At 72.0% G+C, this 57,671-nt stretch carries 50 protein-coding genes and 5 tRNA genes (2 of these 55 cut by a window edge); 33 read left to right on the top strand and 22 right to left on the bottom strand.

Translation table 11 applies throughout. The features are described from left to right. A protein-coding gene (locus MED15_RS23435; RefSeq protein WP_112603881.1) for a glycerophosphodiester phosphodiesterase family protein crosses the window boundary here: on the top strand, positions 1–1,040 show its 3' portion. Its footprint begins 1,003 nt before the window's first position; 1,040 of the gene's 2,043 nt are visible here — the last part of the coding sequence; the start codon falls outside the window, past its left edge; its stop codon occupies positions 1,038–1,040. 177 nt (positions 1,041–1,217) lie between these two features. After that, positions 1,218–1,595 carry a hypothetical protein gene (locus tag MED15_RS23430; protein ID WP_112603907.1) on the top strand — a complete coding sequence of 126 codons (378 nt, stop codon included), beginning with the start codon at positions 1,218–1,220 and terminating at the stop codon, positions 1,593–1,595. 69 nt (positions 1,596–1,664) lie between these two features. On the opposite strand, the gene MED15_RS23425 is transcribed toward MED15_RS23430, so the two are convergent. Next, complete coding sequence (locus MED15_RS23425; protein ID WP_112699442.1) at positions 1,665–2,612, bottom strand: sporulation protein; 948 nt, start codon at positions 2,610–2,612, stop codon at positions 1,665–1,667. A gap of 582 nt (positions 2,613–3,194) precedes the next feature. Between MED15_RS23425 and MED15_RS23420 the strand changes: the two genes are divergently transcribed. Then, on the top strand, positions 3,195–3,725 hold the full coding sequence (locus MED15_RS23420; RefSeq protein ID WP_146766741.1) for a hypothetical protein: 531 nt from the start codon (positions 3,195–3,197) through the stop codon (positions 3,723–3,725). Between the two features lie 36 nt (positions 3,726–3,761). Here the strand turns inward: MED15_RS23420 and MED15_RS23415 are convergent, their stop codons facing one another. From MED15_RS23415 to MED15_RS23405, 3 genes are read right to left on the bottom strand one after another with little or no spacing between them, the layout of a single operon-like run. After that, a complete protein-coding gene (locus tag MED15_RS23415) occupies positions 3,762–4,250 on the bottom strand; it encodes a hypothetical protein (protein WP_112603875.1) in 489 nt (162 codons plus the stop codon). A 38-nt stretch (positions 4,251–4,288) separates the two neighbouring features. After that, on the bottom strand, positions 4,289–5,065 hold the full coding sequence (locus MED15_RS23410; protein ID WP_112603873.1) for a DeoR/GlpR family DNA-binding transcription regulator: 777 nt from the start codon (positions 5,063–5,065) through the stop codon (positions 4,289–4,291). Positions 5,066–5,102: 37 nt separating this feature from the next. Next, complete coding sequence (locus tag MED15_RS23405; protein WP_112736935.1) at positions 5,103–7,094, bottom strand: beta-galactosidase; 1,992 nt, start codon at positions 7,092–7,094, stop codon at positions 5,103–5,105. 282 nt (positions 7,095–7,376) lie between these two features. On the opposite strand from MED15_RS23405, the gene MED15_RS23395 reads away from it, so the two are divergent. The 7 genes from MED15_RS23395 to MED15_RS23360 all read left to right on the top strand — a co-directional run bounded on the left by MED15_RS23395 (position 7,377) and on the right by MED15_RS23360 (position 15,561). Beyond that, positions 7,377–8,705, top strand: coding sequence for an ABC transporter substrate-binding protein (locus tag MED15_RS23395; RefSeq protein ID WP_112603869.1), 1,329 nt, complete (start codon positions 7,377–7,379; stop codon positions 8,703–8,705). 21 nt (positions 8,706–8,726) lie between these two features. After that, positions 8,727–9,683 carry a carbohydrate ABC transporter permease gene (locus MED15_RS23390; RefSeq protein ID WP_112699438.1) on the top strand — a complete coding sequence of 319 codons (957 nt, stop codon included), beginning with the start codon at positions 8,727–8,729 and terminating at the stop codon, positions 9,681–9,683. Further along, on the top strand, positions 9,680–10,594 hold the full coding sequence (locus MED15_RS23385; RefSeq protein ID WP_112699437.1) for a carbohydrate ABC transporter permease: 915 nt from the start codon (positions 9,680–9,682) through the stop codon (positions 10,592–10,594). Before MED15_RS23390 ends, MED15_RS23385 begins: the two co-directional genes overlap by 4 nt. After that, the gene (locus MED15_RS23380) at positions 10,591–12,726 is read left to right on the top strand and encodes an alpha-galactosidase (protein ID WP_112736933.1); all 2,136 of its coding nucleotides are present in this window, start codon (positions 10,591–10,593) and stop codon (positions 12,724–12,726) included. Before MED15_RS23385 ends, MED15_RS23380 begins: the two co-directional genes overlap by 4 nt. 104 nt (positions 12,727–12,830) lie before the next feature. Beyond that, a complete protein-coding gene (locus MED15_RS23375) occupies positions 12,831–13,232 on the top strand; it encodes a YciI family protein (protein WP_112585080.1) in 402 nt (133 codons plus the stop codon). 3 nt (positions 13,233–13,235) lie between these two features. Beyond that, entirely contained in the window at positions 13,236–14,498 is a 1,263-nt protein-coding gene (locus MED15_RS23370) for an RNA polymerase sigma factor (protein WP_112736932.1), read from the top strand. A gap of 742 nt (positions 14,499–15,240) precedes the next feature. Beyond that, positions 15,241–15,561 (top strand): DMT family transporter, encoded by a 321-nt coding sequence (locus MED15_RS23360; RefSeq protein ID WP_112585076.1) that lies wholly within the window; start codon positions 15,241–15,243, stop codon positions 15,559–15,561. Between the two features lie 55 nt (positions 15,562–15,616). Here the strand turns inward: MED15_RS23360 and MED15_RS23355 are convergent, their stop codons facing one another. Next, positions 15,617–16,993 (bottom strand): cellulase family glycosylhydrolase, encoded by a 1,377-nt coding sequence (locus MED15_RS23355; RefSeq protein WP_112699434.1) that lies wholly within the window; start codon positions 16,991–16,993, stop codon positions 15,617–15,619. A 374-nt stretch (positions 16,994–17,367) separates the two neighbouring features. Here MED15_RS23355 and MED15_RS23350 point away from each other — a divergent pair, with 374 nt between their 5' ends. Together MED15_RS23350 and MED15_RS23345 are read left to right on the top strand one after the other, a co-directional pair. Continuing rightward, on the top strand, positions 17,368–18,330 hold the full coding sequence (locus MED15_RS23350; RefSeq protein ID WP_112699433.1) for a TIGR03557 family F420-dependent LLM class oxidoreductase: 963 nt from the start codon (positions 17,368–17,370) through the stop codon (positions 18,328–18,330). Beyond that, positions 18,327–19,202: an alpha/beta fold hydrolase gene (locus MED15_RS23345; RefSeq protein WP_244220549.1), complete on the top strand. Its 876-nt coding sequence runs from the start codon at positions 18,327–18,329 to the stop codon at positions 19,200–19,202. The genes MED15_RS23350 and MED15_RS23345 overlap by 4 nt, the downstream gene beginning before the upstream one ends. A gap of 138 nt (positions 19,203–19,340) precedes the next feature. Here MED15_RS23345 and MED15_RS23340 read toward each other — a convergent pair whose 3' ends face one another. The 6 genes from MED15_RS23340 to MED15_RS23315 form a co-directional block, all read right to left on the bottom strand. Continuing rightward, on the bottom strand, positions 19,341–20,150 hold the full coding sequence (locus tag MED15_RS23340; RefSeq protein ID WP_112699432.1) for an endonuclease/exonuclease/phosphatase family protein: 810 nt from the start codon (positions 20,148–20,150) through the stop codon (positions 19,341–19,343). Between the two features lie 11 nt (positions 20,151–20,161). Next, positions 20,162–21,652 carry a phosphatase PAP2 family protein gene (locus tag MED15_RS23335; protein ID WP_112699431.1) on the bottom strand — a complete coding sequence of 497 codons (1,491 nt, stop codon included), beginning with the start codon at positions 21,650–21,652 and terminating at the stop codon, positions 20,162–20,164. A gap of 69 nt (positions 21,653–21,721) precedes the next feature. After that, positions 21,722–22,723 carry a YihY/virulence factor BrkB family protein gene (locus MED15_RS23330; RefSeq protein WP_091400795.1) on the bottom strand — a complete coding sequence of 334 codons (1,002 nt, stop codon included), beginning with the start codon at positions 22,721–22,723 and terminating at the stop codon, positions 21,722–21,724. Beyond that, positions 22,716–23,720 carry a diacylglycerol/lipid kinase family protein gene (locus MED15_RS23325; protein ID WP_112585589.1) on the bottom strand — a complete coding sequence of 335 codons (1,005 nt, stop codon included), beginning with the start codon at positions 23,718–23,720 and terminating at the stop codon, positions 22,716–22,718. The genes MED15_RS23330 and MED15_RS23325 overlap by 8 nt, the downstream gene beginning before the upstream one ends. 93 nt (positions 23,721–23,813) lie before the next feature. Then, positions 23,814–24,392 (bottom strand): Clp protease N-terminal domain-containing protein, encoded by a 579-nt coding sequence (locus MED15_RS23320; protein ID WP_112585066.1) that lies wholly within the window; start codon positions 24,390–24,392, stop codon positions 23,814–23,816. Continuing rightward, positions 24,392–24,628, bottom strand: coding sequence for an HTH domain-containing protein (locus MED15_RS23315; protein ID WP_007457155.1), 237 nt, complete (start codon positions 24,626–24,628; stop codon positions 24,392–24,394). The genes MED15_RS23320 and MED15_RS23315 overlap by 1 nt, the downstream gene beginning before the upstream one ends. Positions 24,629–24,780: 152 nt before the next feature. Here MED15_RS23315 and MED15_RS23310 point away from each other — a divergent pair, with 152 nt between their 5' ends. The 5 genes from MED15_RS23310 to MED15_RS23290 all read left to right on the top strand — a co-directional run bounded on the left by MED15_RS23310 (position 24,781) and on the right by MED15_RS23290 (position 31,907). Then, positions 24,781–25,641: a universal stress protein gene (locus MED15_RS23310; RefSeq protein WP_112726106.1), complete on the top strand. Its 861-nt coding sequence runs from the start codon at positions 24,781–24,783 to the stop codon at positions 25,639–25,641. A gap of 67 nt (positions 25,642–25,708) precedes the next feature. After that, complete coding sequence (locus MED15_RS23305; RefSeq protein ID WP_112585585.1) at positions 25,709–28,102, top strand: phosphoketolase family protein; 2,394 nt, start codon at positions 25,709–25,711, stop codon at positions 28,100–28,102. Next, positions 28,063–28,971: a universal stress protein gene (locus MED15_RS23300; RefSeq protein ID WP_373861072.1), complete on the top strand. Its 909-nt coding sequence runs from the start codon at positions 28,063–28,065 to the stop codon at positions 28,969–28,971. Before MED15_RS23305 ends, MED15_RS23300 begins: the two co-directional genes overlap by 40 nt. Positions 28,972–29,152: 181 nt before the next feature. Continuing rightward, a complete protein-coding gene (locus MED15_RS23295; RefSeq protein WP_425271086.1) occupies positions 29,153–30,136 on the top strand; it encodes an Acg family FMN-binding oxidoreductase in 984 nt (327 codons plus the stop codon). 97 nt (positions 30,137–30,233) lie between these two features. Then, on the top strand, positions 30,234–31,907 hold the full coding sequence (locus MED15_RS23290) for a sensor histidine kinase (protein ID WP_425271088.1): 1,674 nt from the start codon (positions 30,234–30,236) through the stop codon (positions 31,905–31,907). 16 nt (positions 31,908–31,923) lie between these two features. Here the strand turns inward: MED15_RS23290 and MED15_RS23285 are convergent, their stop codons facing one another. After that, positions 31,924–32,562, bottom strand: a complete 639-nt coding sequence (locus tag MED15_RS23285) for a response regulator (protein ID WP_030488585.1) — start codon at positions 32,560–32,562, stop codon at positions 31,924–31,926. A gap of 193 nt (positions 32,563–32,755) precedes the next feature. Here MED15_RS23285 and MED15_RS23280 point away from each other — a divergent pair, with 193 nt between their 5' ends. Further along, a complete protein-coding gene (locus MED15_RS23280; protein WP_112585058.1) occupies positions 32,756–33,730 on the top strand; it encodes an Acg family FMN-binding oxidoreductase in 975 nt (324 codons plus the stop codon). A gap of 15 nt (positions 33,731–33,745) precedes the next feature. Here MED15_RS23280 and MED15_RS23275 read toward each other — a convergent pair whose 3' ends face one another. After that, entirely contained in the window at positions 33,746–34,738 is a 993-nt protein-coding gene (locus MED15_RS23275; protein ID WP_112736930.1) for an NAD-dependent epimerase/dehydratase family protein, read from the bottom strand. Between the two features lie 239 nt (positions 34,739–34,977). On the opposite strand from MED15_RS23275, the gene MED15_RS23270 reads away from it, so the two are divergent. The 4 genes from MED15_RS23270 to MED15_RS23255 are packed head-to-tail and all read left to right on the top strand — an operon-like array spanning position 34,978 to position 42,557. Then, positions 34,978–35,910 carry an ABC transporter ATP-binding protein gene (locus tag MED15_RS23270; RefSeq protein WP_112732870.1) on the top strand — a complete coding sequence of 311 codons (933 nt, stop codon included), beginning with the start codon at positions 34,978–34,980 and terminating at the stop codon, positions 35,908–35,910. After that, entirely contained in the window at positions 35,907–36,629 is a 723-nt protein-coding gene (locus tag MED15_RS23265; RefSeq protein WP_112699428.1) for an ABC transporter ATP-binding protein, read from the top strand. Before MED15_RS23270 ends, MED15_RS23265 begins: the two co-directional genes overlap by 4 nt. A gap of 7 nt (positions 36,630–36,636) precedes the next feature. Then, positions 36,637–39,801 carry a permease gene (locus tag MED15_RS23260; protein WP_112736928.1) on the top strand — a complete coding sequence of 1,055 codons (3,165 nt, stop codon included), beginning with the start codon at positions 36,637–36,639 and terminating at the stop codon, positions 39,799–39,801. After that, on the top strand, positions 39,798–42,557 hold the full coding sequence (locus tag MED15_RS23255) for an FtsX-like permease family protein (protein ID WP_112736926.1): 2,760 nt from the start codon (positions 39,798–39,800) through the stop codon (positions 42,555–42,557). The genes MED15_RS23260 and MED15_RS23255 overlap by 4 nt, the downstream gene beginning before the upstream one ends. Before the next feature lie 84 nt (positions 42,558–42,641). Here the strand turns inward: MED15_RS23255 and MED15_RS23250 are convergent. Both MED15_RS23250 and MED15_RS23245 read right to left on the bottom strand, forming a co-directional pair. Then, a tRNA-Val gene (locus tag MED15_RS23250) sits at positions 42,642–42,716 on the bottom strand. A gap of 26 nt (positions 42,717–42,742) precedes the next feature. Then, positions 42,743–42,815, bottom strand: a tRNA-Gly gene (locus tag MED15_RS23245). Between the two features lie 147 nt (positions 42,816–42,962). Here MED15_RS23245 and MED15_RS23240 point away from each other — a divergent pair. Beyond that, entirely contained in the window at positions 42,963–43,205 is a 243-nt protein-coding gene (locus MED15_RS23240; protein ID WP_091400768.1) for a DUF6458 family protein, read from the top strand. Between the two features lie 167 nt (positions 43,206–43,372). Here the strand turns inward: MED15_RS23240 and MED15_RS23235 are convergent, their stop codons facing one another. Both MED15_RS23235 and MED15_RS23230 read right to left on the bottom strand, forming a co-directional pair. Beyond that, positions 43,373–44,329: an NADP-dependent oxidoreductase gene (locus MED15_RS23235; protein ID WP_112699425.1), complete on the bottom strand. Its 957-nt coding sequence runs from the start codon at positions 44,327–44,329 to the stop codon at positions 43,373–43,375. A 46-nt stretch (positions 44,330–44,375) separates the two neighbouring features. Continuing rightward, positions 44,376–44,957 (bottom strand): TetR/AcrR family transcriptional regulator, encoded by a 582-nt coding sequence (locus tag MED15_RS23230; RefSeq protein WP_112585044.1) that lies wholly within the window; start codon positions 44,955–44,957, stop codon positions 44,376–44,378. 116 nt (positions 44,958–45,073) lie between these two features. On the opposite strand from MED15_RS23230, the gene MED15_RS23225 reads away from it, so the two are divergent. Then, positions 45,074–45,808, top strand: coding sequence for a GNAT family N-acetyltransferase (locus tag MED15_RS23225; RefSeq protein ID WP_112736924.1), 735 nt, complete (start codon positions 45,074–45,076; stop codon positions 45,806–45,808). Between the two features lie 177 nt (positions 45,809–45,985). Further along, positions 45,986–46,459, top strand: a complete 474-nt coding sequence (locus MED15_RS23220; RefSeq protein ID WP_112737011.1) for a winged helix-turn-helix domain-containing protein — start codon at positions 45,986–45,988, stop codon at positions 46,457–46,459. A gap of 63 nt (positions 46,460–46,522) precedes the next feature. On the opposite strand, the gene MED15_RS23215 is transcribed toward MED15_RS23220, so the two are convergent. The 3 genes from MED15_RS23215 to MED15_RS23205 all read right to left on the bottom strand — a co-directional run bounded on the left by MED15_RS23215 (position 46,523) and on the right by MED15_RS23205 (position 46,788). Next, positions 46,523–46,597, bottom strand: a tRNA-Val gene (locus MED15_RS23215). Between the two features lie 13 nt (positions 46,598–46,610). Continuing rightward, positions 46,611–46,681 (bottom strand) — tRNA-Cys (locus MED15_RS23210). 34 nt (positions 46,682–46,715) lie between these two features. After that, a tRNA-Gly gene (locus MED15_RS23205) sits at positions 46,716–46,788 on the bottom strand. 387 nt (positions 46,789–47,175) lie between these two features. On the opposite strand from MED15_RS23205, the gene MED15_RS23200 reads away from it, so the two are divergent. The 3 genes from MED15_RS23200 to MED15_RS23190 all read left to right on the top strand — a co-directional run bounded on the left by MED15_RS23200 (position 47,176) and on the right by MED15_RS23190 (position 51,514). Then, entirely contained in the window at positions 47,176–47,778 is a 603-nt protein-coding gene (locus MED15_RS23200) for a TetR/AcrR family transcriptional regulator (protein WP_091400759.1), read from the top strand. A gap of 82 nt (positions 47,779–47,860) precedes the next feature. Continuing rightward, positions 47,861–48,442 (top strand): TIGR03086 family metal-binding protein, encoded by a 582-nt coding sequence (locus MED15_RS23195; RefSeq protein ID WP_112585040.1) that lies wholly within the window; start codon positions 47,861–47,863, stop codon positions 48,440–48,442. Positions 48,443–48,583: 141 nt separating this feature from the next. Next, positions 48,584–51,514, top strand: coding sequence for a M36 family metallopeptidase (locus MED15_RS23190; RefSeq protein ID WP_208646713.1), 2,931 nt, complete (start codon positions 48,584–48,586; stop codon positions 51,512–51,514). Between the two features lie 43 nt (positions 51,515–51,557). Here MED15_RS23190 and MED15_RS23185 read toward each other — a convergent pair whose 3' ends face one another. After that, positions 51,558–52,451: a hypothetical protein gene (locus MED15_RS23185; RefSeq protein ID WP_258398324.1), complete on the bottom strand. Its 894-nt coding sequence runs from the start codon at positions 52,449–52,451 to the stop codon at positions 51,558–51,560. 150 nt (positions 52,452–52,601) lie between these two features. Between MED15_RS23185 and MED15_RS23180 the strand changes: the two genes are divergently transcribed. The 5 genes from MED15_RS23180 (at position 52,602) to MED15_RS23160 (ending at position 57,150) form a co-directional block, all read left to right on the top strand. Next, positions 52,602–53,270, top strand: a complete 669-nt coding sequence (locus MED15_RS23180) for a class I SAM-dependent methyltransferase (protein WP_091400752.1) — start codon at positions 52,602–52,604, stop codon at positions 53,268–53,270. 9 nt (positions 53,271–53,279) lie between these two features. Continuing rightward, on the top strand, positions 53,280–54,470 hold the full coding sequence (locus tag MED15_RS23175) for a cytochrome P450 (RefSeq protein ID WP_112585037.1): 1,191 nt from the start codon (positions 53,280–53,282) through the stop codon (positions 54,468–54,470). A 24-nt stretch (positions 54,471–54,494) separates the two neighbouring features. Further along, positions 54,495–55,343 carry a polysaccharide deacetylase family protein gene (locus MED15_RS23170; protein WP_244220547.1) on the top strand — a complete coding sequence of 283 codons (849 nt, stop codon included), beginning with the start codon at positions 54,495–54,497 and terminating at the stop codon, positions 55,341–55,343. 89 nt (positions 55,344–55,432) lie between these two features. Next, positions 55,433–56,365 carry an ABC transporter ATP-binding protein gene (locus tag MED15_RS23165; protein WP_091400745.1) on the top strand — a complete coding sequence of 311 codons (933 nt, stop codon included), beginning with the start codon at positions 55,433–55,435 and terminating at the stop codon, positions 56,363–56,365. Next, complete coding sequence (locus MED15_RS23160) at positions 56,362–57,150, top strand: ABC transporter permease subunit (RefSeq protein WP_112585031.1); 789 nt, start codon at positions 56,362–56,364, stop codon at positions 57,148–57,150. The genes MED15_RS23165 and MED15_RS23160 overlap by 4 nt, the downstream gene beginning before the upstream one ends. Positions 57,151–57,185: 35 nt before the next feature. On the opposite strand, the gene MED15_RS23155 is transcribed toward MED15_RS23160, so the two are convergent. Further along, on the bottom strand, positions 57,186–57,671 hold the 3' portion of the coding sequence (locus MED15_RS23155) for a response regulator transcription factor (protein WP_112585029.1). Its footprint extends 192 nt past the window's final position; 486 of the gene's 678 nt are visible here — the last part of the coding sequence; its start codon lies off the right edge, out of view; the stop codon is at positions 57,186–57,188.

Genomic DNA, 57,671 nt, shown 5'->3' with positions numbered 1-57,671 from the left:
TGCTGGCGCAGCGTGGTTACCGGCTGCCGAAGGCGTACACCGCGCCGTTCGACATCCAGGCGCACCGCGGCGGTCGGGCCACCCTGCCGGAGAACACCCTGCCGGCGTTCGCGAACGCGCTGTCCAACCGGGCCATCTCCACCCTTGAGCTGGACACCAACGTGACGGCCGACGGCAAGCTGGTGGTACTGCACGATCGCACCGTCAACGGGTCGCACTGCGTCGACACCGCCCCGGTGCGCCCGGGAGACCGGAAGTTCCCGTACGTGGGCAAGCCGGTGCACGAGTTGACCCTGGCGCAGCTCAAGACCGTGGACTGCGGCACGAAGACGCTGCCCGAGCTGCCCGCCCAGGTGCCCGCGCCCGGTGCCCGGATCCCGACCCTGGACGAGGTCTTCGCCCTGGTGAAGGCGAGTGGCCGCACCGACATCGGAATGAACATCGAAACGAAGATCAGTCCGGTGGTTAACGACACCGAGCCGTACCGCAGCTTCACCCGCAAGCTCGTCGACGCGATCCAGCAGGCCGGCTTCACCAGCCGGGCCACCATCCAGTCGTTCGACTGGCGCACCATCACGTACGCCCGGCAGCTCGACCGGCGGATCGGCACGGTAGGCCTGGTCTGGCAGTACGGCCCGGCCGAGTGCGCGACCCTCGCCGACGAGTGCTCGCTGGAGGCGGTCTACGGCGACCCGTCGGTGAAGAGCCCGTGGACCGGTGGACTGGACTGGTGGAAGTACCAGGACCTGGGCAAGCTCACCCGGGCCGCGGGCGCTGGCACGGTCTCCGCCAACTGGCAGGTGCACGACCCGAAGCAGGGCACCGTCGCCTCGACCGACTGGTACCTGCGGGAGAACCCGGCATACTTCCACGGACCGGACGTTCGGACCCTGCAGACGCGGTACGACCTGAAGGTGATCCCGTACACCGTGGATGACGCGACGGTCATGCAGCGGGTCATTGATCTGGGCGTCGACGGCATCATCACCGACGACCCGGGCCTTCTGGTGAGCGTGGCGATCCGCAACGGCCTGCGCTGACCCTGTCGACCACCCGATCGCCGGCCGGATTTCCGGCCGGCGATCGGTGTTACCTGCTCCGGGGCCTCGGGTAGTCGGGGGTTGTCCCCGCCACGAAAGCGAACCGTGCCGTGGCCGAAACGCGGTAGCGGGGCGAGGGAATGCAGGTACGACTCATCGCATCCTGAGGAGGACCAGATGAGCACGCAGGCTGCTTCCACCCGGCCGATGAACCGGCCCATGAACGACCCGCAGAATCCCGCTCAGATGCGGGACATGCAGACCCAGCAGATGCCGGTGATGCATGACGGGCGCCGCAACGACATGCAGGCACCCGGTACGGAGACCAAGCAGGCGTTCAAGACCACCGAGTTCTGGATCTACCTGATCGCGGTGGCCGCCGTACTGGGCGCGTCGCAGGTCGTCGGTCAGAACTCCGCTGGGGTGGACATCTTCCGGGCCGACAACGCCTGGTTCCTGATCACCCTGCTGACGCTTGGCTACCTCGGTAGCCGTGGCCTCTCGAAGGCCGGCAGCAACTGGCGCAGCGGCGAGGAGCGCAAGGCCCGGCACTGACCGGTTCACAGTGCACAGTGGCCTCCGGGAGATCCTCCCGGAGGCCACTGTGGCGTTTGTTTGTAGCGGCTACTCGTCACCACCGAAGTCGCCGAAGTCGCCCTCGAACGCGTCCTCGATCATCTCGCCGGCGACCATGCCGCCGGCGACGCCCAGCGCGGCGCCGGCCACCATGCCGCCCATGCCGTGCCCGCGGCTGTGACCGTGGCCGTGGCTCGGGCCGTACTGGGAGCGCAGGCTGCCGTAGCGGGAAGTGGTCTCGCGCAGCCAACCGTCGACGACCTGCGCCCAGTCCACCCGGTCAACGTCGGTGTGCGACACCTGGTAGCGGCCGAACGCGTCGTGCCCGGCGCTGAGGAACCCGCCGCGCTTGTCGCACTCCAGGATGACCTCCACACCACGCTGGCTGGTCACGAAGGTCAGCTCGACCTCCCGGATGGTGCTCGCGTACTGCGGGGAGGCGAAGAACTCGATCTCCTGGTAGAACGGCAGCGTCTGCTGCACGCCCCGGATGTGACCACGCTCCAGGTCGGCGTGCTTGAACCGGAAGCCGAGCCGCTGGAACGCCTCCAGGATCCGCTCGTGCACCGGCAGCGGGTGCACCGCCACCTGGTCCAGGTCGCTCTTGTCGACCGCGCGGGCGATCGCCAACTCGGTACGCAGACCCATCGTCATGCCGTGCAGGCGCTGGCCGTACACATCGGTGATCGGGGTCTCCCACGGCACCGGCAGCTGGAACGGGATCGAGAGCTGCTGCTTCGGGGCGAGTACGAGTGACCCGCTGACCGCCATGCGGTGGAACTCCATCGTGCCCGCGTACTCGGTGTCGTGTCCCTCGACCTCGACCCGCGTGACCAGGCCGATCACCACCTGCTCGATGGCTGCCTCAGCGTCGCCACCGACGAGGTTGACCTGCCCGTCGAGGGTCAGGCCGGGCCGGGTGTTGGGGTTGGTCAGCACGGTGTCCACGCTGGGACCGCCCACACCGAACGCGCTCAACATCTTCTTGAAGACCATCGGAACTCCTGTGCGACGCCGACCGCTCCAGGCTGGAGTCGGACGTTGACTCGAACGGCACCCTATCCAGCACCCCTGTGAGGTGGCTGTGAAGCGCCGGCGTCGGCGTCGCCCGCCGCCCTCACAACCGCAATCACCGACTCGGCCGCCCGAGGCCCGCCTCCCGTTCGGCGTCAGCGAAGGGGCGGATGTCCGTCGACAAGCCTTTGGAGCTGATTTCGCAAACGAATCAGGCGTTCGACCTTCCGCTGCACAGTCCACCAGCCCGGCGACCGGTCAGAGCGTCGACGGCGATGCGGGCCGCCGAACGCAGCCCAGAGCGAACTTCTGCTGCCGTACGCCAGGAGGTGGCACCAGCGGAGGTGATCGACTCGGGTTCACGGAAGTCGGGGTGTCCTGCTCGCGGTGACGCCCCGACTTCCTGCAACCCGAGTCGATCAACGCATCAGGGGCGCGAAAGGCGCCGTCCTTCACCCCGTTGACGGATCTCATGCCCGATCGCCGCCGATGCGCGCGGGAGGCCGACCATGTCGGCGCCTGCCTGCCCGACGACGATCCATGGGCCGATCTACGATCTGCGCGATGACGACGGGGAGACGGGCACGTGCAGCCATGCTCGCTGCGGCGGTGGGGCTGCTGCTGGTGGCGGGATGCGACACGGCTGCCATGGACGAAACGCGTGGATGCCAGGAGCAACGGCAGGCTGACGAGGCGAAGGTACGGGTCAGTCGCTGGGATCCGCCGGAGGACCTTCCGTATGTCGGTGAGTATTCGGAGATTCACTGGCAGGCGCGCGCGTTGGGCAATCCGTGCTCGCGGGCGCCAGGCCCGACGGACTGGGAGTACCAGGGCGTCATCGTGCTGCGTCCGGAGGACGCGCACAGGTTGGCCGAGCAGTTCGCGTTCGTGCCATTCGCAACCATCGACCCGGCCGAGCTGCTCCACTCGCACACGCCGACGGACGTGCGGCCGGACCTCGTGCCGTTACTCCCGGCCAAACCCCGCTGGCTGCACAGCGAGATGTACAACGAAACACTGCCGTCGGCAGTTTGGCGGGTGGTGTTCCTGGATCTGGAGCATCACACGCTCCTGTTCATGCTGAACGACCACTAGCGCCCAGGTCAGGCAGCCCGTACGGCCTGCGTGCTGTCAGGCGGGCGCGACGCTCGGCTCGGCCGGAACGCCATGCGGCGGCCTCGGTGCCCTGACCGTCGCGGTGATCAGCCAGGCGAACGCGGCCAGCAGCGCCACGAGCCCGGCGGGACCCAGACCCCAGGGCAGAGCACGCGGCGACAACGTCCATGCCTGCCGGGTGTCGGCGAGTACGCGGGGCTGTCGAGCCGAGGCCGGGACGGCCACCTCCCACTCGTACGCACTGTTGGGCTCGTCGTCGATGACCTTCCAGGACTTCTGGACGTCGAGGCCGTGGATGGGCCCCTGCCGCCCGCGTCCGCCGCGGGTCCAGTTGCCGACGCACCGGCTGTGCATGGCCTCCAGCCGATCGTGGGTCACATAGCAGTGATCGACTGTCGCCCGGGCCTGGTCGGCGGGCCACGAGCCAGCCACCCAACTCAGCATCCCGACGAGGGCCAGGCCCACGACGACGATCGCCGCCCAGCGCATCTTGACCGCGTGCATACCGTGCTCCTCTCACTCGAGGCGCATGGTCAGCGCCATTAATCAGGCTCCACGATCACCAGTTCGCCGACCTGTTCGCCGATCGTGGTGCGGGCCTCCGGCGGTAGCCCACGGTCGGTGATCAGCACGTCGGCGGCCTCCAGCGGGGCGATGGTGGCGATGCCTATCGTCTCCCACTTGGTGTGGTCGGCGAGCACCACGAGCCTGCGAGCCGCACCGATGAGGCAACGGTTGACGCCGGCCTCCAGCAGGTTTGGCGTGGTGAACCCGGTCCGTGGGCTGAGGCCGTGCACACCGAGGAACAGCAGGTCGACGTTGAGCGCGCTGATCGCCGCCTCGGCCACCGGCCCGGTCAACGCGTCCGACGGGGTGCGGATGCCACCGGTCAACACGACGGTCTGGTCGGCCCGCGGGTTCTGGTAGAGCGCGTCGGCCACCGGGATCGAGTTGGTCACCACGGTCAGCCCGCGTACGTCGGAGAGCAGCGTGGCCAGCGCGGCGGTGGTGGTGCCGGCGGAGAGCGCGATGGCCATCCCTGGCTCCACCATCGTCGCCGCCCGCTCGGCGATGGCCCGCTTTTCCGCCTGCTGGCGGATCGACTTCGCGGCGAAGCCGGGTTCCTCGGCCGAGCCGGGCCCGGCGAGGGTCGCGCCGCCGTGCACCTTGTCGACCAGGCCGCGCTCGGCCAACACCTCCAGGTCGCGCCGGATCGTCATGTCGGACACGCCGAACCGACTGACCAGGTGACTCACCCGCACCCCGCCACGTTGGCGGATCAGATCGAGGATGGCGGTCTGCCGCTGCTGGGCGAGCATGTGGGGAACCTCCTTCGCGCCGTGACCGTCGTCAGAATCAGGTCCGATCCTCACGGACCACCGCCACCTCACCGGCCGGCAGTGCCAGCTCACCGGCGCATTGTCCTCCGGTCAACAGCTCGACGCCGTGCGCCGGCAGGCGTACCTCGGTGTCGGTGTGGTTGATCGCGAACAGCCAGGTCCGGTCGCCGTCGCGGCGGCGGACCACCTCCACCCCGGGCGGCGCCGACACCGTCGGGCGGACGCCGGCCTCGTCGAGCAGCCGGGCCACCAGTCGATCGGTGGCCTGCTCGTGCAGCCGGGTGCCGACATACCAGGCGGCACCGTCGCCCACCCGGTGCCGGGTCAGCGCCGGCACGCCCGGCAAGGGCCCATCGGTGTACGAGGCGAGCACCTCGGCGCCGTCGGGGTGCACCCACTCGGTCCACACGTCCGCGGTGCTGCCGTCGTCCAATTGAACCTGCTCGCCCTCGCGCAGCGGGAAGAACTCCTCGGTCCGGACGCCGAGCAACTCCCGGAACGCGCCCGGGTAGCCGCCCAGCCGGATGTGGTCGTTGGCGTCGACGATGCCGCTGAAGTAGGTGACCGCCGCCGTGCCCCCGGCCGCGACGTACCGGTGCAGCGCGTCGACGTCGGCGTCCCGGACCAGGTAGAGGGTCGGCACCAGGACCAGCCGGTAACCGCTGAGGTCGGTCGACGGGTGGACGATGTCGGCTGTCACGCCGGCCCGCCAGAGCGAGTCGTACAGGGCCTTGAGCCGGTCGGTGTAGGTGACGTCGACGCTGGGGTGTGAATCCAACTCGACACCCCACCACGCCTCCCAGTCGAACAGGATCGCCACGTCGGCGTCCACCCGACTGCCGCGTACCTCGGCCAGCGCCTTGAGGTCCGCGCCGAGCTGGCAGACCTCGCGGAACACCTTCGTGTCCGGCCCGGCGTGCGGCACCAGCGCGGAGTGGAACTTCTCCGCGCCGGCCCGGGAGGCACGCCACTGGAAGAAGAGCACCCCGTCGGCGCCGCGGGCGACGTGCGCGAGGCTGTTGCGGCGCAGTTGCCCGGGCAGCTTGGCCACGTTGCGCGGCTGCCAGTTGACCGCGCTGGTGGAGTGCTCCATCAGCAACCACGGGTCGCCGCCGGCGACGCCCCGGGTGTGGTCGGCGGCGAACGCCAGCCCGAGGTGCGCCTGCGGGTCGGCGGCGGTCAGGTAGTGGTCGTTGGAGACGAGGTCCACGTCGGACGCCCAGGAGTGGTAGTCCATGTGCTTGATGCCAAAGCCGATCATAAAGTTGGTGGTGATCGGCTGCCGGACCAGCGTCTGCAACACCTCGCGCTCGGCGCGCAGTTGGGCGCGCTGCTCGTCGGAGGAGAACCGCAGGAAGTCCAGCTGCTGCGTCGGGTTGGCGAAGGTCAGCGCGGCGCGCGGCGGGTTGATCTCGGCCCAGTCGCCGTAGCGCTGGCTCCAGAACGCTGTGCCCCAGGCGTCGTTGAGCCGGTCCAGGTCGCCGTAGCGCTCGCGCAGCCAGCAGCGGAACGCCTCAGCGCTGACATCGCAGTAACAGTGCACATTGTGGCAGCCCAGCTCGTTGGAGACGTGCCACATGACCACGGCGGGATGCTCGGCGTACCGCCCGGCGACCGCGCGCACCAGCTCCAGCGACCGCTCGCGGAACACGGGTGAGCTGGGGCAGTACGCCTGCCGTCCCCCGGGCCAGAGGATCGCGCCGTCGGCCCGGCGGGGCAGCGTCTCCGGGTGCTCGCGGGCCAACCACGGCGGCGGGCTCGCCGTGGCGGTGGCCAGGTCGACCTGGATGCCCCCGTCGTGCAGCAGGTCCAGCACCCGGTCCAGCCAGCCGAACTCGAACCGCCCCGGGGTGGGCTCCAGCAGCGCCCAGGAGAAGATGCCGACGGAAACCAGGTTGACCCCGGCCTGGCGCATCAGGTCGACGTCCTCGGACCAGGTTTCCTCGGGCCACTGCTCGGGGTTGTAGTCGCCGCCGAAATAGATGCCGTCACCCTGCCATCGCCGCATGACAGCTGAGGGTGCCCCCGTCGGACCACTGAAGTCAACAGGTTCCAACATCGAGCTTCTTTCCAACGTTTACCACGTAACGGCCGTGTCACGACTGGGTTATCAGAGGCGAACTGCCCTCTTGACAGCGCCCGACCGCAGGGTAGCTTGAGGCCCCAATGGCCGTTCGTGTTCGCCAATGTGGATTCTCGGTGGATCTCAATGTGTGATCACGGCGCTGGACCTGCCTTCACCACCCTGAGGCCCTTGGGCGTAGCTCCTTCTCATCCGCAGGAGGCACAGATGTCCCGTCCCCAATCCCAAGCCGAGTACCTGGCTCGGCTCGTACCGCCCTCAGTCGCCGGCATCAACCGACGATCGTTGCTGGCTGGCGCGGCCAGCACGGGCGCGCTGCTCGGCACCGGCCTGCTCGCCGGCTGCGGCGACGACTCCGGCTCCGGCGGGTCCAGCAAGGACGTGTCGCTCGGCTCGAACCAGTCCGACCCGAAGCCGAAGGACGTCCTGGTCAAGGTCACCGACGGCTTCAAGACCTCGTCCGGCGTGCAGGTCGCGGTCAATACCGTCGACCACAACACGTTCCAGGAGAACATCAACAATTACCTACAGGGCAAGCCCGACGACGTGTTCACCTGGTTCGCCGGCTACCGGATGCGCTTCTTCGCGCAGAAGGGCCTGGCCAGCGACATCAGCGACGTGTGGAGCAAGCTCTCCGGCTACTCCGACGCCTTCAAGAAGGCATCCACCGGCGACGACGGCAAACAGTACTTCGTACCCGCGACGTACTACCCGTGGGCGGTCTTCTACCGCAAGTCGGTGTGGCAGCAGCACGGCTACCAGGTGCCCACCACCATGGACCAGTTCACCGCACTCGGCGCGCAGATGAAGAGGGACGGCCTCATCCCCATCGCCTTCGCCGACAAGGACGGCTGGCCGGCGATGGGCACCTTCGACATCCTCAACCTGCGCATCAACGGCTACCAGTTCCACGTCGACCTGATGGCCGGCAAGGAGGCCTGGACCTCCGACAAGGTCAAGAAGGTCTTCGACACCTGGGCCGGCCTGCTCCCCCTGCACCAGCCGGACAGCCTCGGCCGCACCTGGCAGGAGGCCGCGCAGTCGTTGCAGCAGAAGAAGAGCGGCATGTACCTGCTCGGCCTCTTCGTCGGTCAGCAGTTCAGCAACGAGGAGCAGGACGACCTCGACTTCTTCACCTTCCCCGAGATCGACCCGGCCATCGGCGCGAAGGCGCTCGACGCCCCGATCGACGGCTACATGATGGCCCGCAAGCCCAAGAACGAGGACAACGCGCGCAAGCTGCTGGAGTACTTCGGTGGCAAGGCCGCCGCGGACATCAACCTCAAGAACGACCCAGCCGTCCTCGTCGCCAACAGTGGCGCGGACGTCGGCGGCTACACCGCACTGCAGAAGAAGGCCGCCGAGCTGGTCGGATCGGCCACCGAGATCGCCCAGTTCCTCGACCGGGACACCCGGCCGGACTTCGCCTCCACGGTGATCATCCCGGCGCTCCAGCAGTTCATCAAGAACCCCAAGGACATCGGCGGGCTCACCTCGTCCATCGAGAACCAGAAAAAGTCGATCTTCACTGACTGACGGCGGAAGGGGGAGGACATCGTGTCCGACCTGCCCCTGATCCAAGCGGATCGCGCCGTGCCGCCGCCGGCAACGACCACCTCCACTGGTGGTCGTCGTCGGCGGCTACGGCTCCTGTCCCGCACCGACCGCGTGGTCATCACGCTGATGGTGCTCGTCCCGCTGCTGCTCGTCACCGGGTTCGTCTGGTTGCCGGCGGCGGCCACCGTGCTGCTCTCCGGCACCAACTGGGACGGCATCGGCCCCCTCAACGAGATCGAGTTCGTCGGCGCCCGCAACTACAGCGACGTGGTGAACATCTACCCGCCGTTCGTGCCGGCGGTCCAACACAACCTGCTCTGGCTGGCGGCGCTGTTCGTGGTCGCCACGCCGTTCGGCATGTTCCTGGCCGTGCTGTTGGACAAGGAGTTGCGGGGCAGCCGCTTCTACCAGACCGCGCTCTACCTGCCGGTGGTGCTCTCGCTGGCGCTGATCGGCTTCGTCTGGCAGCTGCTCTACTCCCGGGACCAGGGGCTGATCAACGCCGTCTTCGGCAGCAGCATCGACTGGTACGGCGACTCGAACGTCAACATCTGGGCGGTGATGGTCGCCTCCGGGTGGCGGCACGTCGGGTACATCATGCTGCTCTACCTGGCCGGCCTGAAGGGCGTCGATCCGTCGCTGCGCGAGGCCGCCGCGGTCGACGGCGCTTCGGAGAGCCGGGCGTTCTTCCGGGTCGTGTTCCCGGTCATGCGACCCATCAACATCATCGTGCTGGTGGTGACCGTGATCGAGTCGCTGCGCGCGTTCGACCTGGTCTGGGTGGTCAACAAGGGCCGCAACGGGCTGGAGCTGATCTCCGCGCTGGTCACCCAGAACGTGGTGGGTGAGGCGAGCCGGATCGGCTTCGGCTCGGCACTGGCAACGATCATGCTGGTCGTCTCGCTGGTCTTCATCACCATCTACCTGGCGACAGTGATGAGGGAGAACCGGGAATGAGCACCGCGACCGTCACCCGGCGTACCGAGGGCGGGGCCGACGTGCCGCCGCGACGCCGCAAGCTGACCCCGTTACGGATCCTGCTGCACGGCTTCCTCATCGTCGTCTCGCTGGCCTGGCTCTTCCCGATCGCCTGGGCGGTGCTGACCTCGCTGCGCTCGTACGACTACACCGCCGCGAACGGCTACGTCTCCTTCGGCGGCTGGACCTTCGACAACTACGTCACCGCCTGGCGGACGGCGGAGTTCGGGCAGCACTTCCTCAACTCGGTGTACATCACAGTGCCGGCGGTGCTGCTGACCCTCTTCCTCGCCTCCTGCGTGGCGTTCGTCATCGCCCGGTTCAGTTGGAAGCTCAACCTCGTCCTGCTCGGGATCTTCACCGCGGCCAACCTGCTGCCCCAGCAGGCGCTGCTCATCCCGCTGTTCCGGCTGTTCACCGAGGTGCCGCTCCCGGAGTTCATGAGTGACTCGGAGCTGCTCTACGACAGCTACTGGGGCCTGATCCTGATCAACGTGGCCTTCCAGTGTGGTTTCTGTGTCTTCGTGCTCAGCAACTACATGAAGGCGCTGCCCCGTGACCTGTACGAGGCGGCGATGGTCGACGGGGCGAGCATCTGGCGACAGTACTGGCAGGTCACCATGCCGCTGTGCCGGCCGGCCCTGGCCGCGCTGGCGACGCTGGAGGTGACCTGGATCTACAACGAGTTCTTCTGGGCCACAGTCCTCATGCGCACCGGCGACAAGTTCCCGGTGACCAGCTCGCTCAACAACCTGCGCGGTGAGTTCTTCACCGACAACAACCTGGTCTCGGCGGGCAGCGTGCTCGTCGCGATCCCCACCCTGGTGATCTTCTTTATGCTCCAGCGGCACTTCGTTCGGGGCCTGACCTTGGGAGCCTCCAAAGGATGACGATCCTGCACCTGCGCCGCGCGCGGACCAGCCTGGTGCTCGACGCGCGCGGCCCGGGGCTGCCCCGGGTCGTGCACTGGGGCGGCGACGTCGGCGACCTCGACGACGACGACCTGCGCCAGCTCACCGACGCGACAGTGCCGCCGGTGGTGCCGAGCAGCTTCGACGAGCCGACAGTGCTGTCAGTGCTGCCGGAGGCGAGCGCCGGCTGGAGTGGACGGCCGGGCCTGGCCGGGCACCGCGACGGCGCCGGCTGGTCCACCGCGTTCCGGCTGGACGGTCTCGACGTCGACCAGCCCGCCGACGGACCGGCGCGGGTGACCGTCCGGGCGTCGGACCCGGCCGCCGGGCTGACAGTGACCATCGAGATCACGCTCGACCCGTACGGCCTGTTGACTGTTCGGCACCGGCTGCGCAACGACGGCGACAGCGCGTACGAGCTGCGGGAGCTGACGCCGGTGCTGCCGGTGCCGGCGGTCGCCACCGAGCTGCTCGACCTGACCGGCCGGTGGTGTCGGGAACGATCGCCGCAGCGGCACCCGTGGCAGCACGGCGCCTGGGTCCGCGAGGGCCGGCACGGCCGTACCGGGCACGACGCCACGCTGCTGCTGGTGGCCGGCACCACCGGGTTCGGTTTCGGCCACGGCGAGGTCTGGGCGGTGCACACCGCGTGGAGCGGCGACCACGTCACGTTCGCCGAACGTCGACCCACCGGCGAGTCCACCCTCGGTGGCGGCGAGCTGCTGGCCCCCGGCGAGGTCCGGCTCGGCCCCGGCGAGTCGTACGAGACTCCCCTGCTCTACGCGGTCTGGTCCGACGCCGGGCTGGACGGGCTCAGCGACGTGCTGCACACCCACCTGCGGGCCCGCCCCGGGCACCCGCGCTCCCCCCGCCCGGTGACCCTCAACGTCTGGGAGGCAGTCTACTTCGACCACGACCTGGACCGGCTGCGGGCGCTCGCCGATCGGGCCGCGCAGATCGGCGTGGAGCGGTTCGTGCTCGACGACGGCTGGTTCCGCGGCCGGCGCGACGACACCGCCGGGCTCGGCGACTGGTACGTCGACGAGGGCGTCTGGCCGGACGGTCTGCAACCGCTGATCGAGCACGTCACCGGCCAGGGCCTCCAGTTCGGCCTCTGGGTCGAGCCGGAGATGGTCAACCCCGACTCGGACGTGTTCCGCGCGCACCCCGACTGGGTGCTCGCCGTGCCGGGGCGGCTGCCGCCGGCCTGGCGTCATCAGCAGGTGCTCGACCTGGGCCGCACCGAGGCGTACGACTACGTTCTGGAACGTCTCGACACGCTGCTCACCGACCACCCAGGCATCCGGTACCTCAAGTGGGACCAGAACCGGGACCTCACCGAGGCCGGGCACCATGGCCGCCCCGGGGTGCACGGGCAGACCCTGGCGGTCTACCGGCTGTTCGACGAGTTGCGCGATCGGCACCCGGGTGTGGAGATCGAGAGCTGCTCGTCCGGCGGGGCCCGGGTGGACCTGGCCATCCTGGCGCGTACCGACCGAGTCTGGGCCAGCGACTGCAACGACGCCCTGGAGCGGCTCAGCATCCAACGCTGGACGGGGCTGCTGCTGCCACCGGAGCTGATCGGCACTCACGTCGGCCCGGAACGCTCGCACACCACCAACCGCGTACACGACCTGGGTTTCCGGGCGGCGACGGCGCTCTTCGGCCACCACGGCATCGAGTGGGACATCGCCTCGATCAGCGCTGCCGAGCAGACCGAGCTGGCCGCCTGGGTGGCGCTGCACAAGCGGCTGCGCCCGCTGCTGCACGCTGGTCGGGTGGTCCGGGTCGATCACCCGGACCCGGCCGTCTGGGCGCACGGCGTGGTCGATCACGACAACACCCGAGCGGTGTACGCGGTGGCGCGGCTGACCACCTCGGTGACGCAGGTGCCCGGCGCGGTGCGCCTGCCCGGCCTCGACCCGCGCCGGCGGTACCGGGTGCGACAGGTGTCGGGCGTACCGGCCCCGGCGACCATCGACCTGTCCGCGCCCACCTGGCTGGCGGCTGGTCTCACCCTCAGCGGGGCGGCGCTGGCCCGGGTGGGTGTGCAGCTGCCCGCCCTGCACCCGGAGCAGAGCCTGGTGCTGGAGGTCGACGCCGTCGACTGAAAAGATTCTGGAAAATCTTCGACCGGGGTGTCGAGAACGGCGGGGCTCGCTTCTACCTCACTGTGAGAGCACCGACGACGGTGCGCAGGCGTGAGGAGCCAACCATGAAGTACATGCTGCTGATGCAGTTCAGCGCCGCCGGGACCGACTTCCCGAGCATCGACACCTGGACCCAGGACGAGGTCCGGGCGCACATCGCCTTCATGGGCGAGGTCAACGCCAAGCTGACCGCCGCCGGTGAGTGGGTCGACGCGCAGGGCCTCGGCGGCCCGCAGCAGGCCCGGATTGTCCGCGCTGGTGACGGCGGGACGCCGGTGGTCACCGAGGGGCCGTTCGCCGAGACGAAGGAGTTCCTGGCCGGCTACTGGATCGTCGACTGCGAGAGCCCGCAGCGGGCCGTGGAGCTGGCCTCGCACATCTCCACGGCGCCCGGCCCCGGCGGCCGGCCGCTGAACATGCCGATCGAGGTGCACCCGGTGATGTCCGCCCCGGCACAGGAGTTGTGAGGGCTGAACACCGATCCCCGCATCGAGGACCTGCTGCGCGAGTTGGCGCCGCAGGTCCTCGGCGTGCTCAGCCGCCGCTTCGGTGACTTCGCCACGGCGGAGGACGCGGTGCAGGAGGCGATGCTGGGCGCCGGCACCCAGTGGCCGACCGAGGGGCTACCGGCGAACCCCCGTGGCTGGCTGATCCAGGTCGGTTACCGGCGGATGATCGAGCTGGTCCGCGGTGAGCAGGCCCGACGCCGCCGGGAGGACCTGGTCGCCCGCCGGGATCCGGACGACCAGCGGTACGCGCCAGCCCCGGACGAGCAGTTGACCGCCGAGCGGGACGACACGCTTGTCCTGCTCTTCCTCTGCTGCCACCCGGCGCTCGCGCCGACGTCGGCGGTGGCCTTGACCCTGCGCGCCGTCGGTGGGTTGAGCACCGCCGAGATCGCCCGCGCGTTCCTGGTGCCCGAGGCGACGATGGCGCAGCGGATCAGCCGGGCCAAGCAACGCATCCGGGCATCCGGGCTGCCGTTCCGGATGCCCGAGCCGGCGGAGCGGGCGGACCGGTTGGTCGCCGTACGACAGGTGCTGTACCTGATCTTCACCGAGGGGCACACCAGCACCACCGGCCCGGACCTGCGCCGCGTCGACCTCGCAACGGAGGCGATCCGGCTGACCCGCGCGCTGCACACGCTGCTGCCGAACGACAGCGAATCGGCCGGGCTGCTGGCGTTGATGCTGCTCACCGAGGCACGCGGGCCGGCGCGGACCGGGCCCTCCGGCGAGCTGATCTCACTCGCCGATCAGGACCGCAGCCGCTGGGACGCGACGGCGATCGCCGAGGGCGTCGCACTGGTCACCCGGGCCCTGCCGCGCGGGCCGGTCGGTCCGTACCAGGTGCAGGCCGCCATCGCCGCCCTGCACGACGAGGCGTCGAGCACCGAGCAGACCGACTGGCCGCAGATCCTGGCGCTCTACGAGGTGCTGGAACGCTTGGCCGGCAGCCCGGTGGTGGCCCTCAACCGGGCCGTGGCGACGGCCATGGTGCACGGACCGGCCGCCGGCCTGGCGGCTCTCGACGCGTTGACCCACGACCCGCAGTTGGCCGGACACCACCGGCTGGCCGCCGCCCGCGCCCACCTGCACGAGATGGCCGGCGACCGGGCCCAGGCGGTCGCCGACTACCGGATCGCCGCCGCCCGGACGAGCAGCCGTCCAGAACAGCTCTACCTGACCATGCGAGCTGCCCGGCTGGCCGCCGAGACTGTTGATCTCCCGTGAAGGCAGAGATCAACTGGTCCCCCGCGGCGCGACCCAGGCAGCTTCCCCCGCCACAGCTGGCAATCTTGGACAGTTTCCGTCAGCGCGGAACGGAAAGTGTCCAAGATCTACCCTGCGAGCCTCTCCCACGCCACCGCCGGGGGCGACAGCGCGAGGAACAGCGGCGCGGCCCGCAACAGCGGCGCGGCCCGCAACAGCGGCGGCGGCGCGGGTGGGGTGGGGTGCCGGGCCGGCTTTGGAGCTGATGCCGTAAACGATTCATCCACCGCGCCGGGCGCCAGGCGAAGGGCGCCGGGCGCCAGGCGGAGGGCTCCAGGCGCCAGGCGCCGGGCGAAGGGCTCCAGGCGCCGGGCGAAGGGCTCCAGGCGCCGGGCGAAGGGTTCCAGGCGCCGGGCGAAGGGCTCCAGGCGAAGGGCGCCGGGCCAATCCGATGACGAGGTCTGACTTGTCAATGGGGTCTGATCCGTTGGCGAAGTCTGCTTCGTCGCCACAACCGATTCGTTTGTGACATCAGCTCCAAAGGCGTTCTGTGACAGCTGCCGAGGCCGCACGGACGTCACTCTCCGGGCCGCACTGACGCCACGCGACGGGTCGGCCGGATGCCAACGGATCGCCGCATGACCACGGATCGGCCGGACGCCGACGGATCGGCGCGACGTCGACAGGCCGGCCGGGCGGGGACATCACCGGCACTAGCCTGGGTGGCGACAGGCTCATCGACCACGAAGGACCAAGGGGACGAATGGCGTACGTGCTGCTGGGGATCGCCATCCTCGCCGAGGTGGTGGCGACCAGCCTGATCAAGAGCACCGCCGGGTTCAGTCGGCTCTGGCCGACGGTGGCGTGCCTCGGCGGCTACGCGCTGGCGTTCCTCCTGCTGGCCCAGGCCGTCAAGGAGATCCCCGTGGGGGTGGCGTACGCCCTCTGGTCGGGTCTGGGCACCGCGGCCATCGTGGCGATCGGGGCGGTGTTCCTGGGTGAGTCGGTGGGGCTCGCCAAGCTCACCGGCATCGCACTGATCATTGCCGGGGTGGTCATCGTGAACCTGGCCGGGGAGCACTGACCAGGACGGTTTCCGGTGGCCGGGTCCGGCGCGGACCCGGCCACCGGTCCGACGGTCAGCTCGCCGTGCAGCTCACGACCGGCAGGCTGTTGGTGCCGGTCCAACTGCCGAGGAAGCCGAAGCTGGCACTGGCCCCGGCGGCCAGCCGTCCGTTGTAGTCCGTGTTGCGGGCGCTCACCGTGGTTCCGCTGCTGGTGAGGGCCACATTCCACGACTGGGTGACGCGCTGGCCGTTGGCGAAGGTCCACCCGGCGGTCCAGCCGGTGATCGCCCTCGTGCCGGCGGTCACCCGTACCTCACCCTGGAAACCGCCCTGCCACTGGTTGGTCACCGTGTACGTCGCCGTGCAGCCACCGTTCGGCGGGGGCGTCGTCGGTGGCGGCGTGGTCGGCGGAGGCGTCGTCGGAGGTGGGGTGGTCGGCGGAGGCGTCGTCGGTGGAGGGGTGCCGCCGAAGACGCTGGCCTCGCGGGCGGTCTGCCGGATGCCGTTGACGCCGTTGAAGAGGCGCTGACCCCAGTCGGTCAGGCTCGCCGGGTTGAAGTTGGTGGCCAGGTCGAGATACTCGACGCCGCCGCCGTTGCCGCTCCACGACCAGCCCAGCCAGCCGATCCCGTTGGCCTGGCTGTACGCGAGGATGGCGTCCTCGTCCGGGTTCCCGTCGGAGTGGTTGAAGCCGAACTCACCGACCACGATGGGCAGCCCGGCGGTGCGGAACCGACCCAGGTAGTCGCTGATCTCCGCGGCGGTGTCGAACACCCCGTACATGTGGATGGAGAACACTGTGTTGCGGGCCGGGTCGGCGGCGAAGACCGACGCGGCGTTGTCGCGCATGGTGAACGACCAGTCCTGCCCCCAGTTCGGCGCGTCCACCATGATCGTGTGGGTCAACCCGCCGGCCCGCAGGCGCTTGATCGCATTGGCGTTGTCGGTGGCCCACGAGGCGTAGTTCTGGTTGCCGTACGGCTCGTTGCCGATGTTGACGATGACGTACCTCTCCTGGCCGGCGAGGACGTCGGCGAGGCTGAGCCAGTAGTCGACGGCGCGGTCGAGGGTGATCGCGCCGCTCTGCTCGCCGTACCCGGTGGTGTCGTGCACCTCCAGCACGCAGATCAGCCGGTTGGCCTTGCAGAGCGAGATGACGTTGGCGACGTCGGCGTTGGTGTTGCGGGTCCACCGGTCGCCGCTGGAGAGCACCACCCGCACGGTGTTCGCGCCGAGCGCCTTGACGTCGACGAACGAGCTGGTCTGCTGCGGGTACCAGGTGTGCGCGTGGTTGACGCCGCGCATGATGAATTCGGCGCCGTTGGCGTCGTACAACTTGCCGCCAGCGACGGAGAAACCGGCCGCTGCGTGTGCCGGCTGGCCGAACGCCAGCACGGTGACGAGCAACGCGAGCACTGTCGCGCCGGCGGCGGAGAGTCGAGTCTTCATGGCCTTCCTCAGGGAGGACCCCCGGTGCCCGACAGGGGTGGGACGTGACAGGGGAAGGCGGCTGCAGCCCGGCAGCCGCGCCCGGCTCCCGGCGCAGGCATCAGCGTAGGACGATGGATTGATCCTCGCAACCGGTTCAGTTGACGGGCCCGCAGCCCGGACAGCCGCAACGGCCCACGCGGACGCGGGCCGTCACGGGGCGGTCATCCCCACCACAGGATGTGCGCCACACCCGGCTCTTAACCGGTTAAGACCGACGGTAGGCAGGCGGCCGGGATCCGTCAAGCACTGCGGCAGCCGAACCGGACGGGAGGGTTGACCGCCGTGCACCGGGGTATCCCGGGAACGATCCGTCAGCGAGAGGGGATACCAGGATGGTCAGCGTCGGCTACACCCTGATGAGCGAGCAGGCCGGGCCCAAGCAGCTAGTGGACCATGCGGTACGGGCCGAGGCGGCTGGTTTCGACCAACTGGTGATGTCCGACCACTACTACCCCTGGCTGGACTCCCAGGGCCACTCCCCGTACGCCTGGTCGGTGCTCGGCGCGGTCGCCCACGCCACCTCCCGCGCGCAGCTGATGTCGTTCGTGACCTGCCCGATCCGCCGCTACCACCCGGCCGTGGTCGCGCAGAAAGCCAGCACCATCGGCGCGCTCTCCGACGGTCGGTTCACCCTGGGCCTGGGCGCCGGGGAGAACCTGAACGAGCACGTGGTCGGCGGCTGGCCGCACGTCCAGCAGCGGCACGAGATGTTCGAGGAGGCGTTGCAGATCATCCGGCCGTTGCTCAACGGGGAGACGCTGACCTTCTCCGGCAACCACTTCGACGTGCCCGACGCCTACGTCTGGGACCGCCCGGACCAGCCGGTGCCGATGGCCGTCGCCGCGTCCGGTCGACAGTCCGCGACGCTGGCCGCCGAGTACGGCAACGGTCTCATCTCCACCGAACCCGACCGGCACATCATCGAGATGTACGACGACGCCGGAGGCGCCGGCCAACCCCGCTACGGCCAGGTGGCCATCTGCTACGGCCCCGACGAGGCGGAGTGCCGCAAGATCGTGCACGACCAGTTCCGCTGGTTCGGAATGGGGTGGAAGGTCAACGCCGACCTGCCCGGCCCGGAGTCCTTCGCCGCCGCCACCCAGTTCGTCCGCGAGGAGGACGTCGCCGAGGGCATCTCCTGCGGTCCGGACGTGGACGCGCACGTCGAGGCGTTCCGCAAGTTCGTCGACGCCGGCTTCACCCACGTGGCGATCATCCAGGTGGGTGGGGAGAGCCAGCCGATGTTCCTGGACTGGGCGCAGGAGCAACTGCTGCCCCGGTTGCGCGAGCTGTGAACCGAGGCGCGGCACCCCGGCCGCCCGGGTCGCCCCTCCGCAGCGCGGTCGGCCGGTTCGGGCCGGCCGAGCTGCGGCTCGCCATGGCCGCGCCCCGGCCAGCCGGCGGGCTGACCAGCGAATGGCGGGTCGTCGACGGGCTGCGCACCCACACCCGCCGCAGCGCAGACCCGGGGACCGGGGCGCCACCCGTGGTGCTGGTCCACGGCCTGGCGGTCTCGCACCGGTATCTCACCCCGCTGGCCGTCGCGCTCGCCACCACCCATCAGGTGTATGTGCCGGACCTGCCCGGCTTCGGGCTCACCGAACACCCCCGGGGCGCGTACGACGTCCGCCGGCACGCCGACCACCTGGCCGCCTGGCTGGCCGCGTACCAACTGCCGCCGGTCTGCCTGCTGGGGCACTCGTTCGGCGCGGAGGTGGCCGCCTCAGTCGCCGCGACCCACCCCGACGCGGTACGCGCGCTGGTGTTGGCCGGACCGACAAGTGACCCGGCGGCCCGGTCCCGACAGGGTCAGTTCGGTCGTTGGCTCGTGGACAGCCTGCGTGAGGCGCCGCTACAGGCCCCGATCCTGGTACGGGACGTCTGGAACGCCCGGCCCTGGCGGGTCCTTGCCACGCTGTCGCACTCGGTGCGGAATGCCATCGAGGCGGACCTCGTCCGGGTCAGCGCGCCGACAGCCGTCGTGACCGGCGACCGCGACCCGGTCGTGCCGCAACGGTGGCGGGACGAGGCGACCCGGCTGGTGCCGGAGGCGGCCCTGGTGGTCGTTCCCGGTGCCGCGCACAACGTGGTCACCACCGCCCCAACTGCCGTCGCGGACGCGATCCGGCACCTGCTCGCCCCTCAACCCGCACTCACGGACAGGTGAACATCATGCGCTTCGGCAACACGGAGATCCGCCCGCTCGGCGGGGGCCTCGGCTGCCTCCTGATGATTCTCTTCTCGATCGTGGCGTCGGTGGTGCTGACCGTCCTGCTGAATCTGGTGCTCTGAGCCCCCGCACGCGTCAGCCGGGAGACAACTCCAGCGTGGCGAGCAGCGGATAGTGGTCGGAGGCGGTGGCCGCCGCGCCGTCGCGGATCACCCGACAGTCGTGCACGCGTTGCGCCACCGCCGGGCTGCCGAGCAGGTAGTCCAACCGCATCCCGGCGAACTCGGCCCCGCCGAGCCGGGTGGGCACGGTGTGGCCGGCGGCCTCCGGCGCGTCGACGTTGCCCGACGGCCAGAGGTCGACCAGACCGGCCGCGAGCAGCCGGGCGATCGCGCGGGTGTCCACGGCGCCGCCGGAGCGACGTAGGTGCCGCCGCCGGTAGAGGGTGGGCATGCCGGCCAGCCGGGCCGTGTGGTCGACGCTCGGGTCGAGCGAGTTGAGATCACCGGTGACCAGTGTCAGCTGCCCCTGGTCGCGGCGCATCGCGGCGACCAACCAGTCGACCTCCATCCGCCGCCGGCCCCCGGAGTACGGGTAGAGGTGGGTGCCGAGCACTGTGAACGGGCCGGCGGACGTGGCCACCACGACGCGGGCGGCGGCGTGGTGGAACGGGCGGCGCACCGACCCCGCGTCAATGATCCGGTACGGCGGCCGGACCAGCACCGCCACCGGCTGCCCGAAGCAGGACCGGGCCAGGTGGGGAACCATCCCCACCCGGCCCGCCATGCCGGCCATCAGCCCGTCCCGGTCGAAGCCGCGCAACTCCTGCAGGGCCAGCACGTCCGGTGCCTGCTCGCCGACGACCCGGACCACCTGATCCAGCCGGTCGAGGCCGCCGCGATCCCGGCCGCCGGTACGGATGTTCCAGGTCATCACCCGCAGCACGACGGCGGCGCCTAGTCAGCTCGGCCGGCCCGCGCCAGCTCGTCGTCGAGGCTGCCCACGTCCTCCGACTCGATGGCCGGTCGGTTGCCTTCCTTCAGGTCCTCGTTCGGTCGAATCACCAGGTAGAGCAAGCCGATCCAGAGCGCGGAGAGCAGGATCGCGCCCATGAAGTCGGTCGGGTGGTGCATCCCCCGGTACATCCGGGAGGTGGCCACCCCGACCGGCATGAGCACGGCCAGCGCCACGAAGATCCAACGCCACCACCGGTCGGTACGCGGGAAGACGACGAGGGTGATCGCCAGCCAGACGCAGATCGTGGCCGCGATGTGCCCGGACGGGAACGACGAGGTGGGCATCTGCCCGTCCAGGTTCTCCACCGGCGGACGCGGCCGGTCGACCGCGCGGGCCGACGCGAGGAAGAGGGTCAACTCTCCCACCATCGCCAGCGCCACGAAGAGCACCGGGCGCCAGCGCCGCCACACGGCCAGCACCAGCGGGCAGAACACCAGCGAGATCAGCAGGATGGCATGGGTGTCACCGAACTTGCTCCACCACCAGCTGACGTCGGTCAGCACCTCGGTGTGCCGCTCGGCGAACCACTGCGGCACCTTGGTGTCGAGGGTGTCGAAGAAGGTGCCCTTGGCGTGGTAGCTGACGTACGTGCCGAAGCCGTACAGCGCGCCGAACACGATCACCCAGCCAACCAGCAGCTCGGCCACCGCCGAGCGGGGATGGGCCAGCACGTGTTCCTCGGCCGGGGCGGGGGCGATGTCGTGCCCCGCCTCCGGCTCCAGGCCCTCGGTCAACGGCGGCACCGGCCGGCCACGCTCCTGCCGCCACAGTCGGAAGGCGTACGCGGTGACGCCCAGCCAGGCGGCCCCGAGCAGCCAGGCGGCCAGCACGTCGGAGACGAAGTGCACGCCCAGCGCGATCCGGGTCAGCCCGACCAGTGCCACCAGCACACCGACGCCGACGATGGCCGGCTTACGCCAGCGGGGCGCCATCGCCGGCAGGAACACCAGCAGCAGCGCTCCGTACGCGACGAACGAGCCGAGCGCGTGCCCGCTCGGGAAGCTGTTGCCGGGCGCGCTGGCGATCGGCACGTCCACGACCGGGCGGAGCCGGCCGACAAGCGTCTTCAGTGACGGGTCGAGGATCAGGCCACCGACCCCCGTGATGATCAGGTAGACGGCGAGTCGAGGCTGCCGCCGGATCAGCAGCCCGACCACGGCGATGGTGACCAGCCAGATGAGGATCGGTCGGCCGCCCAGGTCCGTCACCGCCTGGAGCACTGTGACCAGCGCGTGGTGCGGGGCGACGAGCCCGTTGAACCACTCGGCGAGCCCGTGGTCGACATCCTGCAACGGGCTCCACTGCACCCGGACGAGCAACAACAGCAGCCCGAAGGCCACCCCGGCACCGGTGACGGCCACCAGACCGGCAATGCTCCGTTCGGCGAAATGACCGATCGGACGGCGAGCCACCTCTTTGACCGCGGTCACCCCGCACCTCCCTTATCTGTCTGGCGAGGCGCTTTACCCGATCCGCGTCCGTCGTACACGCCGGTGCCGTCAGAGCGCTGACATGTCACCGGTGTCGTAGAGCTCGGCGCGGTCCGGGTCGGGCTCCCACAGGTCCGGTTGGGCGGGCTCCTGCACACCGATGCGCAGCGCCTCCAGCTGGGCGGCGAAGGACAGCCCGCCGAAGAGCGCCATCCCGGTCAGGTTGGCCCAGAGCAGCAGCGCCATCATGCCGGTCAGGGCGCCGTAGGTCTGCCCGAAACCGTCACTGAACCGCACGTACGCGGCGAGCAGCAGGCTGGCCAGCCACCACAGCGCCGTGGCGATGCCGGCGCCGAACAGCAGCCAGGACAGGCCGGGCTGGTTGCGGCGCGGCGCGTGTCGGAACAACACGGCCACGGCGACGACGGTCAGCGCGAGACTCAGCGGGAACCGGATCACGTCCCAGATCCCGTTGGCGAGTTCGCCCCACTCGTAGTGTTCGCGGACCGAGTCGCCCATCGCGCCGCCGCCCACCAGGATCAGGAAGCCGGCGAGCGCGGGCAGGCCGGCGGTGACGGCCAGCACGGCGGCCCGCAGGTACTTGCGCAGGGCCGGGCGGTCCCGCTCGACGCCGTAGATGCGGTTGGCGCCCCGCTCGATCTGGGCCATCGTGGTGGTGAGCGCGAACAGACCGGTGAGCAGACCGAGGGTGAGCGCCAGCTCCCCGGCGTCCTCGACGCGTTCGCCCTCGCCCAGCAGCTCGGAGACCATCTGCGAGCTCTGGCCGGGGGTGAGCGCCAGGACGGTGTCGGCGACCACCTGGCCGCCCTCCTCGACGCCCAGCTCGCTGATCAGGCCGGTGAGGGCGATCAGGAAGGGCACCACGGCGAGGCAGAGTTGCAGCGCGAAGGCCCGGGAGTGGCTGAACCCGTCGCCGTAGCGGAACCGGATGAACGCGTCCCGCAGCAGGTGCCAGCCACCCTGCCCGCGCAGAGTGTGCCAGGCGTCGTCGGCGGACAGCTCCTCATCGGCCATCAGCCGGGTCTCCGGCACGATGCGGGTGCTACTCACTGCGTGCTTCCTCGATCAGCTGCTCGCCCCGCTCCCCGGCACCTTGCGCGTCGACGGCCAGGTCGGGAGCGTCCTCGGGCTGGGGGACGCAGAGCCAGAGCGCCTGCGGCCGGACCTCCGCGCGCAGCTGGCGGCCCGGGGAGATCAGGTCGCCGTCCAACTCCCGAGGTTGCGCCCGGTTGCTGGTGACCACCACCCGCCGGCCCCGGAAAATTTCCAGCTGCGGCACCTGGCCGCTGCGGCGGATCACCGCCCAGCCGAGCGCGAGCCAGTGCCGCAGGTTGCGCGGGGTGAGCACGGCGACGTCGAGCCAGCCGTCATCCGGCTCGGCCTCGGTCAGCAGGGTCACGCCGCCCTGCAGGCGGCCGACGTTGGCGATCAGGACCGAACGGGCCCGGCGGCGCACCGGCGGCCGGTCGTCGATGCGGATCTGCACCCGCATCGGCCGGTCCCGTAGGTGGCGGGCGGCACCCATCACGTACGCCGGCCAGCCGATGCGGGCCTTGGTGGTCTCGTTGGTGGCTTCGAGCATCTGGGCGTCGAAGCCCATGCCGGCCATCACTGTGAAGTACTTGTCCTCGACAGCGCCGACGTCGAGCAGCCGTCGGCCGCGTTCGACGGCGACCTGCAACCCGGCGGCCAGGTCGGTGGAGAGCCCCAGGTTGGCGGCGAGCAGGTTGCCGGTGCCCTGCGGCAGCACGGCGAGGGCGACATCGGTGCCGACCAACCCGCTGACGCAGGACATCACGGTGCCGTCGCCCCCGCAGGCGAAGACCAGGTCGACGCCGGCCTTGACGGCCTGCTCGGTCTGGCCGCGACCGGGGTCGTCGACGGTCGTCTCGTACCACTGCGGCGCGGGCCAGCCGGCCGCGGTCAGGGCGTCGTCGACGGTACGACGCAACTCGTCGAGATCGTCGACCTTGACCGGGTTGACCACCACCGCGGAGCGCAACCCGCCGTCGCCGCCCGAGGGCCGCCTGTCCTGTCCAGCATCCACGGCGCCAGTGTGCAGCACCCGGACGGCTTCAGCGACCCGGCGACCGGCGCGCGTCGGAAGTGCCACAGACAGGTTTCAACCCGGCCCCAACCGTCAGGCCGCCGCCCGCAGTGCGAGCTCCACCCGCCGGCGCAGATCGTCGAGGTCGACCCCGGACTCGGTGAGCACCAAAGCTCCCAGCCCGTTGCCCTCCCGGAGCACCCCGAGCAGGATGTGCTCGGTGCCGATGTGGCGGTGGCGCAGGCGCAGGGCCTCCCGCAGGGACAGCTCCAGCACCTTCTTCGAGCGGGGCGAGAACGGGCCGCCGAGGTACCGCTTACGCCCCCAGCGGCGGCGCGGCGCCGGCACCGCCTCCCGTAGCGCGTCCGGGCCGAAGGACTGCTCGATGCGGGCAACGATCGCGGCCAGGTCGATGCCGATCTCCCGCAGCGCCGCCGCGTCCGCGTCACCGAGGCCCGCGCCGCCGCTGGCGGTGTGCCGGCGGACGCGTTCGCGCAGGTCGTCGGCGCGTACCCCGGCGTCGGCGAGCACCCGGCTGGCCAGCCCGGCCTCGTCGGCGAGCAGTGCGAGCAGCAGGTGCTCGGTGCCGACGGGGCGCTGGCCCTCGACCCGCGCCTCCTCCAGCGCCCGTCGCACCACGTCGCGCGCCCGGTCGGTGAATCGTTCGAACATCACGCCTCCCAGGATGAGTTGACCGCCGGTCGCCCGGCGTGCTTCTTGTGCACTGCCTGCCGGCTGACCTCGAGCGCGTCGGCGATCTCCTGCCAGGACCAGCCCTGTCGTCGGGCGTTGTCCACCTGGACCACCTCGAGCCGCTCGAGGAGCCGGCGTAGCGCGCGGACGGCGCGCAGCCCGACCCGGGGGTCGGTGCTGCCGGCTGCCGCCGCGAGTTCTGTCGCCTGACTCATGCCGTCAACATACGTTGACAGCCCCTCTGATGTCAACCCTGGTTGACGAGCGGCGGTCGCAGCGGATCGGACCCGCCATCGTGCTCATCCGACTACCCTCGGTCAGGGACAGCTTGGTCGTGCCGGGCGCGACGCCCGGGAGGTGATATCGGATGGCCGCACCCGCCGACGCAGCGGTGCTGGTCGGCCTCGGGTCGGAACTCGACCTTCCGGTCGTCGCACAGGCCGCGCAGGAGGCCGCCGACCATGGCCGCCCACTGCACCTGCTGCACACCTTCGACTGGAGCGCGGCCTTCGCCGCGGACACCGTTGCCGCACCCCGCGACCAGGCCGAAAAACTGATCACCCGCGCCGCCCAGCTCGCGCATCAGACCGAGCCGGGGCTGACCGTACGCGGGGAGATCGTCGAGAGCTCCATGCTGCCCACCCTCATCCGCCGCTCGGAGGTCGCCTTCCTGCTGGCCGTCGGCGACAGCGGCATGGCGGGCAGCGGTCAGTGCGTTCCGGCCGAGACGACAGCCGTGCAGTTGGCCGCCCGGGCCGGCTGCCCCCTGTTGGTGGTCCGGCGTGAGCCGCCACCGCAGGGCCCGGTGCTGGTGGGCGTGGACGGCTCGCCCAGCTCGCACCTCGCCCTGCAGTGGGCCGTGGAGTGCGCGGGCCGCCGCGACGCCCGACTGCTCGCCCTGCGGGTGGTGGAGTACGACGAGGACACCGACGCGGTCGCCGAGCAGCTCACCGAGGCAATGGCCCGGCACACCGGCCGGGACAACACAGTGCCGACCGAGTGTCGCGTGGTACGCGGCGACCCCGCCGAGGTGCTGATCGACACCTCCCGCAACGCTCAGGTGGCGCTGGTCGCCGCCCGCGGCGACGAACCGGGCCGGGCCATGCTGGGCGCGGTCGCCCAGTCCCTGCTCTACCACTCCCCGGCCCCGGTGGTCGTCGTCCGCGGCCTGGCCGAGGCGCCGCTGACCGGGCCTGGTGCCGGCCCGACGGGGGACCAACGGCCCTGACCCGGGGCGTCCGCAGTGACCAGGCTGGACGCCGGACGCCCCACTCCTACCCGCGAGAGGCAGCATGATGGAGACCGCTCTCGACGTGCACCGCGCCCTCACCGACGACGAGTTGCGCCGGCTGGACGCCTACTGGCGCGCCGCGAACTACCTCACCGTCGGGCAGATCTACCTGCTGGACAATCCGCTGCTGCGCGAGCCGCTGACCCCCGACGACATCAAACCGCGGCTGCTCGGGCACTGGGGCACCAGCCCCGGCCTCAACCTGATCTACGCCCACCTCAACCGGGTGATCGTGGCGCGCGACCTCAACGCCATGCTGGTCACCGGCCCCGGTCACGGCGGCCCGGCCATCGTGGCCAACACCTGGCTGGAGGGCACCTGGTCGGAGCGCTACCACGACGTGGCCCGCGACGAGGCCGGGATGTCCCGGCTCTTCCGCCAGTTCTCCTTCCCGGGCGGCATCCCCAGCCATGTCGCGGCGGACGTGCCGGGTTCGATCCACGAGGGCGGCGAGCTCGGGTACGCGTTGAGCCACGCCTACGGCGCCGCGTTCGACCACCCGGACCTTCTGGTGGCCTGCGTGATCGGCGACGGCGAGGCGGAGACCGGGCCGCTGGCCGGCAGTTGGCTCTCCGACGTGTTCCTCAACCCGGCACGCGACGGCGCGGTGCTGCCCATCCTGCACCTCAACGGCTACAAGATCGCCAACCCGACCGTGCTGTCCCGGATCCCCGAGGCCGATCTGCTCGACCTCATGCGCGGATCGGGCTACCAGCCGTACGTGGTGGCCGGTGACGAGCCCGACCGGGTGCACCGGACCCTCGCCGCGACATTGGACCGTGTGCTGAACGAGATCGCCGAGATTCAGCGGCGGGCCCGCTCCGGAGGCGCTGTCGAACGCCCCCGCTGGCCGATGATCATTCTGCGGACGCCGAAGGGCTGGACCGGCCCGCGTGAGGTCGACGGCACCCAGGTGGAGGGCACCTACCGCGCCCACCAGGTGCCACTGTCGGGCGTACGCGACAACCCGGCACACCGGGCCGAGCTGGAGCACTGGCTGCGCAGCTACCGGCCGGAGGAGCTGTTCGACGCGACCGGCGCCCCGGTGGAGGAGCTGCTGACGCTGCCGCCGCGCGGCGACCGGCGGATGAGCGCCAACCCGGTCACCAACGGCGGCGTGGTGCTGCGTGACCTGACCCTGCCGGACTTCCGCGACTACGGCGTGGAGGTTCCCGAACCGGGTACGCCGGTCGCCGGCGCGACCGGGGTGCTCGGCCCGTGGATCCGCGACGTCATCAGCGCCAACCCGGAGACGTTCCGGCTGTTCGGCCCGGACGAGGTCGCGTCCAACCGGCTGGGCGCGGCGTTCGAGGTGACCGACCGGGCCTGGGTGGCCGCCACAGTGCCCGGCGACGACCACCTCTCCCCCGACGGGCGGGTCATGGAGGTGCTCTCCGAGCACCTGTGCCAGGGCTGGCTGGAGGGCTACCTGCTGACCGGCCGGCACGGCGTGTTCACCAGCTACGAGGCGTTCATCCACATCGTCGACTCGATGCTCAACCAGCACGCCAAGTGGCTGAAGGTGACCCGGGCCATCCCCTGGCGGCAGCCGATCGCCTCGCTGAACTACCTGCTCTCCAGCCACGTCTGGCGGCAGGACCACAACGGCTTCTCCCACCAGGACCCGGGCTTCATCGACCACGTCGTCAACAAGAAGGCCGAGGTGGTGCGGGTCTATCTGCCGCCGGACGCCAACACGCTGCTCGCCACGATGGACCACTGCCTGCGCAGCCGGCACTACATCAACGTGGTGGTGGCCGGTAAGCAGGCCGCCCCGAACTGGTTGACGATGACCGAGGCGATCCAGCACACCCGGCGTGGCCTGGGCATCTGGGAATGGGCCAGCAACGACGGCGGTACCGAACCGGACGTGGTGCTCGCCTGCTGCGGAGACGTGCCCACCCTGGAGACGTTGGCCGCCGTCGAGCTGCTGCGCCAGAACCTGCCGACGTTGAAGGTGCGCCTGGTCAACGTGGTCGACCTGATGCGACTCCAGCCGGACACCGAGCACCCACACGGCCTGACCGACAACGAGTTCGACACCATCTTCACCGAGGACCGGCCGATCATCTTCGCGTACCACGGATATCCGTGGCTGATCCACCGACTCACCTACCGCCGCACCAACCACGAGAACCTGCACGTGCGCGGGTACAAGGAGGAGGGCACCACCACCACTCCGTTCGACATGGTGATGCTCAACGACCTGGACCGCTTCCACCTGGTCATCGACGTCATCGACCGGGTGCCCGGGCTGGCCGCCAGCGCCGCGCACCTGCGCCAACGGATGGTCGACGCCCGACAGGCGGCCCGCGACTACACCCGCCAGTACGGCGAGGACGACCCCCAGGTCGCCGAATGGCGCTGGGTCCGCGAAACCGACCCGACCACCCCCTGAAGGAGGACGACGTGCGCGACGCGGAGATCCTGGTCGGCTACGACGGCTCCACCGACGCCTCGGTGGCCCTGGACTGGGCCGTGGAGGAGGCGCGGCACAGCGGCCAGCCGGTGCGGCTGGCGTACGTCTTCGAATGGCTGACTGTGGCCAGTTGGGTCGGCCCGGGCGTCGCGCCCGGCGTGTGGCCGGACGACACCGCTCGCCGTCAGGTCGAGGACCTGGTCCGCAGGGCCGCGGCGGACGCCACCGCGGCAAACCCCGGGCTGCGGATCACCGGCGAAGTGTACGACGGGCCGCCCGCGCTGGTGTTGCAGGAACGCTCCGCGGAGGCCGGGATGCTGGTGCTGGGCAGCCGGGGTCACGGCGGCTTCGGCGGCCTGCTGGCCGGGTCGACGGCGGTCTCGGTCGCCGCGCACGCCCACTGCCCGGTCGTGGTGGTCCGGGACGGGGGCGGCAGCGCCGCGACCGACACGTCGGGCCGCCCGGTGGCGGTCGGGGTGGACGGCTCGGAACCGTCGCTGGTGGCGCTCGGCTTCGCGGCCGAACGGGCGGCGCAGCGGCAGCTGCCGCTGCGCGTCCTGCACGCCTGGACACCGGGCCCCGGCGGGGCGGCCGGGGTGCCCGACGAGCGGGCCGCCGTGGAGCAGGCGCTGGAGCCGTGGCGGCGAACATTCCCCCAGTTGGCGGTGACCGTCGACCTGGAGTCGACAAGCCCGTCGGCGATGCTGATCGAGGCGAGTCGGGACGCGCGGCTGGTAGTGGTCGGCAGCCGGGGCCGGGGCGGGCTGGCCGGCATGCTGCTCGGCTCGGTCAGTCAACAGCTCATCCAACACGCCGCCTGCCCGGTCGCCGTGGTCCGGGAACGCTGACGACAGCGTCATCGTCGCGGCGGCCAGACCCAGCGGACGGGCCGCAGCGGGCCCAACGACCCGACCGGATCGGGACCTGTGGCCCTGCGGGCACAGCGCCGAAGGCCACAGGATGAGGCGGCAACCCGGGCGCGGCGACGCGCCCTACGGCACGATGAGCAGAGACGGAAAGGTCGTGACCATGAGTCAGGAAAGTCAGCTGACCACCGCGCTGGCGGAGGCCGCCGCCACCGCCGGCCACGCCCCCTCGGTGCACAACACCCAGCCGTGGCGCTGGCGGGTGCTGCCCGACGCGTTGGAGCTGCGCTCGGTCGCCGACCGACAGCTCGCGGCCAGCGACCCCGACGGGCGACTGCTCGCGGTCAGCTGCGGCACCGCCCTGCACCACGCCCGACTGGCGCTGGCCGCCGAGGGGTGGCGTGCCGTGGTGGAGCGGCTGCCCGACCCGGGCGACAGCGAGCTGCTGGCCCGGCTGACCGACCTCAGCCACACCGGGGCCGACCCGGACGCCATGCGCATGGTGCAGTGCATGCAGGTGCGACACACCGACCGGCGGCCGGTCAGCGACGAGCCGGTTCCGCCCTCAGCGATCGAGGAGATCACCCGGGCGGTCAACGCGGAGGGCTGCCGGCTGCAGATCCTCGACCGTGACCAGGTGCTGGAGCTGGCCGCCACCGCCGCGCACGCCGACACGGTCGAGGCCGAGGACCCGGAGCTGCGCACCGAGCTGGCGTACTGGACCAGCCGGGCCGGCTCGGGCACCGGCCTGCCGGCGGAGGTGCTGCCCGAGCAGCCCGCGCAGACCACAGTGCCGGGCCGGGACTTCGGCCGTCCCGGCAGCCTGCCGATAGGCCCGGGCCACGACCGGATGGCGGTGTACGCGATGCTGCACGGCGACGAGGACGAACGGGACAGCTGGTTGCGTGCCGGCGAGGCGCTATCCGCCGGTTGGCTGACCGCCACCCGACTCGGCGTGTCAGTGGTGCCGCTCAGCGCGGTGGTGGAGGTGCCGGGCACCCGGCAGACCCTGCGGCAGCTGCTCTCCGGGATCGGCTTCCCGTACCTCGTGCTGCGGTTGGGCATCGCGGACCCGGCACACGCCGGCCCGCCGCACACGCCGCGGTTGACCACCGCGCAGGTGGTCGACACCTCGGCCGTCGGCTGACGGGTCTGGCGACGAGCGGCACCGGCGCTACCATCCCCCGGTGACCAGCAGTGTGCCGCCGCCCCGTCCGGAATCGTCCCCGGCACCGTCGCTCGGGCTGAGCCCGCTGTCGCGGGTCCGTCTCGACGAGTTGTTGCAGGAGATGCTGGTCCGCGTCGGTGAGGTGGTGACCAGCCGGGAGCGTCTGCGGGCCCTGCTCGACGCGGTGGTCGGCATCGGCACCAACCTGGATCTGCGCACCACTCTGCAACGCATCGTGCAGGCGGCCTGCGAGTTGGTCGGCGCCCGGTACGGCGCGCTCGGCGTGGTCGGCCCGGACCGGCTGCTGCACGACTTCATCGTCCACGGGATCACGCCCGAGCAGCATGAGCGGATCGGCGACCTGCCGCACGGGCGGGGCGTGCTCGGCCTGCTCATCGACGATCCCCGGCCACTGCGGATGCCCGACATCACCCAGCACCCCCGCTCCTACGGGTTCCCGGCCAACCACCCGCCCATGCACAGCTTCCTGGGCGTGCCGGTCCTCATCCGGGACCAGATCTTCGGCAACCTCTACCTGGCGGAGAAGAAGGGCGGTGCGCAGTTCACCGAGGACGACGAGGAGATCGTCGTCGCGCTCGCCGCCGCCGCCGGCGTGGCCATCGAGAACGCCCGCCTGTACGCCCTGGCGCACCGGCGGGAACGCTGGCTCGCCGCCACCGCCGAGATCACCACGGTGCTGCTCGGCGAGGTACGTCGTATCGACGCGTTGGCGTTGGTCGCCCGCCGAGCCCGCGAGGTCGCCGAGGCCGAGCTGGCACTGGTGCTGCTCTACGACAACGACACCGAGCAGTTCTCCGTGGAGGTGGTCGACGGCACCGACGAGCAGGCCCTCGCTCTCGTCGGAGCGGTCCTGCCCGCCGTCGACACCAGCTTCGGCGCGGCGGTCGCCGAGGGCCGGCACGACCAGGTGGACGACCTGGCGCACGCAGCGCCGTGGCCGGCGCTGCTGCACACCGGCCCCGCGATGATCTCACCACTCGCCACCGCCGAGACCCTGCACGGTGTGCTGATCGTGGCGCACCGGCCGGAGCGCGGCGGTGGCGCCAGCGAGGAGGATCTGACGCTGCTGGGCAGCTTCGCCGGGCAGGCCGCGCTGGCGATGGAACGGGCGCGCGGCCAGGAGGAACGGGAACTGCTGGTGGTCCTTGAGGATCGCGAGCGGATCGCCCGCGACCTGCACGACGTGGTGATCCAACGGCTCTTCGCCACCGGCCTGCAACTCCAGAGCGCCGCGCCGATGGCCCGCCCCGAGGTGGCCAAGCGGATCAACGCGGCCGTCGACGACCTGGACGCCACCATCCGGGACATCCGCCGGACGATCTTCGAGCTGCGTACGCCGATGACCTCGGAGCTGCGCACCGAGATCCGTGCGGAGATCGAGGCGGCCGCCGAAGCGCTGGGCTTCAAGCCGCACCTGGAGCTGACCGGGCCGGTGGACAGCGCCGTGCCGGACGCCATCCGCCCGGACCTCACCGCCGTGCTGCGCGAGGCGCTGTCGAACGTGGTCCGCCACGCGCAGTCCACCCGCGTCGACGTCGTCGTACGCGTCGACGCCGGCCAGGTCACCGTGGTGGTCACCGACAACGGGGTGGGCTGCGACCCGGCCGCCGCCCGGGGCGGCCTGGTCAACCTTCGCGAACGCGCCAGCCGCCTCGACGGCACCTTCACGATCGCCCCGGCCGAGCCGCACGGCACCGAGGTGCGCTGGGCCGTGCCGCTGCGCGACTGACCCCCGCGCCCCTGGGTCAGGGCGTTTTGCCGAGCAGACGCGTGGCCAGAACGGCGGCCTGCGTGCGGCGCTCCAGGCCCAGCTTGGCCAGCACGCTGGAGACGTAGTTCTTGACCGTCTTCTCCGCCAGGAACATCCGCCCGGCGATCTCCCGGTTGGTCAGCCCCTCGGCCACGTACTCCAGGATCCGCCGCTCCTGCTCGGTGAGCGACCTCAGCTCGCGCGGCTGCTCGACGCCGTTGCGGATGCGCTCCAGCACCCGGGTGGTGATCGCCGGGTCGAGCAGCGACTGCCCGGCCGCGACGCGGCGCACCGCGTCGACCAGGTCGGTGCCACGGATCTGCTTGAGCACGTACCCGGCGGCACCCGCCATGATCGCCGCGAACAGCGCCTCGTCGTCCTCGTAGGAGGTGAGGATCAGTCCCTTGATGGACGAGTCGACGGCGCGGACGTCGCGGCACACGTCGATGCCGTTGCCGTCGGGCAGCCGTGCGTCGAGGATCGCCACGTCGGGCCGCAACGCCGGGATGCGGCGGGCCGCCTCCTGCGCCGAGCCGGACTCGCCGACCACCTCGATGTCGCCGCTGCTCTGCAACAGGTCGGCCAGGCCACGGCGGACGACCTCATGGTCGTCGAGGAGGAACACACGGATCATTCCTCGTTTCTACCCGCTGCCCACTGCCCACCGCACGGGCCGAAAGTCCCGATCGGCACGCGGCGAGCGGGCGCTCGGACCCGACTGGTCGGGACGTCCGGCCCTGCTCGGCGACCACCGAACGATGGACCGTGAAGGTACGCCGGCACCGCGGCACCACCCGCCGCCGGCCCAGTGGGAGAGGAGCACCGCCATGGACATCGGCTACACCGCAGCCCAGCTACGGACCGCCGCCGTGGACGCGGTCCGGGCACCGTCGTTGCACAACACCCAACCGTGGCGGCTACGGCTGCGCGACGGCGGCATCGAGGTGCTGGCCGACCCCACCCGCCGGCTGCCGGTGACCGACCCGAGCGGGTGGGGTCTCCGGATCGCCTGCGGCGCGGCGTTGTTCAACCTGCGGATCGCCCTGGCCGTGGCCGGCAGCCCGGCCCAGGTGCGGCTACGCCCCGACCGAGCCGAGCCGGACCTGCTGGCTCGGCTGGTACCGGACCTTCCGCGCCGGCCCACCCCCGCCGAGCAGAGCCTGTACGCGGCCATCCCCCGCCGGTTCAGCAACCGCCTGCCGTTCTGGCCGGACCCGGTGCCGGCCGACGCCCGGTGGCGCCTCGGCGAGGCGGCCCGTGCCGAGCAGTGCTGGTTGGAGCTGCTGATCGGGGTGAGCGCGGTCTCCGCGTTCGGGGAGATCGCGCGCAGCGCGCACCGGGTGCTGGAGCGCGACCCCGCGTACCGGGCCGAACGGGAAGGATGGCTGCGTCGGGAGTCGACCCCGGACGGCGTGCCCGGCTCGGCCGGAGGTCCGCAGGGCGAGCCGCAGGACGTCCTCCCGACGCGCGGCTACGGTGGGCGCGACCGCGCCCCCGGACGGGACTTCGAACCGGAACCCCTGGTGGGTGTGCTGGGCTCGATGGGCAACACCGCCGTGGACCAGGTGATCGCCGGGCAGGCCCTGCAACGCCTGCTACTCACCGCCACGGATGTCGGACTCAGCGTGTCGATGCTCTCCCAGCCCATCGAGGTGCCCACGGCGCGGGAACAACTGCGGGTGTCCCTGGGCCGGTTCGGCACACCGCAGATGGCACTGCGGATCGGGTACGGCCAGCCGGGTCGGCCGACCCCCCGACGCAGCGTCGACGAGGTGCTGGACCTGCCGGTGGTGTCCGCCTGACCCGCCGGGACACGGTCAGGCGGCGAGCACGGCGGCCTCCACGGTCGGGTCCAGCCCGATCGAGCTGCGCTGCGGTCGCCCGGCACGCGGCGGAACCGCACCGACCTCGCGCAGCCAGCGCCAGGTGTCGCCGACGGTCTCGGCCACCGGCCGGCAGGTCAACCCGGCAGCCAGCGCCCGGGTCACGTCCTGCTCCAGCAACCCCCGGTACGGATGCCCGCGCGGCAGCCAGATCGGCAGGTCGCTCCACGGCTGCACCCCGGCGGCGAGGATCGACGCCGGATCGGTCCACAGCAGCCGGGCGTCGGCGCCGGTGGCGGCCACGCACGCGTCGAGCAGCTCGCCCATCGTGGTCTGCGCCGGACGACCGACCGCGTTGAACGTGCCGCCCACCCGCCGGGTGCCCGCCTCCAGCATCCACCCCGCCAGGTCGCGGACGTCGACGTACTGCACCGGCAGGTCGGCCGGCGCGGGGGCGAGCACGTCCCCGCCCCGCTCGACGCGCCGTAGCCACCAGGGCAGCCGACCGATGTCCTCGCCCGGGCCCAGGATCAGGCCGGCCCGCGCGACCAGCGCACGCTGACCGAACACCTCCCGCACGGCGCGCTCGGCACCGGCCTTGAGCTGCGGGTAGTCGCCGTCGACGGAGCCCGGGTCGGCGGCCACCACCGGGGAGTCCTCATGCAACCCCGCCGCCGCATGGTCGGCGTAGACCGAGCCGCTGGACACGTACACGTAGTGGCCGACCGCGTCGACCAGGGCGCGGGCAGCGTCGCCGGCGGCCCGGGGCGCACCGTCCCAGGTGTCCACCGCGACGTCCCACTCGCCGCCGGCCAGCGCGGCCAGGCCGTCCGGCGCGGTGCGGTCACCCCGCAACCGGTGTACGCCGGACGGCACCGTGCCGTGCAGCCCTCGGTTGAACACCGTCACCGACCAGCCGCGGCGCACGGCCTCGGTGACAGTGGCCCCGCCCACGAAGCCCGTACCGCCCAGCACCAGCAGTCTCATGCGCTCCACAGTGCCGGCCCCGGCCGGCGAAGGGCACCCCTGTTCACCGGCAGCGGATCTGCCCGCGGCAGAACCCGGGTCCGGTGCTCGGGAGACACCGGTCGGGTCGTTCACATCGGCCCCTCGTCCACCATGCAGGAAAGCCGCCCAGGGCATGGTCAACGGAGCCGCCGATTGCGAAACTGCTTCAATCTGCGTCAGCACGGGCAATCGAGGCGCACAACCCGGACGGAGAAGGCGTGTCCAGCACACCGCTGTCCCTGCCGCAGCCATCCGCGCGGGCACCCGAGTTCGGCCGGGACGCGCTCATCGTCTGCGAAAACCTGGTGCGGATCTACCAGACCGGTTCGATCGAGGTACAGGCACTTCAGGGGCTGGACCTGGCCGTGGAGAGCGGTGAGCTGGTCGCCGTCGTCGGCGCCTCCGGATCGGGCAAGTCGACACTGCTCTCCATCCTGGCCGGCATCGACGCCCCCACCGCCGGGCGGGTCCGGGTCGACCGGTGGAACCTGCTGGCGATGTCCCGCGCGGACCGGGTGGACTACCGGCGGCACACCGTCGGGTTCGTACGGCAGCAGACGGCGAGCAACCTGATCCCCTACCTGACCGCACGGGAGATGGTGGACCTGCCGATGACGGCGGCCCGTACCGCGAAGAAGGAGCGCCGGGAGCGCGCGGCCGAGCTGCTGGACAGCCTCGGTGTCGCCGACTGCGCCGATCGCCGCCCCGGGCAACTCTCCGGAGGGCAGCAGATGCGGGTCGCCATCGCTGTGGCGCTGGCCAACCAGCCGCGGGTCCTGCTCGCCGACGAGCCGACCGGCGAGCTGGACGCCGCCACGTCCGCGGAGGTCTTCGGCGTGCTGCGCGACGTCAACCGGCGCTACGGCGTCACAGTCGTCGTGGTGACCCACGATCCGGAGGTCAGCGGCCAGGTGGAACGGACCGTCGCGATCCGGGACGGGCGCACCAGCAGCGAGGTGCTGCGCCGCACCACCACCGACGCGGAAGGCGACACGCACATGATCGCCGAGGAGTACGCCGTGATGGACCGGGCCGGGCGGGTCCAGGTGCCCCGCGAGTTCCGCCAGGCGCTGGCGCTGACCCGACGGGTCCGGCTGGCCCTGGAACCCGACCACATCACGATCCGCCCCGACTCGGGAAGCGGCGAGTGAGCAGTCAGCCGCTGCTGAGCGTGCGCGGCGTACACCGGCGCTTCCGCACCGGGCCGACCGTCGTACACGCCCTGAACGGCGTGTCGTTCGACGTGGCCGCCGGTTCGATGGTGGCGCTCGTCGGCCGGTCCGGCTCGGGCAAGACCACCCTGCTCAACGTCATCGGCGGCCTGGACCGCCCGGACGCCGGCACCGTGCACGTCGACGGCACCGACGTCACAGCGCTCGACGAGGATGGCCTGTCCCGGCTGCGGCGCGAGAAGGTGTCGTACGTCTTCCAGAGCTTCGGGTTGATCCCGGTGCTGTCGGCCGCGGAGAACGTCGCGGCACCTCTGCGGATGGCCCGCGTCGCCCCAGCCGAGCGCGAGCGGCGGGTCGAGTTGCTGCTGGAGCTGATCGGCCTGGCCGACCACGCCCGGCAACGGCCGGCCGAGCTGTCCGGCGGCCAGCAGCAGCGGGTGGCGATCGCCCGCGCGCTGGCCGCCTCGCCCCAGCTTCTGCTCGCCGACGAGCCCACCGGGCAACTGGACGCCGAGACCGGCCTGTCGGTGATGGCCCTGCTGCGCGGGATAGTGGAATCCGAAGGCGTCACCGTACTGGTGTCGACGCACGACGCGGTGATGATGGCCCTGGCCGACCGGGTGATCCGCATCCACGACGGACAGCTCGACGAACAGGCGGTCGGGCAGCCGTACGCTCCCGTGCCGGACGCCGGGTGACGCGACGATGAGGCTGGTCAGCCGGCGCGCCCGCGCGCAGTGGCCGTTGCTGGCAGCCCTGCTCGGGGTCGTCACGATCGGCGCGTCAGTGCTGGGTACCTGCACCCTGCTGACCACCCGCACCGCCGAGCGGGCGCTGGAGGTCGCCATGGCCCGCGCCGCCCCCGCCGCCGTCGACGTGACCGTCTACACCGGTACCGTCGAGGGCCCGGACACGCCGTCCGTCGCCGCCGACACCCGCACCGTGGTGGCCTCCACGCTCGCACCGTTCCCGGTGACGACAACCGCGCGGGCGTCGACGGTGCTGCGGGCGCTGCCGCCCGCACTCGCCGAGGGCACCACCGTCGGAGCTCAGGCGTACCTGTCGGGGCTGGACGACCTGCCGACCCGAAGCGAGCTGATCACCGGGCGCTGGCCACAGCACCCTGGCGACGCGGTGTTGCTGGAGTCCACCGCACAACTGCTCGGCCTCACCCCCGGTCACCGCGTACGCCTCGGCGCCGAGCTGGCCCACGCGCCCGTCCCGGCCATCGACGTGGTCGTCGTCGGTGTGGTACGCCCGCTGCCGGGGCGCGGCTGGGACCGCGACCCGCTGGCCGCGGCCGGCTCCGCCACCGGCTACCGGGACGGCCGCTTCCAGCAGCCGGTCAACGCCTACGGCCCGTTCCTCGTCGACCTCGCCGACCTGGTCACCACCGGTGCCACAGTCGACCGGCTGGAGGTCACCGCCCATCCTGACCTGTCCCAGAGCAAACGCCACGACCTGGAGACCGTGGCCGCAGCCGTCGACGGCGCCGACGGCCGGCTGGCGGGCACCCTCGGCGACCGCGTCCGGCTCGCACGTGTCGCCTCCGAACTGCCGCTGACCCTGCGGGCCGCCGACGACCAACGGCACGTCACCGCCGCCGTCGTGCTCGCCGTCGCCGTCCTCGGCGGTGTCCTGGCCGCGACGGCACTCGTCCTCGCCGGCCGGCTGACCACTGGCATCCGCGCCGACGAGACCGCCGTGCGGTCCGCCCTGGGCACCAGTCGTGGCCAACTCGCCGCCACCGCGACACTCGAGGCCGGACTCGTCGCCGCCGTCGCCGCCGCGCTCGCGATACCGGCCTCGTCTGCCCTGCACGCCGGCCTGACCCACCTGCCACCGCTGGACGGCGCCGGCCTGACCGTCCGGCCGGCCATCGCCGGTGCCCAGGTCCTCGCGGTCGTCGGCGGCGCGCTGGTGCTCGCCGCTGTCCTCATCGTCCTGGCGATCCGGCCCGTCCCGGCAGCCGGCGACCAGCGCACCCGCCGCGAGCTGCTGGCCCGATCCGGCGGCGACCTGATGCTCGCGGTGTTCGCCGCCGCCGGATGGTGGCAGCTGTACGCCCAGCCCACCGCCGCCAGCCCACGCGCCGACGCGGTCCGGGTGCTCGCGCCGACGCTACTGCTCACGGCAGGCGCCGCCCTGGCTCTCCGGGTGGTACTGCCCGCCCTTCGCGGCGCCGACCGGCTGGCGTACCGCGCCCACGGGCTGGCGCTTCCGCTGGCGGTCTCCGAGGCCGCCCGCCGGCCACAAGCGGTCGCCGCCGGGCTGCTCGTCGGGCTGGCCTGCGCGGCCGGAACCTTCGGCCTCGCCTTCGACGACACGTGGCACCAGTCGCAGCGCGACCAGGCTGCGCTCTCCGTCGGCACCGACCTGGCACTCACCCTCAGCACCGCGCCGGTGGCCGGCGACGGTGCCATCGTCAGCGCGGCCACCGCGGGGGCCGTGAGTCCGGCCCTCAACCGTGGCACCGCCGTCGGTCAATGGCTCGGCGGCGCCGGCGACGCGCCGCGCCTGGTCGCCGTCGACACCACCCGCGCGGACGCGCTGCTGCGCGGGCGGCTGGACAACGACAGCGGATGGGCGGACGTTGGTGCCACGCTGGCGCCACGCACCCGGGTCACCGGCCTCGCCGTTCCGGCTGGCGCCCCGCTCGTCCTGACCGGGACCACCGCCGGCGACACCCCGCTCGCCGTGACGCCCCGGCTGATGCTGCAGGACGCGACCGGCCTCCGCACGTCCTGCACCGGTCCCGCCGTACCGCTCGACGGCCAGCAGTTTCGGCTGCCCGCCTGCGCGACGGCTGACGGGCTGCGCCTCGTCGCGGTCGCCCTGCCGGTCACCGCCGACTCCGTCGGCGGACGCGTCGCCGTAGCCGTCACACTCACCGTGCCGCCCGCCGGGTCGGCGGAAACACCCACTGACGGATCGGACTGGACCGCCACGTCCGCGCCGCCCGTCCCGAGCAGGTTGAGCGACCCGACCGTCACGGTGTCCGCCACCCCGACGGGAACCACGCTGCGGATGGCCGCGACCGTCGACCTCGGCGGCGCCGAGGACGCCGCCCGGACCCTCGTCGCCACCGCCTTCCCGGACCCCGGCCCGGTGCCCGTGGCCGTCTCCGCCCGCTTCGCCGGCGAGGTCGGCGCCGAGAGCGGCAGCCGGCTCAGCGTCACTGTCGGCATCACGCCCGTCCCGGTCGTCGTCACCGAGGTCGTGCCGGCCGTACCGTCCGCCCCCGGCGCCGTCGCCGTCCTGGCCGACCTGGACACGCTGTCCCGCGCACGTGCCGTCACCGGCGACCTGACATTCCCGGTCGACGCCTGGTGGGTCGGCCACCCAGCCGGCCCCGGCGCCGGCGAGCGGGCCACCGCCCTGCACCTGGGCACCGTCGCGACCCGCGAGGCGGAGACCGCCCGCCTCACCAGCGGCCCGCTGCGCGCCGGGCTGCCGGCCGCGCTGCGCCTCATCGTCCCGGCCGCGGCCCTGCTGCTGCTCGCCGGCGTCGTCCTGCACGTCACCTGTGACCTCCAGGTCCGCGCCGTCGAGGTGACGCGGCTGCGCGGCCTGGGGATGTCCCGGCGCGGCATCCGGGCCGTGCTGCTCGGCCAGCACGCCGCCGTTCTGCTGCCCCTGCTCGCGGCGGGCGCCGTCGTCGGCGCGCTCGTCACCCGCGTCGCCGCTCCCCTGCTCGTGCGCTCCGAAACCGGCGCCGCGCCCGTCCCGGCCACCGAGGCACACTGGCCGTGGCCGGCCGAGGCCGCACTTCTCGCCGTACTGCTGGCCGGATGCATGCTGGCGGTCGCCGTAGTGGTCACCGTCCAGGTCCGCCGGGCCGACGCCGCACACCTGCGGGTGGCCCCGTGAACCGGTGGCTGACCCGCCGGTGGCCGGCGCTGCACTGGCCCAGCGTCCGCGGCCGTGGCCGTGCCGACGCCGGACCGCTGCTGCTCACCGCGGCCGTCATCGCGGCCGTCGCGCTGCTCGCCGGGGCCGCGCCGGTGCTGCTCCGCGCCGCCGCCGACAAGGCCGTCCAGGACACGGTCCGCCGAGCCGGCAACGACTCGAACGTCCTCGTACGCGCCAACTGGGAACGCGACGACGGGCCGACCGGCGGGAGGGTCAGGATGCCCAGCCTCGCCGAGGACCTCGACAACTTCCGGGCCCGGGCGACATCGGCGCTCGGGCCCGATCTGGACGCCGCGCTACTCCCGCCCCTCGCCGCTGTCAACGGCCCGATCCTCACCATCACCGACGGCAGCGTGCCGCGTACCTTCCAGTTCACCTACCTGGCCGGTGACCTCGGCGGCCCGGACGTGACCTGGGTCGCCGGAAGCCCGCCCGGCCCCGCCGTCTCCGACGAGTACGTCGAGACCCCCTACGACGGACCGCCCTGGCCGGTGCAGGTCGGCCTCTCCGAGGTGGACGCCGCCGCACTCGACCTCGGCCCCGGCGATCGAATCCCGGTCCGGGACGGCCAGGGGCGCGACAAGGACGTCCGGGTCAGCGGGATCTACCGACCCACGGACAGCGCCGACCCAGCCTGGCGGCTCGCCCCGGCGCTCCTGCGCCCCGTGCCCGGCGCCGACGGCGTGGGGACCACCCGGTTCGCCGGCCTGCTGTCGCGCGAGTCGTTACCGGACGCCCGGCTCGCCGTCGACGAGGATCAACTACGGCGCGCTGTCCACTTCGCACCCGTTCCCGACACGCTCACCTGGGACGGCACCGCGGCGCTCGCCAGCCAGGTGGTCAAGCTCAAGGCGACCTCCGGCTCGTCAGGCGACCGCGAGCAATCCCTGAAGTGGGAATCGCAGCTCGACATCGCGTTGCGCGACGCCCGTGCACGGAACAACGCCGCTTCCACACAGGCCGCCGTCCTGCTCGCCGGGGTACTGACCGCCACGGTGCTGGTCCTGCTGCTCGCCGCTGACCTGCTGGTCCGCCGCCGCACCCCGGTGCTGAGCGCCGCCCGGCAGCGTGGGGCGGCGCTACCCGACCTCGGTGCGGAACTGATCATCGAGTCCACAGTGGTGTCCCTGTCGGCCGCCGCCGTCGGGCTCGCGCTCGCGCGCGCCGCCGCTCCGGGCGTCTCCTGGACCTGGGCCGTTCCCGTGGTCCTGGCCGGCGCTCTCGCCGGGCCGGCGTTCGGCACCCTCGCCGCCGCCCGCGCCAGCCGGGACCGGCGCCAACCCGCCAACCCGGCCGCTCGGCGCTGGATCCGGGCCACCGGCCAGTTGCGCCGCGCCGCAGTGGAGGCCGCCGTCCTGATCGCCGCGGTCGCCGCCTTCGTCACACTGCACCAGCGCGGGCTCCTGCCCGTCGCCTCCGACAGCGCCACCGGTGAGCTGACCGGCGACCTCATCCTGCCGGTCAGCGCCCTCGCTCTGGGCGCGCTCGTCGGCGCGCTCGTCCTGCTCCGGCTCCTGCCCCTCGGGGCGCGGTTCGCGCTCCGACAGGCCCTGCGCTCACGCCGCCCGCTGGCCGTGTTCAGTGCCGCCCAGGCGGCCACAACGGCCGGGCGTGCGCTGCCGCTGCTGGTTCTGGTCAGCACCACGGCGCTCGCGTCGTTCGCGCTCATCCTCGGCGCCACCGCCACCCGGGGTGTGAGCGACGGCGCGTGGAGCACCGTCGGTGCCGACGCCCGCCTCGACGTCGGCGCCGACGCCGAGGCCGCCACGCCCGCACTCGCCGAGCGCATCGCCGCCGCACCAGGGGTGGAGCAGGTTGTCGTCGCGCAGGTGACCGACTCCGCACGCGTCTTCACCGAGTCGACGCTGCTCACCCCACGCCTGGTCATCGTGGACACCGCAGCGTTCCGGCGCCTGCTGGCCACCACTCCGCTGCCCGACGCGCCGGCGTTGGCCCGGCTCACGGCACCGGGTCCTGGCCCCGGGGAGGTCCCAGCGCTGGTCCGCTCGAGTGACGGCGATCTGCGCACCGGCACGCGACTGCAGCTACCTCGGGAAGACGCCCCGGCGATCCGACTCGCCGCCGTCGGTACCGCTCCCTCCGTCAGCGGCGTCAACAACGTCGTCATCGTGGACGCCGCGGCCCTCGCCGACGCCGGGCTGCCCGCCGTTCCGAACACCGTCTGGGTGACCGGCCCCGGCGCGGAGCGAGCCGTGTCGAACACCGGAGTCGCCTCCGACGTCGTGCTGCGTGCGGACGTCCTGCGGGCGCAGCGGGTGGCGCCGCTCACGGCAGGGCTGGTACGGCTGGCGTGGACGGCCGCCGGGGTGCTGCTGGCGCTGGGGTTGCTCGGCCTCGCGCTCGCCGCGGCCGCCGGTGCGTCGCAGCGGTGGCAGACCCTGACCCGGCTGCGGACCCTCGGCCTGCGGCCACGCGACGCCCGCTGGGTCGCCGCCGGAGAGCTGCTGCCGCCGGTAGTGGTCACCGCGGTGTACGGCCCGCTACTCGGGGCCCTGCTCGCACGTCTGACGCTCGGCCCGCTCGACCTGCGGCTGCTCACCGGCCAGGCCGCCGACCCGGCGGCGGTCCTGCCGTGGTGGCTGCTGGGCCTGGTGAGCGTGGCGCTGCTGGCGACGGCCGCCGCTGTCGTACCTGTCGAGTCGGCGCTGCGGCGACGCGACCGGCTGAGCGAGGTGCTCCGCGCCGGCGAGTGACCGATGGTCTCCCCGTGCGGGAAGCGGAAACGGCGAGACCCGTTACCGGATATCCGGTAACGGGTCATCTGATCCGCTTGTAGATGGTGGGCGATACTGGGTTTGAACCAGTGACCTCTTCCGTGTCAAGGAAGCGCGCTCCCACTGCGCCAATCGCCCGTGGTGGCCCCGTGGGGCACATCGCGAGCGGACGACGGGATTCGAACCCGCGACCCTCACCTTGGCAAGGTGATGCGCTACCAGCTGCGCTACGTCCGCACGTCCCCGGCAAGCGCCGGCGACAGGTGAACTCTACCCGATGCCAAGATCGCTTGGCACGGCACCCTGACCGGTCGCGGTTGCGCTGGTCCCGGCCGGGGTACTGAAGGGCTCGACAGCGCACCACACCCCCTTAAGGAGGCTGTCGTGGGTATCGGCACCAGCATCTTCCTGATCGCGCTCGGCGCGATCCTCACCTTCGCACTGGACGCGAGCGTCGGCGGCATCAACCTCGACGTGGTCGGCTGGATCCTGATGGGCGCCGGCGTGCTCGGCCTGATCATGACCACGCTGATCTGGGGTCGCCGCCGCCAGGTCGTCACCACCACCGAGCAGCCGGTGGAGTACCGCCAGGTCGAGGAGCGGCGGGACATCGCGCCGCCGCTGTGACCCGGGCCAGCTCCACCGCTGGCGGAGCCGCCAGACCACCGTGATTCCGGGCCGGCCGGCCGTCTCGTCGAAGGCGGCCGGCCCGTCGCACCGCGACCCAGCAGACGACGGGTAGGCACTGCCGCCGGTGAGTGGACCGCCATGCTCCGTTGGTGCCGGCGGCGGAATCAGAACTCGATGATCAACCGGCCGCGTACCCCTCCCGCTTCCAGGAGCTCATGCGCGCGGGCCGCCTCCTGCGGCGGGAACCGGCCGGCGACCCGCAACGTCAGCGCGCCCTCCTCGGCGAGCCGCCGAAGCAGGTCGAGCTTGTCGCGGCGCCCGTCGTACTCGTGCACGTACGCGGACACCATGTCGATCCTCCGCTGGTCGGCCTGCGCGCGCAGCACCGGATCGGGCCCGCCGCGCAGCAGCGCCACGGCACCACCCTCGCGCACCGCGGGCAGCAACGCGCCACCGAGCAACGCGGTGTCGACGGCGGCGTCCACCCCGTCCGGGGCATGCTCCCGGAAGCGGTCGGCGACACCCGGACCTCGGGTCACCGTCACGTCGGCGCCGAGCGCGGCGACCAGGTCGGCGTCACCCGGCGCCGCGTCGGCAAACACCCGGTGACCGGCGGCCTTGGCGAGCTGTACCGCGTACCCGCCGACGGCACCGGCCGCGCCGGTCACCGCGAGGGTACTGCCGGGCGACAGCCGCAACTGGTCCAGGGCGTGCAGGGCGGTCAACCCGTTCAACGGCAGAGTGGCCGCCTCGGCGAGTGACACGCCCGCCGGAGCGGGCACCACCCAGGCCTCCGGGAGCACTACCCATTCGGCGTACCCGCCGCCGGCCGCCCGGGTCGGGTTGATCATGGCCATCACCGGGTCACCCGGGGCGAGTACGCCACTGGTGCCGGAGCCCACCTCGTCGATCGTGCCGGCGATGTCCTGGCCGGGCAGCAGCGGGTCGCTGCCGCGCAGTCGCACCGGCGTCATACCGGCGCGGATCAGCGTGTCCGCGGGGTTGACCGCCGCGGCGCGCACCCGGATGCGGACCTCGCCCGGGCCGGCGTGCGGCGTCGGAATCTCGACCACCCGCAGCACCTCGGGCCCGCCGTAGCGCAGCAGTCCGACCGCTCTCATGCTCGACTCCTCATTCGGGTAACCGGCCGCCCGCCGTGTCCGGCGGTCAGTTCAGGCAGGTGAGCGCGACCTCGGCGTACCGCGTCAGCGCCGCCCGGTCCGGGTTGATGGCACCCATCACCCGCAGACCCTGAAGGCTGGTGACCAGGAAGCCGGCCAGGTCGGTGGCGCTGCGGTCGGTGGTGATCTGACCCCGCAACTGCGCCTCGGCGAGCAGGTCGTACAGCGCCAACTCCAGAGACTGGGTGGTCGAGCGAAGCCGCTCGGCGACCCGCACATCCTGGTGCGCCCGTTCCATCGACGCCCCGACGATGAGGCAGGAGAGGTGCCGGCCGTCGCCGGTGATGTCGTCCACCGTGCCGATGAACACCTCACGGATGACCGCCCGCGCGTCGTTGCCCGAGCGCAGCAGATCGACCATCGGTGTGGCGTAGCGCTGCCGGTACAGGTCGAGCACCGCCAGGTAGAGGCCGTCCTTGCTGCCGAACGCCGCGTAGATCGAGCCGCTGCCCAGGCCGGTCGCCTCGGAGAGGTCCCGCATGGAGGTCCCCTCGTAGCCCTTGCTCCGGAACACGTCCATGGCAGCGTCGACCGCGGCGTCGAGGTCGAACTCACGGGTGCGGGCCATGGCTGAACGCTACCCGCTATCTGGAACGATCGACAAAGTACCGCCGGTCACAGGCACCGATCCGAGCCGTTTCCGCTGGCCGAGAGGCGGGCGGACCCCGCGTTACGATCCAGATCATGGAGCCTCTCGACACGGTGCTGGCCGCGCACCGGGCGTACCTGCTCGGCTGGAACATCGGTGCCGCCGGGGGGCCGGACCTCCCGACCTACCGCAGTGACGTGCCGCACGCACCCCTCAACGGCGTGCTGCGGGTGGTCGGGCGCACACCACAGGACGCGCTCACCGAGGCCCGGAAGCGCCTGCACGGCGTACCCCGGATCTGGTGGGTCGGCCCGGACAGCGACGCCGGCACCGCGGACGGCCTGATCTCCCTCGGCACGGTGGAGGTCGCCCGCATGCCGATCATGACGGTGGGGATCGGGGCGGTGGCCGAGGTGCCGACTCCCGCCGGCGTGCAGATCGCCGAGACCACCGACCTCGCCACGTTCGTCCCGGCCTATGCCCGGGTGTCCGGAATCCCGACGGACGGTGTGGCGGCGACGATCGAACGGGAGAAGGCGTTCACCGGCGACGGCACCGTGCTCCGGCTGGCCGGCCGCCTCGATGACGGCCGGATCGTCGCGACGGCCGTCGCCTGGATCAGCCACGATCTGGTCACCCTCTACTTCGTCGGCACCCAGCCGGAGCAGCGCCGCAGGGGCATCGGCGCGGCCATGACCAGGGCTGCTATCGAGCTGGCTGGCGAGCGGGGCGTCCGCACCGCCGCCCTCACCTCGTCGGCGGTCGGCGAGTCGGTCTACTGCGGCCTCGGCTTCCGGCCGGTGGGCGAGTTCCGCCTGTTGACCTTCTGAGAGCGATCGCCCGACCCGGCGAGCCCGAGTGGATCACGGGGTGGCCGCCCGCCGGAAACCATTGACTACGGGGTTCAGACAGCGTTGTCTTTTACTGGCGCCTGGGGAGGTACGACAGTGATCGACGATGTGTCCCTCGTGTTCTGCGTGACCGCCGACGTGTCGGTGCGCGAGCGGATGGTGCGGCGCCTGGACGGACTCGGCACCCTGGTGATCTGCACCGACCTCGCGGAGTTGCAGGCGATGATCGCCGGGCCGGTCATCAGCGGGCCGGCGCGGCTCCCCACCCCCACCACCGCGTCCGCCCCCGCTCCGGCCGCTGCCGCAGCCGCTCCAGCCGTCGGCCTGGCCGGCCGGATCAGCCTCGGTGACCTCACCATCGACCCGCTCGACCATCGGGTGACGTGGCGCGGAGAACCACTGGCCCTGACCCGGCTCGAGCGGAACCTGCTCACCCAACTCGCCACCGCACCGGTCGGAGTCTGGACGTACCAGAGGCTCTTCGAATCGGTCTGGGGCTGCGCGTTCCTCGGCGACACGTCGGTCCTGCACTCGGCCGTGAAGCGGTTACGTCGCAAACTGCACGCCGTCGACGATGCCCTGCGCGTGCACACCGTGCGGGGCATCGGCTACCGGCTCAGCGTCGACTGATGACGTGGCACCACAAGCGAAACGGCTCGTCACCGGGTCTTCCGGTAACGAGCCGTTCTCCTCTGGTGGGCGATACTGGGTTTGAACCAGTGACCTCTTCCGTGTCAAGGAAGCGCGCTCCCACTGCGCCAATCGCCCGTGCTTGTTGCCGAGGTGGGGACGGGATTTGAACCCGCGTACACGGCTTTGCAGGCCGTTGCCTCGCCTCTCGGCCACCCCACCGAGGTTGCCCCCGTCATACGTGGCGGCAGCTCCGAGCGGACGACGGGATTCGAACCCGCGACCCTCACCTTGGCAAGGTGATGCGCTACCAGCTGCGCTACGTCCGCACGCCCCCGGACGTTCCCGGGTGACGGATGAGAACTTTAGCCGAGTGGGTGTTTGACTGCCAACTCGGGGTCGCCTCGGCGCGTCCCGGGCGGCCGGGGCTGGAGCGGAGTCACCCCCGGCAGGCTTCCTAGGGGGCTGATCCGGTTTCTGGATCCAGCACGGACCGTCACACTCCGACATTCCTCGGCAATGATCGTCATCATCGCGTCGCATGCCCGACCATTGACGTCTGCGGAACTCGACACCGGGCAGCGGACCTCGACGAACACTCCCTGTGGAACGACCGACGACACCCGAAAGAAGTGTCCGGCTTCCGACTGTCACCGCGTGGATCGGCGCGCGGTGGTAACTGTTCGTGTTCAGTCGGATGGGCTACGGTAACGGTCGTGACGAGACGTGCGGCCGAGATCCGCCTGGATGCCCTGCTGCGCACCGCCTGCGACGTGATCGTGGAGCGCGGTCTGGCCAACACCCGGACGGCGGACGTGGCGAATGCCGCGGGCGTGAGTCAGGCGTTGGTTTTCTACCACTTTGCCACCAAGGAGCGGCTACTCGCGCAGGCCTTCGCGTACGCGGTCGAGCAGGATCTGGCCCGGCTCGACGCGGTGACCCGCTCGTCGGCCGCACCGCTGACCAAGCTCCGCCGGATCCTCAAGCTCTACACCCCGGCCGGGCGGGCGACCTCCTGGTCGATGTGGATCGACGGCTGGTCCGAGTCGCTGCGTACCCCCGAGTTGGAGAAGGTCTCCCGGCGACTCGACCTGCGCTGGCGGCAGGACCTGGCCGCCGTGATCACCGCCGGGGTGGCCGACGGCACCTTCCAGTGCGCCGACCCCGACGGGGCCGCCTGGCGGATCAGCGCGGTGATGGACGGCCTCGCCGTCCAACTCGCCGTGCACGACCGGGTGATCTCCCGCCGCCAGTTCGGCGAGTGGGTCCGGCTGGTCACCTCGCGAGAGCTCGGCCTGGACCCGGCCGACCTGGACTGAGCTGAGCAGCCAGCACCGATCCCCCACACCAGGCCGGGCAAAACGGGCTCAGTCCGCCCCGTCGACCGGAACAATCGGCAGCATGGATCTCCTGGAGGCGTACCGCCGGAGCCTGGCCGAATTCATCGACCGGGTGGATCAGATCGAGCCCGGCCAGTGGTCCGACCCGACACCCTGCTCGGACTGGGACGTCCGCACGCTCGTCAACCACGTGGTGACCGAGGACCGGTGGAGCGTTCCGCTGCTCGCCGGCCGGACCATCGAGGAGGTCGGCGACCGGCTCGACGGTGACCAACTCGGCCCCGACCCGATCGCGACGGCTCGGGAGGCCGCCGCGCAGGCCGAGGTCGCCGCCACCCACCCCGGCACTATCGATCGCACAGTGCACCTCTCCAGCGGCGACACCCCGGCCATGGAGTACCTCCAGCAACTCCTCGCCGAGCACCTCGTGCACGGCTGGGACGTGGCGGTGGCGATCGGCGCGCAGCCACGGCTCGACCCGGACGCGGTGCACGCCGCCGCCCAGTGGTTCGCCGGCCAGATCGACGCCTACCGGCGCAACAACCTGGTCCACACCGGCGTACAGGTGCCCGACGACGCCGACGAGCAGGACCACCTGCTGGCCGCGTTCGGCCGCGACCCCGACTGGGCGCCGAGCGCCTGACCAAATCTCGATCTGTTCGTGCGACAGCGGCTCGGGACCTTGCCGCGACCTCGGGAGACTGATATCCACAGATGCGCATGCGTCACAGCGCATCTGTGGTCGGCGACTCGCCGGCCATCCCCGCTCCCACGAGGAGGTCCCGTGCCACAACCGGAGTGGTCACCCCCGATGAGCCGGCGTCGACGCCGGCTCATCGCCATCCTGGCGACGACGGCCACTGTCGCCGCGCTGCTCCCCACCGGCGTGAGCACCGCGGCCCCCACCGGCGGCGCGGCGTCCGCCGAGCGCCGGTCCGGGCCGTTCGCCGAGGGACACGCGCCCGCCGACGCCGACAACCGCACCGGTACGGCGGCACCCGACGCCCGCCAACGCGGCCTGGCCCGCGCCGTCGACCCCGACGTCCGGTGGAACCGGCTCGGCACCCCGCAGGCGCTCGGCCCCGGCCGCACCCCGCTGGCCACCGGGCTGCCCGCCGACCCGGAGGCCGCCGCCCGCGCCTACCTGGCCGCCAACAACGACCTGTTCGGCATGGACGCCGCAACGGTGGCCAGCATGGAACGGGTGCTGGTCCGACCGATCGGCAGCGGCACCGTGGTCACCCTCCGGCAACGCTTCGGTGACCTGCCCGCCGGGCCGGACGGCCTCGTCACCCTCGCGGTCGCCGACGGCGCGGTGCTCTCGGTCAGCTCCTCGCTGGCCCGCAACACCGGCACGCCGGCGCCGGCCACCCGAACCCCCGAGCAGGCGTACGCCGCCGCGCTCGCCGACGCCAAGCTGACCGCCGACGCGGTGGCCAGCCACACCATCCGGTCGGTGGCCGTGCCCACCCCGCTGGACGGGCCGCGGGCCGCCTACGAGGTGACCATGATCGGCGCGGACACCGAGCACCCGGCCGCGTTCACCAGCTACGTGGACGGCAGCACCGGGCAGGTGCTGGTCCGCGAGGACCTCGTCGACTTCGACTCCGACAACCCGAGCTGGGCGGTCTTCCCGGCCACCCCGCCCCGCGACCTCGGCCCCGGGCAGGATCCCCGGGTGCGCTGGTGCGGTGACCCGGCCCCCGGCTGCCAGGCCGCCTTCCGCGACCCGGCCACCGGCCAACCGTGGGACGTCGACGCGGCCACCGGCACGCCGACCTTCACCTCGCGCGGCAACTCGGCGAACACCGTGTTGTCCTGGGGTGCGAACACTCCGGTCGTGCCGGCCCCCACCAGCCCGGAACGCCGCTACGAGTACCCCTTCACCGACCAGTGGCACCAGGCCCGTTGCAACCCGGGGGTGTTCACCTCCGCACAGCGCAACGACGCCGACGCGTCGATCGCCAACCTCTTCGCCATGCACAACCGGATGCACGACTGGTCGTACCAGCTGGGCTTCACCGAGTCGGCGTGGAACCTCCAGGCGGTCAACCTCACCCCGTCCGGCCTGGGCGGTGACGCCGAGCAGGGCCGCGCCCAGCAGGGCGCGCTGAGCGGCAACCGGAACAACGCCAACCAGGGCACCCCGCGCGACGGGCTGCCGCCGACCACCAACATGTATCTCTGGCAGCCACAGGCCGGCGGGCCGTACCCGCCGTGCGTGGACGGCGACTACGACATGACGGTGATCGGTCACGAGTACACCCACGCGATCACCAACCGGATGATCGCCGGGCCGGACAGCGGGATCAGCGGCCACCAGGGCGGGTCGATGGGTGAGTCCTGGGGTGACCTGCTCGCCGCCGAGTACCTCTTCCAGCACGGGCTGCGCGCGCCTGGCGAGACGCCCTTCATCACCGGCGGCTACGTCACGGGCAACCTGGTCAGCGGCATCCGCAACTACGACCTGAGCCGCAGCCCGCTCAACTACTCCGACATCGGCTACAACACCGCCGGCCCGGCCGTGCACGCCGACGGGGAGATCTGGGGCGCCACCAACTTCCGGGTCCGCTCCGCCCTGGTGAAGCGGTACGGCCTCGGCACCCCGCAACGGCAGCTCGACTGCGCGCTGGGCAAGGTCGCGGCAGATCAGTGCCCGGGCAACCGGCGCTGGTCACAGCTGGTCTTCGACTCGTTCCTGCTCCAGGCCGCCAGCCAGGTCAGCATGCTCGACATGCGCGACAACATGCTCACCGCCGACCTGCTCCGCTTCGGCGGCGCGAACCAGGACCTGATCTGGGCCGAGTTCGCGCGCTCCGGGATGGGCCGGGACGCCGCCACCAACGGTGCCGGCGACACCGACCCGACGCCGAGTTTCGCCTCACCGCGCGGTGGCAACGCGACACTCACCCTGCGCCCGCGCGGGGACAGCGCCGAAGCGCCGATCCGGGTGTACGTGGGGGCGTACGAGGCGCGGGCCGTGCCGGTGGCCGACACCGACCCGGCGACGCCGATCCCGGACACCGTGGAGATGGTGGCCGGCACGTACGACCTGCTCGCCGTGGCCCCCGGGTTCGGGCACCAGCGGCTCAGCGTGGTCGCCAAGGCCGGTCAGGACGGGTACATCGACCTGCGGATGAGCCGCAACCTCGCCTCCACCGCGTCCGGCGCCACAGTCACCGGCGACGGGGTCAACCTGGACCGGGTCGTCGACGACACCGAGGCGACGAACTGGGCCTCCCTGGACGGGGTCGCCGGCCGGCAGCTCACCGTGGCGCTGCCGGGCGACGCCCCGCAGACGGTCAAGCGGGTGAACGTCAGCGCGATGCTGCGCCCGGCGATCACCGGTGACGCCGACACCGGCGCCCAGAACGCGCTCACCGCCCTGCGCTCGTTCGCGGTGTCCGCCTGCAACGCGACGACCACCGACTGCGCGGATCCGACGCGTTGGCAGCGCATCTACACCAGCGCGGGGGACGCGTTCCCCGGCGGGGCGTACCGGGCGTACAGCCGCGACATCAACCTCCGGACGTTCGCGGTACCCACCACCCTCGCCACCCACCTGCGCCTCGAGGTGCTGGCGAGCCAGTGCACCGGCGGCCCGCACTACGCGGGCGAGCAGGACGACGACCCGGCCACGACGACGGACTGCGCGACCGCCAGCCCGGCCCGCAGCCAGGTCAGGATCGCCGAGTTCCAGGCGTTCTCGAAGTGACACAGTGGGGCCGGCGGACATCCGCCGGCCCCACTGCCCTCGATCAGCGGTGCGCCCGGCGCCAGGGGTCGGCGACCTCCGGGCGCTCCCATCGCCGGTCCACCGGGGGGCCCTCGCCCCCGTCGGCTTCCCCGGCCGCGGCCCGGGTCAGGTGCCGCAGCCTCAGCAGCAGCCCCACCCCGAGGAAGAGCAGCAACCCGCCGAGCAGGAAGGCGACCTGCACCACGCCGAACGCGCCGGACTGCGAGACCGGGCGGTTGGCCGCCGGTGGCACGGCCTCGGCCGGGTACTCCGCGACCGGCTCCTCCGTCGCCGTACTCTCGTCCTCGGCCGGCGCGCTCGCGGATTCGGTGGGCTCCGGCGGGGTCGCCGTCGGCTTCGGCGTACTGGTCGGAGCGCCGCCCACCCCGACCACCGAGCGGGTGGCGGTCTGCCGGGCCAGCAGGCGCAGGTTGGCGTCGTACGCCTCGGCCGCGAGGGTGACCCGCCCCTGGGTGACGTCCTCGGCGAAGGCCACCCGGTAGCGGGCCGTGACCGTGCGGCCCGGGCAGAGCGTGCCCGGGTCGAGCTGCCGGTCGGTCAGCCGGGCCACGTCACCTTCGGTACGGATCTCCAGCGGAAAGTCGCCGGTCTCCTCCACCCGGTCCATCTTCACCTGGTCGAGCCGGAGGCCGCCCTGCACGCTGAGCACCATCGACCAGCGCACCTTCGCGCACCTGGCGCGCCGATCCGTCTGCGAGACCACAGCGGAGATCGTCCGCACCTGATCACCGGCCGTGAACCGTCCCGGCAGGCCGCTCATCTCGGTGGTGAAGGCCGCCTGTGCCGGGGCGGCCACCGCCAGCTCCACCCCGCTCAGACAGGCCAGCACCACCCCTGCCCTCAGCGCATACCGCCACACCGTCACCACCGCCGTCCTCCGTTCGGTTGCCTCCACCCCGCAACGCTAGAAGCGGGGCACCGCGCCGACCAGACGGGTGTGTTCGCACCGGACGGCAAGGACGGGGTGGGTTTTCACCGACCGTGGTGAACCGGTCACCACTCCCCCGCGACACGCCGGGAGCCGGGCCGCTGGGAGAATCAGCCCGTGTCCGAGCTCTCCAGCACGTTCGTCCGGCTGCACGCGCGGCTGGCCCCGGTCCCCTTCGTTCCCGAGGTGCGGCTGCACCAGGCGGACGAGCCGATCGGCCTGTGGGAGCTGACCGAGGGCGAGTTCTCCAGCGACCGGCCGCCGCCGTTCTGGGCGTTCGCCTGGGCCGGCGGGCAGGCCCTCGCCCGCCACGTCACCGACCACCCGGAGCTGGTCGCCGGCCGGCGGGTGCTCGACCTCGCCTCCGGCTCCGGTCTGGTGGCCATCGCCGCCGCCCGCGCCGGCGCGGCGTCCGTGCGGGCCGTCGAGGTGGACGAGCTGGCGGTGGCGGCGGTCGCCCTCAACGCCGAGGCCAACGGGGTACGCGTCGACGCCGAGTTCGGCGACATCCTCGACGGCGATGCCGGGGACGCCGAGGTGGTGCTCGCCGGAGACGTCTTCTACAGCGAGGCGATGGCCCGCCGGGTGCTGCGGTTCCTGCTGCGCGCCGCCCGGGCCGGCGCGCCGGCGCTGGTCGGTGACCCCGGCCGGGCGTTCCTGCCCCGGGACCGCTTCGACGAGGTGGCCGGGTACGACGTGCCGGTGCCGGAGGCGCTGGAGAGTGTGCGGGTGAAGCGCACCACCGTCTGGCGGCTGCGGGCCGGGCTGCCGGGGGCCTCCGGCTAGCGTGTCCGGGTGCTGTTCCGCAGCTGGGCGCAGGTGGCCGACCCCGCATGGCCGGACGTGGCCCGGGTGCCGGACCACGTCGGCGGCACCCACCTGGTCGTGACCCGGCACGCGTTGGTCCGCCAGGTCCTCGCCGACCCGGTCACCTACCGGCCGGACAACGCGCTGGACGCGGTGACACCGATGCCGGTGACCGCGCTGCGGGTGCTCGCCGGGCACCGGTTCCGGCTGCCGCCGACCCTGGCGAACAACTCGGGCGTCAGCCATCCGCAGATCCGGGCGATCGTCGCGGAGGCGTTGCACCCCGCCCGGGTGGCCGCGCAGCGGCAGTGGCTCACCGCGCTGGTCCGGGACCGGGTCGCTCGGATCGGCGCCGCGCTCGACGCCGGCGAACCGGTCGACCTGTACGCGGACCTCGCCGCCGACCTGCCGCTGCTGGTGCTGGCCCGGCTGGTCGAGTTGCCGGACGCCCCGGTCGGCGCGGTCAAGGAGTTCGCCCGCGCCGCGCTGGAGTTGTTCTGGGCACCACTGGACGCCGACCGGCAGGTGGCGCTCGCCGCCGAGGTGGGTCGGTTCCACCGGGTCCTGCGTGACTTCGCGGCCGTCGGTGGCGGTTTGGCCGCCGAACTGCGCGCGGCCGGGCACCCGCCGGACGTGGTGGTCGGCGCGCTCTTCTTCCTGTTGGTCGCCGGGCAGGAGACCACCTCGCAGTTCCTCACCCTGCTACTGCACCGGCTGGCCAACGAGCCCGTGGTCCGGGCCGGCCTGCGCACCGGCGAGGTCGCGGTGGCCGACGTGGTGGAGGAGGGGTTGCGGCTGGAACCACCGATCGTCACCTGGCGGCGGGTGGCGACAACGGAGAGCACGCTGGGCGGCACGCAGGTGCCGGCGGGCAGCAGCCTCGTGCTGTGGCTGGGCCGCGCCGGTCGGGACCCGGCGGTCGTGGAGTCGCCCGACGAGTTCCGTCCGGGCCAGCGTGGATCACGCCGACACCTGGCGTTCGGGGCGGGCGCGCACCGCTGCGTCGGGGACGTGCTGGCCCGGATGGAGGCGGCCGTCGTGGTGGCCGAGGCCGCACCGCTGCTGGACGGGGTGACAGTGCTCCGTCCGCCCTGGTGCCCGGACAATCTCACCTTCCGGATGCCGGACGCGTTCGTGGTCCGCCGCTCCCCCAAGGTCACCGGGCTGACCGGATCCTGACATCCGCTCGGTATGTTTCCGGGCGTGTCAGCCATCACCACCCGTCGGATCCCTGCCGTCGTAACGCTTCTGGCCCTGCTGGCGTTGACTGCCTGCACAGTCGGTTCCAGCCACCCGGCGCATGCTCGGCAGATCACCGCGGCCCAGCCGACTCCGTCCGCACCGGCGCCGCCCCCCTCGGCCTCACCGTCCCCGACCGCGAAACCCGCGTTCAAGAGCCTGGCCTGGTACGTGTCCCAGGTGCCGACGTTTCCCGAGGCGCCGCAGCCGCAACCGGTGGCGCTGCCCACGACCGGTTCGGCGGCGTTCTGGCACCGCCTGCCGACCGACCAGAGGGTCGCCTTCATCACCATCGACGACGGTGGGCTGGCCCGCCCGCCGGGAGTGATCGACTTCATCTGGGAGGCGCGCATCCCGGTGACGATGTTCCTCAACTCGCCGGCGGCGGCGGAGCACACCGACTACTTCCGGCAGATCGAGGCGGTGGGCGGGGTAGTGGAGAACCACACCATCACGCACAACTCGCTGGCCGGCCGGTCGTACGACTACCAGAAGCAGGAGATCTGCGGTGCCGCCGACACGTTGGAGGAGCTGTTCGGCAAGCGGCCCACCCTGTTCCGGCCACCGTTCGGTGAGCATGACAGCACCACGCTGAAGGCCGCGCATGACTGCGGCGCGAAGGCGGTCTTCCACTGGACCGAGACCGTCCACGAGGGAAAGGTGCGCTACCAGACCCCGGAGAAGGTGGTCCAACCCGGCGACGTGCTGCTGATGCACTTCCGACCGGCGCTGATGGACGACCTGCTCGCGGCGTTGAAGGCGATCCACCGGGCGGGGCTCACCCCGGCGCTGCTGGAGCAGTACGTACGGTGATCAGCCCGCCACCGGCCTGACGAAAGTCAGGGGTGGGTGGTGCCGTTCGGGCGCGGCGGCATGGCAGGCCGCTCGCCTAGCGTCAGCGCATGATCACATTACGTGGGTTGACGAAACGGTTCGGGTCGACCGTCGCTGTCGACGCGTTGACAGTCGACATCGCGCCCGGCCGGGTCACCGGCTTCCTCGGCCCGAACGGCGCCGGCAAGTCCACCACCATGCGGATGATCCTCGGGCTGGACCGTCCCACCGCCGGGCAGGCCCTGGTGGGCGGGCGCGCGTACCGGGAGTTGCGCCGGCCGCTGCACGAGGTGGGCGCGCTGCTCGACGCCCGGGCCATCCACCCGGCCCGGTCCGGCCGGGCGCACCTGCGGGCCATGGCGCACAGCAACGGCATCCCGACCCGCCGGGTCGACGAGGTGTTGGACACCGTCGGGCTGGACGGACGGGCCGCCGCTAAGCCGGGACGGACGCTCTCGCTCGGCATGGGCCAACGACTCGGCATCGCCGGCGCGCTGCTCGGCGACCCGCCGGTGCTGATGTTCGACGAGCCGGTGAACGGACTCGACCCGGACGGGGTGCGCTGGGTGCGGCAGCTGATGCGCTCGCTGGCCGACGAGGGACGGACGATCTTCGTCTCCAGCCACCTGATGAGCGAGATGCAGCTCACCGCCGACCAGCTCGTGGTGATCGGCCGAGGGCGACTGCTCGCCGACGAGCCGATCGGCGAGGTGATCGCGCGCAGCACTGTCGCGGTCCGGGTCCGCAGCCCGCACCCGGACGGGCTGGCCGCGCTCGCCGCGCGCCTCACGGCCGCCGGGGCGAGCGTCGAGGCGGCCGACCGGAACGAGCTGACCGTCACCGGCGCCACCGCCGACCAGGTCGGCGACCTGGCTCACGAACTGGGGGTACGACTGCACGAGCTGAGCGCGCACGCCGCGTCGCTGGAGCAGGCGTTCATGGAGCTGACCGCCGACAGCGTCGAGTACGCCGGTGGCCCGACCGGAGGTGGCGCGCGATGAGCACCAACACCAGCACCAGCACCAGCACCCGTCACGGCGCCGTGGCCGCCGAGTGGACCAAGCTCTCCTCGGTGCGGAGCACCTGGTGGACGGCGCTGGCCGGGCTGCTGGTGATGGCCGCCAGCGCCGGCCAGCTGGCCATCTACGCGGCGAACGACAACACCAACGACGACCCGACCGACGACCGGGGGATCGTCACCGTCGGCAGCGTGCTCATCGACTCGGTAGAGCTGACCCAGTACGTGGTGCTGGCGCTGGGCCTGCTCGCGATCACCGCCGAGTTCACCAGTGGCACCATCCGCACGACGTTGCAGTGCACCCCGTCCCGTGGTCGCGTACTGCTGGCCAAGGCCGCGGTCGCCGGGGCGGTCACCTTCGCGCTCGGGCTGCTGCTCGGCGGCGTCGGCGCCCTGGTCGCCCGACCGGTGCTCGGCGAGTGGGGCAGCGCCCCGGCCGCCGACACGGTCGGCGACATCGTGGCGGTGGCGACCTACCTGGCGCTGATCGGTGTGCTCGCCCTGGGCCTCGGTGCCGCGTTGCGCAGTGCGGTGCTCACGCTCACCGTCCTCCTCGCCACCCTGATGATCGTGCCGCTGTCGCTTCAGGAGCCGGACATCGACGTGCTGAACCGGATCGCCGACGTGTTCCCCGGCGTGGCCGGCGGGCACTTCCTGGCCGGCGACACCGAGCCGTACCCGCCCCTGGTCGGGCTGCTCCTGCTCGCCGGGTGGGCCGGCGCCGCGCTGCTCTTGGGCCGGGCCGCACTGCGCCGCCGCGACGCGTGACGATGTCGGCTGAGCGAGGGCTCCCCGGCCCCCGCTCAGCCGTCGACCAACCCCGCCTCGTACGCCAGGATCGCCGCCTGCACCCGGTTGCGTACGTCCAGCCGGGTGAAGATGCTGGTCAGGTAGCTCTTCACGGTGCCCTCCACGAGGTGCAGCCGGCGGGCGATCTCGGCGTTGGAGAGGCCCGCCCCGACCAGGGCAAGCACCTCCCGTTCCCGCTCGGTCAGCCCGGCCGCCCGCTCCCGGGCCGCGGGTCGACGGGCCAGCCGGTCGGCCCCCAGCTCGATCACCCGGCGGGCCACCCTCGGCGACAGGTACGCCCCACCGTCGGCGACGGCGTGCACACCAGCGATCAGCTCACGCGGGTCGCCGGCCTTGAGCAGGAATCCGCTGGCACCGTGCCCGAGCGCCCGGGCCACGTGGTCGTCCTCGCCGAAGGTGGTCAGCATGATCGTCGCGGTGTCCGGCACGACCCGGCGGATCTCGGCGGCGGCGGCCAACCCGTCCAGCCGCGGCATCCG

The organism is Micromonospora noduli (assembly GCF_003264475.1).
Taxonomy (GTDB): Bacteria; Actinomycetota; Actinomycetes; order Mycobacteriales; family Micromonosporaceae; genus Micromonospora; species Micromonospora noduli.
Note: the sequence above shows the minus strand (reverse complement) of the source record. Positions and strands in the feature narration are given on the sequence as shown.

Coding starts and splice junctions, on each gene's coding strand:
- MED15_RS23420 (WP_146766741.1), top strand. CDS start 3,195: ATGACGACGGGGAGACGGGCACGTGCAGCCATGCTCGCTGCGGCGGTG.
- MED15_RS23300 (WP_373861072.1), top strand. CDS start 28,063: ATGGCGCTGGGTCCGCGAAACCGACCCGACCACCCCCTGAAGGAGGAC.
- MED15_RS23315 (WP_007457155.1), bottom strand. CDS start 24,628: ATGAGTCAGGCGACAGAACTCGCGGCGGCAGCCGGCAGCACCGACCCC.
- MED15_RS23305 (WP_112585585.1), top strand. CDS start 25,709: ATGGAGACCGCTCTCGACGTGCACCGCGCCCTCACCGACGACGAGTTG.
- MED15_RS23225 (WP_112736924.1), top strand. CDS start 45,074: ATGGAGCCTCTCGACACGGTGCTGGCCGCGCACCGGGCGTACCTGCTC.
- MED15_RS23280 (WP_112585058.1), top strand. CDS start 32,756: ATGGACATCGGCTACACCGCAGCCCAGCTACGGACCGCCGCCGTGGAC.
- MED15_RS23425 (WP_112699442.1), bottom strand. CDS start 2,612: ATGGTCTTCAAGAAGATGTTGAGCGCGTTCGGTGTGGGCGGTCCCAGC.
- MED15_RS23380 (WP_112736933.1), top strand. CDS start 10,591: ATGACGATCCTGCACCTGCGCCGCGCGCGGACCAGCCTGGTGCTCGAC.
- MED15_RS23410 (WP_112603873.1), bottom strand. CDS start 5,065: ATGCTCGCCCAGCAGCGGCAGACCGCCATCCTCGATCTGATCCGCCAA.
- MED15_RS23230 (WP_112585044.1), bottom strand. CDS start 44,957: ATGGCCCGCACCCGTGAGTTCGACCTCGACGCCGCGGTCGACGCTGCC.
- MED15_RS23295 (WP_425271086.1), top strand. CDS start 29,153: ATGAGTCAGGAAAGTCAGCTGACCACCGCGCTGGCGGAGGCCGCCGCC.
- MED15_RS23355 (WP_112699434.1), bottom strand. CDS start 16,993: ATGAAGACTCGACTCTCCGCCGCCGGCGCGACAGTGCTCGCGTTGCTC.
- MED15_RS23160 (WP_112585031.1), top strand. CDS start 56,362: ATGAGCACCAACACCAGCACCAGCACCAGCACCCGTCACGGCGCCGTG.
- MED15_RS23260 (WP_112736928.1), top strand. CDS start 36,637: ATGAGGCTGGTCAGCCGGCGCGCCCGCGCGCAGTGGCCGTTGCTGGCA.
- MED15_RS23235 (WP_112699425.1), bottom strand. CDS start 44,329: ATGAGAGCGGTCGGACTGCTGCGCTACGGCGGGCCCGAGGTGCTGCGG.
- MED15_RS23220 (WP_112737011.1), top strand. CDS start 45,986: ATGGTGCGGCGCCTGGACGGACTCGGCACCCTGGTGATCTGCACCGAC.
- MED15_RS23275 (WP_112736930.1), bottom strand. CDS start 34,738: ATGAGACTGCTGGTGCTGGGCGGTACGGGCTTCGTGGGCGGGGCCACT.
- MED15_RS23320 (WP_112585066.1), bottom strand. CDS start 24,392: ATGTTCGAACGATTCACCGACCGGGCGCGCGACGTGGTGCGACGGGCG.
- MED15_RS23285 (WP_030488585.1), bottom strand. CDS start 32,562: ATGATCCGTGTGTTCCTCCTCGACGACCATGAGGTCGTCCGCCGTGGC.
- MED15_RS23415 (WP_112603875.1), bottom strand. CDS start 4,250: ATGCACGCGGTCAAGATGCGCTGGGCGGCGATCGTCGTCGTGGGCCTG.
- MED15_RS23195 (WP_112585040.1), top strand. CDS start 47,861: ATGGATCTCCTGGAGGCGTACCGCCGGAGCCTGGCCGAATTCATCGAC.
- MED15_RS23360 (WP_112585076.1), top strand. CDS start 15,241: ATGGCGTACGTGCTGCTGGGGATCGCCATCCTCGCCGAGGTGGTGGCG.
- MED15_RS23310 (WP_112726106.1), top strand. CDS start 24,781: ATGGCCGCACCCGCCGACGCAGCGGTGCTGGTCGGCCTCGGGTCGGAA.
- MED15_RS23405 (WP_112736935.1), bottom strand. CDS start 7,094: ATGCGGCGATGGCAGGGTGACGGCATCTATTTCGGCGGCGACTACAAC.
- MED15_RS23375 (WP_112585080.1), top strand. CDS start 12,831: ATGAAGTACATGCTGCTGATGCAGTTCAGCGCCGCCGGGACCGACTTC.
- MED15_RS23430 (WP_112603907.1), top strand. CDS start 1,218: ATGAGCACGCAGGCTGCTTCCACCCGGCCGATGAACCGGCCCATGAAC.
- MED15_RS23395 (WP_112603869.1), top strand. CDS start 7,377: ATGTCCCGTCCCCAATCCCAAGCCGAGTACCTGGCTCGGCTCGTACCG.
- MED15_RS23385 (WP_112699437.1), top strand. CDS start 9,680: ATGAGCACCGCGACCGTCACCCGGCGTACCGAGGGCGGGGCCGACGTG.
- MED15_RS23165 (WP_091400745.1), top strand. CDS start 55,433: ATGATCACATTACGTGGGTTGACGAAACGGTTCGGGTCGACCGTCGCT.
- MED15_RS23350 (WP_112699433.1), top strand. CDS start 17,368: ATGGTCAGCGTCGGCTACACCCTGATGAGCGAGCAGGCCGGGCCCAAG.